Consider the following 57671-nt stretch of genomic DNA (forward strand, 5'->3'; position numbering starts at 1 on the left):
CGGCGGGGTGGCCGGGCTGGGCACCGCGGCGACGTTCTTCGCGGCCACCGCTGTCGGTTCCTTCCTGGCGACCGCACTCACACCAAGCCTGGTTCAGCGCTTCGGCCGCTACGCCGCGCCGAACGGCGCGCTGGCCTTCGCCGCGATCGTCCAATTGTGCGGCGCTGGCTTACAACTCCCTGTGATGGTGCTGTGCGGGTTCCTACTCGGCGCCGCCGGGCAGGTGGTGAAACTGTGCGCCGATTCCGCCATGCAGATCGACGTCGACGACGCCCTGCGCGGGCACGTGTTCACCGTGCAGGACTCGCTGTTCTGGATGTCGTTCATCGCCGCGATCGCGTTGGCGGCTAGCGTCATTCCCCCCGACGGCCACCAGCCCACGCTGGTGCTCGCCGGGGTGGCGGTGTACGTCGCGGGCCTGGCCGCGCACGTCGGCATCGCCCGGCGCGGTTCGGCACAGGGTTAAGGTGAGCCGCATGGCGACAGCGGAGCCGATGGTGGCCGACCTTCGTGCGGAAACTGACGACCTGGACGCCATGGTGGCCGACCTGCCCGCCGAGCGGTGGGCCGACGCCACACCGGCGCCCGGTTGGACCATCGCACACCAGATCGCGCATCTGCTGTGGACCGATCGCGTTGCGCTGACCGCGGTGACCGACGAGGCGGGCTTCGCCGACGTGCTGGCCGAGGCGGCCATGGATCCGACAGGCTTCGTCGACGCGGGCGCCGAAGAACTCGCCGCACTGCCGCCCGACCGATTGCTCGCCGACTGGCGCCAGACCCGGCACCGGCTGCATGACGAACTGCTGGGTGTAGCGGATGGCCGCAAGCTGCCGTGGTTCGGCCCGCCGATGAGCGCCCCGTCGATGGCCACCGCCCGGTTGATGGAAACCTGGGCGCACGGCCTCGACGTCGCTGACGCACTCGGGGTCAAGCGGCCCCCCACCGCGCGGCTACGGTCGATCGCCCACATCGGCGTGCGCACACGCGACTTCGCGTTCTCGATCAACGGGCTGACCCCACCCGCGGAGCCGTTTCGCGTCGAGCTTCAGGCCCCCGATGGTTCGACGTGGGAGTGGGGTCCCGACGATGCCGCGCAACGCGTGACCGGTTCAGCCGAAGACTTCTGCATGTTGGTGACGCAGCGGCGGGCCCGCGCGGCGCTCGACGTGCAGGCCGTCGGCGCCGACGCCGAGACGTGGCTCGGCATCGCACAGGCGTTCGCGGGTCCGCCGGGACCGGGGCGCTGACGCAGCGGCTCGAATTTGCGCACAGGGCTGTGAATTTCAGTTTTCAACGACCCTGGCTGCAATTTCGGCCAGGTGCCCGCTGGATACCGCTGACGTGTCGCACCATTGACCTGACGCTTCTCGGAGCGGGGGCACATGGATTTTTACGCTGTGGTCGACGAGACGGTGGCTCTGCTGCGAAGCAGGGGCCGGGTGTCGTATCGCGCCTTGCAGGAGCATTTCGGTCTCGACGACGAGCGCTTGGACGCGTTGCGGGCCGAGTTGTTGTTCGCCCACCCAGACATCACCGAGGAACCGCAGGGGCTGGTCTGGACCGCCGAGCACCACGGGGAACGCCGACAACTGACCATGTTCTTCTGCGATCTCGTCGGATCGACATCGTTGGCGAGCCGCTTCGACCCTGAGGAGTGGCGCGAGATCGTCGCGTCCTACTACGACGCATGCGCGAAGGTGATCGCTCGCTTCGACGGTCACATCGCTCAGTACCTTGGTGACGGCCTACTCGTCTATTTCGGTTATCCGCATGCGCACGAAGACGACGCACAGCGCGCGGCCCGCGCCGGTCTCGGCATCATCGACGCCGTCGGGCAGCTCAACCCCGCCCTCTCCGAGAGGTACGGGGTCTCACTCGCGGTGCGGATCGGTTGCCACACCGGGTTGGTCGTCGTCGGTGATGAAGTCGGCAGGACCGGTCACGACGACATGGTGCTGGGCGACACACCGAACATCGCAGCCCGGCTGCAGGCTCTCGCCGCACCGAACACATTGGTGATCGGCACCTTGACGCATCAGCTACTCGGCGGCTTGTTCGCATACGAACCGCTCGGCAGCCCGCCGCTGAAAGGGGTTTCGGTACCGCTTCAGGTCTATCGGGTGCTTTACGAGAGCACCGCGCGAACCCGATTGGAAGCGCTCGCGAGCACCGGCCTGACACCGTTGGTGGGGCGGGAGGCCGAGTTAGGGATGCTCGAAAAGGCCTGGGCCGAAGCGACAACCGGTCAAGGGCAGGCCGTGCTGGTGACCGGCGAGGCGGGCATCGGCAAGTCCCGGTTGGTCAAGGAACTCACCGACCACGCCTCGTCCCGGAAAGCCTGGTTCACGCACATGCAGTGCTCGCCCTACTACCAACACACCGCGTTCTATCCCGTAGTCGATCTCCTCGAGCGAATCGTATTGCGCTTCGGGCGTGATGACTCGCTGGCACAGAAGTTGACCAAGCTCGAAGGCTTCTTGGTGGAAACCGGTTTCTCGCTGCCCGAAACTGTCCCCCTGTTTTGCTCCCTGCTTTCGATTCCGCTTGGCGCCGAGTACGTGTCGCGCGACCTACCTGCAAATCAACAGAAGCAGGAAACCATGCACGCTCTGACGGCGATCCCGCTTCGCAGGTCGAGGAAGCAACCGGTGATGCTCATCGTGGAAGATCTGCACTGGATCGATCCGACCACCCTGGACTACCTGACCATGGTGGTCGATGCGATCGGCACCGAACCGATCATGGCCGTGTTCACCTGCCGCCCCGACTTCTCGCCGCCGTGGAATACAGCCTCCAACGTCACCGTGATCGAACTCAATCGCCTGCCGAGCGACGCGTCCGTCGAGTTGGCTCACGAAGTCGCGCAGGGGAAGTCGCTGCCGAGGCAGGTCGTTTCGGAGGTGGTCGCCAAGACCGACGGCGTCCCGTTGTTCATCGAGGAACTCACCAAGATGCTGCTGGAGTCGGGCATGCTCGAGGAACGCGTGGGCCGTTACGCGCTCACCGGTCCACTCCCACCACTCGCGATCCCCAGCACCCTGCAGGACTCCTTGATGGCTCGCCTCGACCGGCTGGCGCCGGTCAAGGGTCTGGCGCAACTGGGTGCTGTTCTCGGACGCGAGTTCAGCTATCAACTGCTACAAGCGGTTTCGCCGCTGGACGACGATGCTCTGCGTGACGGTCTCGAGCGACTTGTGGCGGCCGAGTTCCTTTACGAAAACGGTGTACCGCCCGATGCGATCTACCGTTTCAAGCACGCGCTCGTGCAGGAGTCGGCATATCAATCGTTGTTGAAGAGTACCCGCCAACAACACCATCAACGCATCGCCGATGTGCTCGTATCGCGCTTCCCTGAAACAGTGGAGACGCGGCCCGAACTCCTGGCGCACCACTACACGGAAGCCGGTTTGACCGAGCGCGCCATTCCCTACTGGCACGTCGCCGCACAGCGCGCACTGCAGCGGTACGCGAACCACGAGGCCGCGAGTCATGCTGGCCGCGGTTTGGAATTGCTTGCTGCACTGCCTGATACACCGCAACGGGCGAAACTGGAACTGTCTCTTCAGCTGGTTCTGGCCCCGTCGTTGAGCTTCATTCGCGGGCCGCAAGCGGTCGAGGACATTCATGCCAGGGCGCTCCAATTGGCACGACAAGTTGGCAGCACTCCCGAACTGTTCCCGGCGCTAGCCGGATTCGGGTATGGGCAGATGGTGCACGGCAACCTGCGCGAGGCCAGATCGCTGGGTGAGGAATTCGTCGAGTTGGCGCAGCCGCAGCAGGATCCGCTCGTGCTCGCAGTTGGACACCGAATGCTGGCCTACACGGCATGGTGGCAAGGAGATCTGGTCGGCGCCCGTGAACACAGCCGTGCGGGTTTGGCGCTTTACGATCCCGACCAACACCGTACCTGCGTGATGCGCTTCAGCCAGGATTCAGGAGTCGTCTGTGGGTATGTGAGCGCGCTGGCCGACTGGGCGTTCGGGTACCCGGCCGAGGCAGTACAAACCATGGATCGGACGATCGCGCACGCGCGAGCGCTCGCCCATCCCTACAGCATCGCGATAACACTTCTGTTTGCGGCTCAGCTTTCGCAACTGCGCCGCGACACGGCGAGCGCACGCGCACAGGCCGAGGAGGCGCTCGCGATATCCGCCGAGCACGGCCTTGACGCCGTGTGGCTATGGTGCCTGCTGCCCCGAGGTTGGGCTTCGGTAAAGGAGGGTGACGTGACCGCGGGCATCGCTGACATTCGGGAGGCGATGAACCGTCGGCGCGCGGCCAACATCGGCGCCGTGTGGCCGTGGTTCCACGCGGTGTTGGCCGATGCCTACGGCGCGCTCGGCGAATTCGGCCAGGGCATACAGCTATTGGACGAAGCGCTGCAGATCGTCGAGCGCAACGACGAACGGCTCTACGAGGCCGAGGTGCACCGGATCAAGGGTGAGCTGCTGCGGCGCCAGCACTCCCATGCCGACGCAGAACGCTGTTTCCAGCGAGCGCTGGCAGTCGCACGCCAGCAGCAGGCCAAGTCCTGGGAACTGTGCGCGGCGACCAGCCTGGCTCGACTGTGGTTGCAGCAGAACAGAATCGAGGACGCTCGTAGCCTGCTGACGCCGGTCTATGACTGGTTCACCGAGGGCTTCGACACCGCCGACCTGATCGACGCCAGGGCGGTGCTGGACGCGCTATAGCTCGGTGGCCGCATCGGCTCTGCCGTCACCGTCGGAATCGGCGAGCTTGACATCCCACCGGCCGTCAGCGTCGGTGTCCACATAGGCCAGGTCACCGGAGATGGCACGGTCCGCCAGGCCGTCGCCGTCGGTGTCCGTCAGCCGGTCATCGGGTTGTCCGTCGCCGTCGACGTCGACGGCGGGCCCACCCGTGTGCTCGACGCCGTCGAGCCCGAACCACCGCAACTGCCCCGCCCTGTCGACGCTGACCGCCCAGGTGCCGGTGCCGTCGTCGGTGAAGAATGCGGCCTGCGTGTCGTGGTCGCGGACCATGTGTTCGGCGAGGCCGTCGCCGTCCAAGTCGGCCATCGCGTCATCGACCAGGCCGTCGCCGTCGAAATCCAGGCCGACCGCGTCCAGCGCCCCATCGCCGTCGACATCGACATTCGGGTCAGCGGTCCACATGATCGCCGAGCCGTCCGGGTCGCCAAGGCAGTACTCCACGACTACTCAGACGTCGCGGCCGCCTCGTGCGTTCCACCATTTGGTCAACTCGTCGACCGCCTCGTCGTGGCTCAACGGTCCGCGGTCCAGCCGCAGCTCCTTCAGGTACCGCCACGCCTCCCCGACTTCGGGGCCGGCGGGAATGCCGAGGACCTTCATGATCTCGTTGCCATCGAGGTCGGGTCGCACCCGCGCGAGATCCTCCTTGGCGGCCAACTCCTCGATGCGGCGCTCCAGGTTGTCGTAGTTGGCCTGCAGCCGCGCCGCGCGCCGTTTGTTGCGGGTGGTGCAGTCGGCGCGCACCAGCTTGTGCAGCCTGCCCAGCAGCGGGCCCGCGTCGGTGACGTATCGGCGTACCGCCGAGTCGGTCCACTTGCCAGCCCCCTTGTCATCCGCGTATCCGTGGAAGCGCAGGTGTAGGTACACCAGCTGCGACACGTCGTCGACCATCTGCTTGGAGTAGCGCAGCGCCCGCATCCGCTTGCGGACCATCTTGGCGCCGACGACCTCGTGGTGGTGAAAGCTGACCCCTCCGTCGGCCTCGTGCTTGCGGGTGGCCGGCTTGCCGATGTCGTGCAGCAATGCCGCCCACCTCAGCACCAGATCCGGCCCGTCATCCTCGAGGGCGATGGCTTGCCGCAAGACCGTCAGCGAATGCCAGTAGACGTCCTTGTGCTGATGGTGTTCGTCGATGGCCATCCGCATGTCGCCCACCTCGGGCAGCACTACGTCGCCGAGACCGGTCTGCACCATCAGGTCGATGCCCGCGACCGGGTCGGCACCGAGCAGCAGCTTGTCCAGTTCCGCGGCGACGCGCTCGACCGTGATGCGGCTCAATTGCGGCGCCATCTCCAGCAATGCGGTCAGCACCCGCGGCGCGACGGTGAAGCCGAGTTGTGAGACGAACCGCGCGGCCCGCAGCATCCGCAGCGGGTCGTCGCCGAAGGACACCTCCGGGCGCGACGGGGTGTCGAGCACTTTGCCCCGCAGCGCCGCCAAACCGCCAAGCGGATCGAGGAATTCGCCGAAACCGGTCGGCGTGATGCGCACGGCCATCGCGTTGACGGTGAAGTCGCGGCGGACCAAATCGTCCTCGAGGCGGTCGCCGAACCGTACCTCCGGGTTGCGCGACACCTGATCGTAGGTATCGGCGCGAAACGTGGTCAGTTCCAGCCGCAGGCCGTTCTTGCCGACGCCGAGGGTGCCGAATTCGATGCCGGTGTCCCACACCGCGTCGGCCCACACCCGGAGCAACTTCTGCATCTGCTCGGGCCGTGCATCGGTGGTGAAATCCAGGTCGCTGTCGAGCCGACCCAACAACGCATCGCGCACGCTGCCGCCGACGAGATACAACTCGTGGCCGGCGTCAGCGAAGATTGCGCCCAGTTCGCTCAGCGGTGCGCTGTGACGGTTCAACGCCTTGGCGGCGCCTGCCAGCAGTTCGGCATCAGCAGCAGATTCGGGCACGTTCGATAACCCTAATCTGACGGTGCCGCAGGCCGCGAATGTGCAACGGGTCAGTCACGACCGGTGAGTGCGGCGGGGCCGAAACTTCGTGGCAGCTACCATCGCTTAGGTGTCGGACGGCGAGCAGGCCAAACCACGACGGCGCCGGGGGAGGCGCCGCGGCCGACGCGCGGCAGGCCCGCCCGAATCGACCGAACACCGCAACGCCAAATCGCTACCAGGCAAGCAGGATCAGCCCAACGGTCAGGCTAAACCGCAGAAATCCCGCCCGCGCCGGCCCACCGACCGCCTGCGCACCGTGCACGAGACCTCGGCGGGCGGGCTGGTGATCGATGGCATCGACGGCCCGAAGGAGACACAGGTCGCCGCGCTGATCGGGCGCATCGACCGGCGCGGACGCATGCTGTGGTCGCTGCCCAAGGGCCACATCGAACTGGGCGAGACCGCAGAACAGACCGCGATCCGTGAAGTCGCCGAGGAGACGGGTATCCAGGGCAGCGTGTTGGCCGCGCTCGGCAGCATCGACTACTGGTTCGTCACCGAGGGTCGGCGCGTGCACAAGACCGTGCACCACTATTTGATGCGGTTCCTCGGCGGTGAACTGTCCGACGAAGACGTCGAGGTCAGCGAGGTGGCGTGGGTGCCGCTGCGGGAGTTGCCGTCGCGGCTGGCCTACGCCGACGAACGACGGCTCGCCGAGGTCGCCGGTGAGTTGATCGACAAGTTGCATGCGGATGGGCCAGCCGCATTGCCGCCACTGCCGCGGACCTCACCGCGCAGGCGCGCCCAGACGCACTCGCACACCCGCAACCGCCGTCCCGACGAACAGCCATCTCGCCGGACGAACGGGTGCGGACAAGGGCCGTGACAGTGGTGCTGGCGCGACTGCTCGCCGTCCTGGCGCTGCTGACGCTGATCGCCAGCCCGATCGCATTCCCGCACGCCGCCTCGGCTGAGCCCGGCGCGGCGCCGTTCCTTCAGATCCGTATCGACCGGATCACCCCTGACGTCGTCACCACCACCAGCGAGCCGTTGGTCACCGTCACCGGCTCGGTCGTCAACGTCGGCGACCGGCCGGTGCGCGATGTGGTGGTGCGCCTCGAACACGCCGCCGCAGTCACCTCGTCGGCCGGGCTGCGCACCAACCTGACGGGCAACGTCGACCAATACGAACCCGTCGCCGACTTCATCACGCTGGCGCCGGAATTGGTTCGCGGACACGCTGTTCCGTTCGCTCTGTCCTATCCGCTGCGGTCCGCGGAGCTGCCGTCGCTGCAGATCGACAAACCCGGCGTGTACCCGGTCATGGTCAACGTCAACGGCACCCCCGACTACGGCGCACCTGCCCGACTCGACGACGCCCGCTTCCTACTGCCCGTGCTCGGCGTTCCGCCCGAGCCCGCCGCCGAGACCGCGGCCGACGCGGTGACGGCGGTGGTACCGCCCGACACCTCCAAACCGGTCCGGCTGACCATGTTCTGGCCGCTGGCCGACCGGCCCCGGCTGGCCGCGGGCGCTCCCGGCGGCACCACGCCGGTGCGGTTGATCGACGACGACCTCGCGACGTCGCTGGCGCCCGGCGGGCGGCTGGACATCCTCCTGTCGGCCGTCGAGTTCGCCACCAGCCCGCCCGTCGACCCCAGCGGCGAGGTACGCAACGCCATGTGCCTGGCCGTCGACCCCGATCTGCTGGTCACCGTCAACGCGATGACCGGCGGCTACGTCGTCAACGACGCACCGGACGCCGGGCCTGGCACGCCGACGCATCCCGGCACCGGCCAGGAGGCCGCGATCGCCTGGCTCAATCGGCTCAAGGCGCTGGCCCAGCGCATGTGCGTGGCGTCGACCACCTATGCGCAGGCAGACCTCGACGCACTGCAGCGGGTCGACGACCAGGGCCTCGGCGCGATCGCCACCAAGAGCGCCGCCGACGTCGTGGACCAGATCCTCGGGGTCGCCACGACGCGCGGCGCGACGCTCGTCGGTGACGGACCGCTGACCGGGTCCGGCGTCGAATTGCTTTCGGCGCAGGGCCCGACCGTCGCGATCGGCGCGGCCAACAGCCCTGCGCAAGACTCCGCCACCGGCGAGCCCGCGACAGCCGACGTCAGGCCGGTGCGGTACACCCCCCAAGTGGCCGTCGCGCCGTTCGACCCGACGGTCGGGGCCGCACTCGCGGGAGCCGGGACGGACCCGGCGTCGCCGTCGTATCTCGATCCGTCGCTTGACATTCCGGTCAAACACGACTCGCAGGTGGCCCGCCGCCAGGATGCGCTGGGTTCCCTGCTGTGGCGTGGTCTTCACCCCGACACCGAACCACGCTCCCAACTGCTGACCCCGCCGCTGACGTGGAACCTGTCCCCCGACGACGCGCAGGCCATCCTCACCGCCGTCGCATCGACCATCCACGCCGGGCTGGCGGTGCCGCGGCCGTTGACGGCGGTGATCAGCGAGACCAACACCATCGCCCCCGACGACCTCGCCCCGATGCCCGATGATGACCTCGGCAATCCGCGCGGCCGGTTCGACGACGGTGTCGTCTCCGGCATCACCGCCGCGGCCGGCCGGCTGTGGGGGTTGACGGGCGCCCTGACCACCGACGAGCGCACCGGGCTGACCGGCCCGCAGTACACGGCGCCGCTGCGGGAGGACCTGCTGCGGGCGTTGAGCCAGTCGGTGCGGCCGGATGCCCGCAACGGGCTCGCGCAGCAGCGGCTGACGACCGTCGGCCGCACGGTCGACGACCTGCTCGGGGCGGTCACGATCGTCAACCCCGGCGGTTCATACACACTGGCCACCGAGCACAGCCCGCTGCCGCTGGCGCTGCGCAACGACCTGCCGGTGCCGATCCGGGTCCGGCTGCAGATCGACGCGCCGCCAGGGATGACGGTGACCGACATGGGCGAGATCGTGCTGCCGCCCGGCTTCCTGCCGCTGAAGGTGCCGATCGAGGTGCACTTCACGCAGCGCGTCGCGGTGGACGTCGCGCTGCGCACCGCCGACGGCCTGCCCCTGGGTGAGCCGGTGCGGCTCTCGGTGCACTCCAACGCCTACGGCAAGGTGCTGTTCTTCATCACGCTGACGGGCGGGGCGGTGCTGGCACTGCTCGTCGGCCGCCGGCTGTGGCACCGGTGGCGGGGCCAGCCCGACCGCGCCGACCTGGACCGGCCCGACCCGATCGACGTCGCGATCGCCTATGCCGACGACGTCGACGAATCGCCGCCGCCAGCGGTCAGCCGTTCCTCGGGCGGGGACACGTGAGCACGATCGGCGGACCCCGTCCGCCGCAGCCACCGCCGTTCAACAAGGTGCCGCCGCGGCGCTACCCGCCTCGGGCCCCTGCCTACCCACCGCCGCGCAGGCCACCACCGCAACGGTTGCCGCGCGGGCCCGCCCCGCGGCGGCGGGCAGGCCGCCCCGAGCTGTCCGACGCCGCAGTGGTGTCCCGGTCGTGGGGCATGGCGTTCGCGACGCTGGTCAGCCGCATCACCGGCTTCACCCGCATCGTGCTGTTGGCCGCGATCCTCGGTGCGGCGCTGTCGTCGGCGTTCTCGGTGGCCAACCAGCTGCCCAACCTGATCGCTGCGCTGGTGCTCGAGGCGACGTTCACGGCGATCTTCGTCCCCGTACTGGCCCGCGCCGAGCGCGACGACCCCGACGGCGGCACCGCTTTCGTGCGGCGACTGGTCACGCTGGCCACCGCGCTGCTGGTGGTCGTCACCGTCCTGTCCGTGGCTGCCGCCCCGCTACTGGTCCGGCTGATGCTGGGCAGCGACCCTCAAGTCAACCGGTCGCTGACGACGGCGTTTGCCTACCTGTTGCTGCCGCAGGTGCTGTTCTACGGGTTGTCGTCAGTGTTCATGGCGATTCTGAACACCCGCAACGTGTTTGGGCCGCCTGCGTGGGCGCCGGTGGTCAACAACGTCGTGGCGATCGCCACGCTGGGCCTGTACGTCCTTGTGCCCGGCGAACTTTCGCTGGATCCCGTCGAGATGGGCAACGCCAAGTTGCTGGTGCTCGGCATCGGCACGACGCTCGGGGTGTTCGCGCAGACGGCCGTGCTGTTGGTGGCCATCCGGCAGGAACGCATCAGCCTGCGTCCGCTGTGGGGCATCGACGCCCGGCTCAAGAAGTTCGGCACCATGGCCTCGGCCATGGTGCTGTACGTGCTGATCAGCCAGATCGGCTTGATCGTCGGCAACCAGATCGCCAGTGAGGCAGCGGCTTCCGGCCCGGCCATCTACAACTACACCTGGCTGGTGCTGATGCTGCCGTTCGGCATGATCGGCGTGACCGTGCTTACCGTGGTGATGCCCCGGTTGAGCCGCAACGCCGCCGCCGACGACGTCCCCGCCGTGCTGGCCGACCTGTCGCTGGCCACCCGGCTCACGATGGTGACCCTGATCCCGATCGTCGCCATCATGACCGTCGGCGGACCCGCGATCGGCACCGCGTTGTTCGCCTACGGCAACTTCGGTGAGACCGACGCCGGGTATCTCGGCGTGGCGATCACCTTGAGCGCGTTCACGTTGATCCCGTATGCCCTTGTGCTGCTTCAACTTCGGGTGTTCTACGCCCGTGAGCAACCGTGGACGCCGATCGTGTTGATCGTCGTGATCACCACGGTGAAGATCGTGGCGTCGCTGCTGGCCCCCTACCTGACCGACGACCGCGAACTGGTGGCCGGCTATTTGGGCCTGGCCAATGGGCTGGGCTTCTTGGCCGGTGCGACGGTCGGCTACTTCCTGTTGCGTGCCAGCCTGCATCCGCCCGGCGGCCGGTTGATCAGCGTCGCGGTGGCGCGGACCATCCTGGTCACGATCACCGCGTCGTTGGTCGCCGGTCTGATCGCGCATATCGTCGATCAGCTGCTCGGGCTCGAATCGCTGACCCGCAACTGGGGCGGCGGCGGATCGCTGCTGCGGTTGACGGTGCTCGGCGTGATCATGGTGCCGATCATCGTCGGCGTCATGTTGGCCGCCCGGGTGCCCGACGCGCAGGCCGCGCTGGCGGCCGTTCGACGCCGCCTCGGCAGGGGCGGCGGGCCCGCACCTCGGGGCCAGGGCGGCGTAGCCGCACCGCGGGTCGCCCCGGCCGACCGGCCACGCCCAAGTGGCCCCCTCACGTACGCTGATCAGAGGAATTCGTTCGCGTCACGCCATCGTCAGTTCCCGGCTGCGGCCCGGCGCGAACCTCCGGCCGACGTTGCCGGTGACTGGCTCAGGAAGGGACCCGCGGTGACCGACGACCAAGCGACCGGCGCCGCCGCCGGTTCTGACGGCACCGCCACGACGAAGATCCCCCGCCCGCCGGCCCCGGATTCAGGGTCGGCCGAAGACTTCGCGCCGGACGTGCCCGCCGATCCGACCGAAACCCGGGCACACGACGTGCCCGAGGCGAACGGCACGGCGCCGATGCCGACATCCGGTCGCCCGCCCGCCGACTACGGCGGCGATCCCACCCGCGAGGCCATGTCGTTCGCTCCCCCGCGGGAACCCGCGATCGAATCCGCGACCTCCGACGAGGACGTCCACCTGATTCCCGGCGCGTCCATCGCCGGCGGTCGGTACCGGCTGTTGGTGTTTCACGGCGGCCCGCCGAACCTGCAGTTCTGGCAGGCGCTCGACACCGCACTGGACCGGCAGGTGGCCCTGACGTTCGTCGACCCCGATGCCACGCTGGCCGACGACCAGTTGCAGGAGATCCTGTCGCGGACGATGAAGCTGAGCCGGCTGGACATGCCAGGCGTCGCGCGCGTGCTCGACGTCACGAGCACCGGGTCCGGCGGTCTGGTGGTCTCGGAGTGGATCCGCGGCGGATCGCTGGCGGAGGTCGCCGAGACGTCGCCGTCGCCGATCGGCGGGGCGCGTGCGATCCAGTCGCTGGCCGCCGCGGCCGAGGCAGCACACCGGTCCGGTGTCGCGCTGTCGATCGACCATCCCAGCCGGATCCGGGTCAGCATCGAGGGCGACGTGGCGCTGGCCTTCCCCGCGACGCTGCCCGACGCGACTCCCGAGGACGACATCCGCGGCATCGGCGCCGCGCTCTACGCGCTGCTGGTGAACCGCTGGCCGCTGGCCGAGTCCGGGGTCCGCAGCGGCTTGGCGAAGGCCGACGTCGACGCCGCGGGCCAACCCGTCGAACCGCGCGCGGTCGACCGCGACATCCCGTTCCAGATCTCTGCGGCGGCGGCACGCGCGGTACAGGACGGCGGCGGCATCCGCAGCGCGCCGACCCTGTTGAACCTTCTTCAGCAGGCCACCGCTGTGGCTGACCGCACCGAACTGATCGAACCGGTCGACGAGCCCACCGCCTCACCACCGGCCCGCTATCGTGGCGCCCCCGCCGACGACCCGGAGTCCGCACGGCGTCGTCGCAAGGGACTGCTGATCGGGCTGGGCGTCGGCGGCGCCATCATCGTCGTCGCGTTGGTGGTGCTGGCGTCGGTGTTGAGCCGGATATTCGGCGACGTCGGCGGCGGTCTCGGCGGCGACCAACTGGGCCTCAACGCGCCGACCACCTCGGCACAGGCCGACGGCGCCTCCACCGGCAGCGTCGTGAAACCCGTTCGGGTGACGGTGTTTTCGCCGGAGGGCGAGGCCGACGCACCCGATCAGGCTGGACTGGCCATCGACGGCAACTCGGCGACGGCCTGGCCGATCGACACCTACACCGACCCGGTTCCGTTCCCGAACTTCAAGAACGGCGTCGGGCTGATGCTGCAACTGCCGCAACCCACCAAGCTCGGCGAGGTCACCATCGACCTGGACAGTACGGGCACCGCGGTGCAGATCCGCGCGTCCCAGACGCCTACACCCGCGTCGCTGGACGACACCACGGTGCTGGTGGGAGCCACCACGCTCAAGCCCGGGTCGAACACGATCAAGGTGGACAACCCGACGGCGACCTCCAACGTGCTGGTCTGGGTGTCGACGCTGGGCCAGGTCGACGGCAAGAGCCGCTCGGACATCGCCGAGATCACGCTCAAAGCCGCGTCCTAGCGTTCATCCCCAGCCCGCCAAACTTGTGTCCGGAGCGACCTCCGGCGCCGTTTAGTGTTCGGCTGTGGGGAGTGTTGGGGGAATCGACCGGTCGGACAAGGAATTGCTGGCGGCGCATATCGCCGGCGACCGCTACGCGTTCGAGGAGCTGTTCTACCGGCACCACCGCCAGTTGTACCGGCTGGCACAGATGACCAGCCGGGATCCCGAGGACGCCGCCGACGCGCTGCAGGACGCGATGCTCAAGGCGCACCGCAGCGCACCGTCCTTCCGGCACGACTCCGCCGTCGGCAGCTGGTTGTACCGCATCGTGCTGAACGCCTGCCTGGACCGGTTGCGCCGCAACAGGACTCACGCCGCGGTGACGTTGGATACCGATGCCTGCCACACCGGGGACCCGACACCGCGGGTGGACACCACGATCGTGATCGAGCGTGCGCTGATGCGGCTGCCGCTGGAGCAACGCGCAGCCGTCGTTGCGGTCGACATGCAGGGCTACTCGGTGGCCGAAACCGCACGCATGCTCGGCATCGCCGAAGGCACCGTGAAGAGCCGATGTTCGCGGGGCAGGGCGAAGCTGGCCGAGACGCTCGCTTACCTACGGAACCGGGACGGCCACGCCACCGTCTAACCGTGCGTGGTGGAGACTGGCTTGCGTCAGGGCGGGACACAACCGGCGGGGGCAGCGATGGACGACGACGCGGGCCGCGACCAGGCGCCGCTCACCCTCCAGGTGCTGGCCGACCTGCAGGCCGGCCTCCTCGACGACGACACCGCCGCCGCACTACGTAGGCGGATCCGCGACGACCCGGACGCCGCGGCCATGCTGGCCTCGCTGGACAAGGTTCGCGCCGCCCTCGCCGACTTGGGCCGCGACGCCGCCTCGGCGCCCGAGGTGCCCGCCGCAGTGACGGCCCGTATCGGGGCCGCGCTGCGCGCACAGCGGGACGCCCCGGCCCATTCGGCCCGGCAGGCGCCGCGGTGGCAGCTCGTCGCGCTGGTGACCGGGGTCGGCGCGGCGCTCGTCGGCGCCGCCGTCGGTGCACTGATGTTGACGCGCCCGCCCGCCCCCACATGGTCGATGGGGCCGACGGCCGAACGCATCACGGTGTCGCGGCCTGCCACCGAACTGCCGCTGCCCACCTCGCAGATCACCGCGCTGCTGACCCAGGCCCCGGACTGGGGCCCCCTCGCCGACCCCGGCAGGAGGGCGGCCTGTCTGTCGGAACTGGGCTACGCCGCCACCACCCCGGTGCTGGGCGCGCGGCCCGTCGACATGGACGGCCGACCGGGAATTTTGATGCTGCTGCCTGCCCATTCACCCGGCACGGTGCTGGCGCTGGTCGTCGCGCCCGATTGCACCGCCGGGCACACCGGGCTGCTGGCCAACACCCTGCTCGCGCGGCCGTAATCTGTCCTGCAAGCCGCGGGGAACACCGGGGCATACGCTGGTGTTTATACCCGTGCCGACGTGATACGGCAGAAAGGTTCGCATGACCTCCTCATCCACCGTCCATGACGTGATCATCATCGGCTCGGGCCCTGCCGGTTACACGGCGGCCATCTACGCGGCGCGCGCCCAACTCAAACCGCTGGTGTTCGAAGGCATCCAGTTCGGCGGTGCGCTGATGACCACCACCGAGGTGGAGAACTACCCCGGCTTCCGCAGCGGCATCACCGGCCCGGAGTTGATGGACGAGATGCGTGAGCAGGCGCTGCGCTTCGGCGCGGACTTGCGGATGGAAGACGTCGACGCGGTATCGCTGAACGGGCCGGTGAAGTCGGTCACCGTCGGCGACGAGACCCACTACGCGCGCGCCGTCATTCTCGCGATGGGCGCCGCCGCCCGGCACCTCGGCGTGACCGGCGAAGAAGCGCTCATCGGCCTCGGTGTCAGCACCTGCGCCACCTGCGACGGCTTTTTCTTCCGCGACCAGGACATCGTGGTGGTCGGCGGTGGTGACTCGGCGATGGAAGAAGCCACCTTCCTGACCCGGTTCGCCAACAGCGTCACGCTGATCCACCGCCGCGAGGAGTTCCGCGCCTCCAAGATCATGCTGGAGCGCGCCAGGAGCAACGAGAAGATCCGCTTCCTCACCAACACCGCGGTCACCGAGATCGAGGGTGACCCGAAGGTGTCCGGGGTCCGGCTGCGCAACACGGTGACCGGCGAGGAGTCCAAGCTCGCCGTCACGGGCGTGTTCGTCGCGATCGGTCACGACCCCCGCTCGGAGCTGGTACGCGGTCAGGTTGACCTCGACGCGGAGGGCTATGTCCTCACCAAGGGCCGCACCACCAGCACCTCGGTGGACGGGGTGTTCGCCGCGGGCGATCTCGTCGACCACACCTACCGCCAAGCCATCACCGCCGCGGGCACCGGTTGTTCGGCGGCCATCGACGCCGAGCGTTGGCTCGCCGAAAACGGTTCGGCCACAACCGACGACAACACCGATCTGATTGGAGCACCAGTATGACCGAGAAGACGTCCGCCACCGTCGCCGTAACCGACGACTCGTTCTCCGAGGACGTGCTGACCAGCAGCACGCCTGTGCTCGTCGACTTCTGGGCCACCTGGTGCGGACCGTGCAAGATGGTCGCTCCGGTGCTCGAGGAGATCGCGAACGAGAAGGCAGGCGCGCTCAAGGTGGCCAAGATCGACGTCGACGCCAATCCGGCCACCGCCCGCGACTTCCAGGTGGTCTCGATCCCGACGATGATCTTGTTCAAGGACGGCGCTCCGGTGAAGCGGATCGTCGGCGCGAAAGGCAAGGCCGCGCTGCTGCGCGAGCTCGCTGACGTGGTCTAACGCCCCGATTTGCGGGCCTGACACCCCGCCTGGGGTTTTCTCAAAAGCAGGTTTAGTCTGCGACAATGCTGCCTAGCCTGTCTTTGCTTCGTCAGCACGTTTCGGGCTGACATACACCGGTCGGAGGGCAGCCGGGGAAGGGTCGAGGGATGTCGAGTCTGCGTCGCGGTGATCGCGGGGGTGCGGTCACCGAGATCCGGGCAGCTCTTGCGGCGTTGGGCATGGTCGAGAACCCCGACGAGGACCTGACCACCGGTAGGCACGTCGCGCTCGAGGTGTTCGATGACGACCTCGACCATGCCGTGCGCGCCTTCCAACAGCACCGCGGACTGCTCGTCGACGGCATCGTCGGCGAAGCGACTTTCCGTGCGCTGAAAGAAGCTTCATACCGATTGGGTGCCCGCACCCTCAATCACCAATTCGGTGCACCGATGTACGGCGACGACGTCGCGACGCTCCAGGCCCGGTTGCAGGACCTGGGCTTCTACACCGGGCTGGTCGACGGCCACTTCGGCCTGCAGACGCACAACGCGCTGATGTCGTATCAGCGTGAATACGGCCTCTACCCCGACGGCATCTGTGGCCCAGAAACATTGCGCTCCTTGTACTTTCTCGGTTCACGCGTCACGGGCGGCTCGCCGCACGCCATCCGCGAGGAGGAGCTGGTTCGCCGCTCCGGACCGCGGTTGTCGGGCAAGCGGATCATCATCGATCCAGGCCGTGGCGGCAGCGATCACGGCCTCATCATGAACGGTCCGGGTGGACCGATCAGCGAAGCAGACATCCTGTGGGACTTGGCAAGTCGGCTCGAAGGCCGGATGACCGCCATCGGCATGGAGACCTTCCTGTCGCGGCCGGTGAACCGCGCCCCCTCCGACGTGGAGCGGGCAGCGACGGCCAACACCGTCGGCGCTGACATGATGATCAGCCTGCGCTGCGCCACCCAGGCCAGCCCGAATGCCAACGGCGTCGCATCCTTCCATTTCGGTAATTCGCACGGTTCGGTGTCCACCATCGGTCGGATGCTGGCCGATTTCATTCAGCGAGAAGTGGTGGCGCGCACCGGCTTACGCGACTGCCGCACCCACGGCCGGACCTGGGATCTGCTGCGGCTGACCCGGATGCCCACCGTGCAGGTGGACGTCGGCTACATCAGCAATCCGCGCGACCGTGCGATGCTGGTACAGGCGCAGGCCCGCGACGCGCTCGCAGAAGGTATCCTCGCCGCGGTCAAGCGGCTGTATCTGCTCGGCAAGAACGACCGCCCCACCGGCACTTTCACGTTCGCCGAACTGCTGGCCCACGAATTGTCGGTCGAGCAGGCAGGCCGCGTCAGCCCCAGCTGATCCCTAGATGCAGGGACCGGCGCCTGCGCCGACGGGCTGCTGCAACTGTGCCGACTCCAGCAGCCGCTCCAGCGCCGCCTCGACGTCGGCCTTCCAGCCCAGCCCCTGCTCGAGTTCCAGCCGAAGCCGCGGGAAGTAGCGGTGATGGCTGACGACGACGAAGCCCGCGTCTTGCAGCAGATCAGCATCCAGCACGCATTGCTCCACTGAGCAGTCGCCGAGCACCTCGACGACGGGGCGCAACTCCGGCGACACCGCCCGGGGATCCGACAGTTCGGTCACCTCGGCGGTGTGCCCGAACGCCTCGAGAGCGCGCACGCCGCGGCGAACCAGGTCTTCCACCACCGAGGCGATGAGGTGACGCGACAAGCCGTCGGCGTCCTGACCGGATTCGACGCCGAGCGAGGTGAGCAGCACCGCATCGGCACTCACCGGGCCGGTCGGGAAAAGTCGCGCACGCGGCACCGCGCGCGGCGGCGCGTAGAACACGTAGCCCAGGCACGGGCTGTCCTCGAGCGGCAGGGGCATGTCCTGGTCCGGGTCGTCGACCTCGCTGTCGCGGCAGTGCACGGCCAGCTGACCGCACGACCCCCACTCCAGCATGACCATCGACAGCCACGCTTCCTTCTCGAACTCGGGGTCGCTGAGGTGGTCGTCGGCCCTCAGAGCCGATTGATCGGCGACGTCTCGCCTCGGAGCCGGTTGGTCGGCGACGTCTCGCCTCAGGGTCGACGGATCCACCTCCCAGTACACGCATCGGCGTGCGTGCTTGGGCAGCTGCTCGAACGCTTCGAGCCGCAGGGGCGTGATTCGCGCTGCCACTAAACTCCCCGAGTTCTACGCGGTGCTGACTTGCTCGGCTGCCACTCCAGGATAGAAGCCCGCGGCGTCGGCGGCCTCTTTTCGCCGGGTTCGTTCACCGGCTACCGTCGTCGGCTCGAATCGCGTTGTTGCACATGACTTTTCCTTCGGGGGCGGCGATCCGGCCAGCGGCGGCCGCGGTCGGTGTCACAGTGACGTAATTACGCCGTGTGATGGGTCAGCGGTTGGTCGAGTTCATCAGGTCGACAATCCGCTGCAAATCCTCGACGGAGCCGAACTCGACCACGATCTTGCCCTTGCGTTTGCCGAGACTGACCGTGACGCGGGTGTCGAACGCCGTCGACAGCTTTTCGGCAACGTCCTGCAGGCCGGGCATCTGAATCGGCTTGCGGCGCGGAGCGGTCGGCGTGGGAGCGGCCTCGCGGTTCGCCAGCGTGACCGCCTCCTCGGTTGCCCGCACGGACAACCCCTCGGCGACGATGCGGGCCGCCAGTTCCTCCTGCTGCTCCGGCCCGCCTTCGAGCGACAGCAACGCGCGGGCGTGTCCGGCGGAAAGCACGCCGGCGGCCACCCGGCGCTGCACCGCGATGGGCAGCCGGAGCAGGCGGATCATGTTGGAGATCAGCGGCCGGGACCGGCCGATGCGGGCGGCGAGTTCGTCATGCGTGACGCCGAACTCGTCGAGCAACTGTTGATAGGCCGCCGCCTCTTCCAACGGATTCAGCTGGACGCGGTGGATGTTCTCCAGCAGGGCGTCGCGCAGCATGCTGTCGTCGCCGGTCTCGCGGACGATCGCCGGGATGGTCGCCAGGCCGGCCTCCTGAGCGGCGCGCCAGCGCCGCTCCCCCATCACCAACTGGTAGCGCGGCGAGCCCGGCACGGCGCGGACCACGATCGGTTGCATGAGGCCGAATTCGCGGATCGAATGCACCAGTTCGGCGAGTGCCTCCTCGTCGAACACCTGCCGTGGCTGGCGCGGATTCGGGTCGATGGCCGACGGGTCGATCTCGCGGTACACCGCCCCAACGTCACCGACCGGCGCACCGTCGGGGGCCGGGGCCGACGGTCCGCCGATCACCACATCGGCCGCGGCGTCGCCCATCCGCGGGCTCAGCGACGAGGGGTCGCCGTCCGCCGGGCCGGTCGGGATCAGGGAGGCCAGTCCCCGGCCGAGACCGCTTCGCTTACGTGCCGGTTGAGTCATCGATGCAATCTCCTCTTTCACACGAAACGAATCATCGGGGCATGGCCCGCTCGGCGAGTTCGCGGCTGGCGTCGAGGTAGCTCATTGCGCCGCGGGACCCGGGGTCGTAGTCGAGGATCGTCATCCCGTATCCCGGCGCCTCGGACACCTTGACGCTGCGCGGGATCACCGTGCGCAACACCTTGTCGCCGAAGTGGGCGCGAACGTCGGCGGCGACCTGATCGGCGAGCTTGGTCCGGCCGTCGTACATCGTCAGGATGACGGTGGTGACATTGAGCGCGGGGTTCAGGTGCGCCTTCACCATCTCGATGTTGCGGAGCAGTTGTCCCACGCCTTCCAGTGCGTAGTACTCGCACTGGATCGGGATCAGCACCTCCGGTGCCGCCACGAGCGCGTTGATGGTCAGCAGGCCCAGCGACGGTGGGCAGTCGATGAACACGTAGTCGAAGTCGTGGTTCTGCAGTCCGGCCAGCGCTGTGCGCAGTCGGCCCTCGCGGGCGACCATGCTGACCAATTCGATCTCTGCGCCAGCGAGGTCGATGGTGGCCGGCACGCAGTACAACCGCTCGCTATGCGGGCTGCGTTGCAGCGCGGCCTCCAGCGGGATCTCCCCGATCAGTACCTCGTACGAAGAGGGTGTGCCTTCCCGGTGCTCGATACCCAGCGCGGTGCTCGCGTTGCCTTGCGGGTCGAGGTCGATCACCAACACATTGAGTCCCTGCAGCGCGAGCGCCGCGGCGACGTTCACCGCCGTCGTCGTCTTGCCGACCCCGCCCTTCTGATTGGCGATGGTGAACACGCGCTGCTGCGCCGGACGGGGCAGCCCGCCCTTGGCCGCGGCGTGTAACAGCTTGACCGCACGCTCGGCCTCGGCGCCGATCGGGGTGTCCAGCACGGCAGGGTCGGTCCAGGGCTCCTGCGGCGCCGGGTCCCATGTTTCACGTGAAACATCGGGGGACTGCTGCTCCTCGCGCGGCGAGTGCGCGCCGTCGGCGACCGGACTCATCCCTTCCTCCTGCCCGACCGCGGCGATCGTCTGCCCACCCGATCCGTTGGCTCGCGCCGCGCCACGACCGCGGTCACGGGTGGATCCAAGTAATCCGCGCCACATCTCATCACCCTTACATCGACCGCACCGAGCGATGCCATCACACGCCGGTGCTGATGAATCTCTTGCTCCGCACGCTCGCCCTTGATGGCGACCATCCGGCCCTTCGCGCGCAACAGCGGCAGGCTCCATCTCGTCAATTTGTCCAGCGGAGCCACCGCCCTGGAGATCACCGCGTCCATCTCCCCCGCTTCCTGCCGCACGGCCTTGTCCTCGGCCCGCCCCCGGATGATCGTGATCTTCAAGCCGAGGTCGTCGACCACCTCGCGCAGGAACTCGCTGCGGCGAAGAAGTGGTTCGATGAGCGTGAGCCGAAGATCCGGTCGGGCCAACGCCAACGGTATCCCGGGCAGGCCCGCGCCACTACCGATGTCCGCGACACGCTCCTCGGGACCGAGGAGCTCGCCGACGGCGGCGCTATTCAGTATGTGACGGTCCCAGATCCGGTCGACTTCCCGCGGACCCAACAAGCCGCGCTCGACGGCGGCGCCCGCCAGAATCTGGGCGTACCGGTGCGCCCGCTCCGTCTCCGATCCGAAGAGGATCGCGGCCGCTGCCGGCGCCGCGGACACCTCCGCATGTTTCACGTGAAACATCCTCCGGATCGAGCGGGCCGGCAGCGCGGCTAGAACTACATCGGTGTAACTCAGTCGAGCAGGACGACCACGCGACGCGACGGCTCGACACCCTCGCTCTCGCTGCGCACGCCGTCGACAGCGGCGACCGCGTCGTGCACGATCTTGCGCTCGAACGGGGTCATCGGACTCAGCTCTTCGCGCTCCCCCGACTCCAACACCCGACGGGCCACCTTCTCGCCCAGGGCCGCCAACTCGTCCCGACGACGCCGGCGCCACCGCGCGATGTCCAACATCAGCCGACTGCGCTCACCGGTTTTCTGGTGCACCGCCAACCGGGTCAACTCCTGCAGCGCGTCGAGCACCTCACCCTTGCGACCGACCAACTTGTTCAGGTCGCTGCCGCCGTCGATGCTCACCACGGCACGGTCGCCCTCGACGTCCAGGTCGATGTCCCCGTCGAAATCCAACAGGTCCAACAACTCCTCCAGGTAGTCGCCGGCGATCTCCCCCTCGGCAACCAACCGCTCCTCCAGGTCGTCGTCGATCGTCCCGGATGAGCTTTCCGTCCCGTTGTCCTCGCCCACCAGCTCGTCGCTGCGTTCGGTCGTCTCGGCGTCCGTCATGCCTGCCTCTCCCTCTCCACCGGAAACTGCTCCGGTCAACGCTTACGTTTCTTCGGCCGCGCGCCTGGACGCGGCGCCGTACCCGGCCGGGGTGCGCTCTCGGCGTCCTGCACCGCGTCGCCCTCGACGCCCTCACTCGAGGTGATCTCGGTGGCCTCGGCTTGCGCCTTGCGCTGCCTCTCCGGTTTCGCACCCGGCTTCGGTGCGTTGGCCGCCCGCCGCTCCTGCGCCTCGACCTTCTTCGCCTCTTCCTCCTTGGCGATCATGCCGAACACGTAGTGCTGCTGTCCGAAGGTCCAGATGTTGTTCGCGAACCAGTACAGGATGATCGCCAGCGGCAGGAACGGCCCGCCCGCGACGACGCCGAACGGGAACACGTACAGCGCCAGCTTGTTCATCATCGCCGTCTGCGGGTTCGCCGCGGCCTCGGGGCTCTGCCGCGCCACCGACGCCCGGCTGTTGAAGTAGGTCGCCACGCCGGCGCAGATCATCAGCGGCAGCCCGACGCCGATCACCGCTCCCCTACTGAATTCGGTGAACGCGTCCAGCCCGGTGGTCTGTGTCATGTAGGCGCCGATCGGCGCACCGAACAGATTGGCGTCCAGGAAGTGCGCTACGTCGGTCGGGCTGAAGATGTAGTTGCCGATCGACCGGTTCTGCTCCACCGTCAGATTCAGGTGGCCGAAGCCCATCATTCCGCCGGTCCGGTTGAACGACCGCAGCACGTGATACAGCCCGAGGAACACCGGCACCTGCGCCAGGATCGGCAGGCATCCCATCAACGGATTGAAGCCGTGCTCGCGCTGCAGCTTCTGCATCTCGAGCGCCATGCGTTGGCGGTCCTTGCCGTACTTCTTCTGCAGCGCCTTGATCTGTGGCTGCAACTCCTGCATCTGCCGGGTGGTGCGGATCTGCCGGACGAACGGCTTGTACAGGATTGCGCGCAACGTGAAGACGAGGAACATCACCGCCAGCGCCCACGCGAAGAAGTTCGACGGACCCAGCACGAAAGCGAACGCCTTGTACCAAACCCACATGATTGCCGACACCGGCCAGTAGATGAAGTCCAGGCTGAACCAGTTAAACACGAGTCTCGCTTTCCACTTCGGCACCGGATTGTGCCCCCACACTGTCCTGGCGCGGGATACGACGACGCTCGGGTACCGGGTCCCATCCTCCCCGATGCCACGGGCCGCATTTCAGCAGCCGCACCAACGCCAGCCATCCGCCCCGGATCAACCCGTGTTCGGTGAGCGCCTCCACCGCGTATTGGCTGCACGTCGGGCTGAACCGACACGTCGGCAGCCGCATCGGCGAGATGGTGTGGCGATACAACTCGATGAAGAAGATCAGCCCGCGGACGACGGGATTCATCGGTCCGCCGCCTCACGACGCGGGCGGGTGCGGCGCAACGCCGTTCGCAGTTCCTGCTCCAGCCGCGCGGAGATGGCGCTGCGGCTACTCGGCAGCGCGCGGATCACGATGCGGTCGGCCGGATCCAGTTCGTCGACGAACGTCCTGGCGACATGCCGAAGGCGCCTGGCCACCCGGTGCCGTTGCACCGCGCTGCCAACGGCTTTCGAGACAACCAAACCGATCCGCGGCCCGTTGTCGGCGCCACCGTCCTCGGCACGCAACGCGTGCACGACGAGATCGGGCTGCACCGCCCGTACCCCTTGACTGACAGTGGCGCCGAATTCGGTAGACCGCGTCATCCGGTACCGAGCCGGAAGCACCGCGCTAAACCCTGCGTCTAATCACGCAGTCAGCTTGCGGCGCCCCTTGGACCGCCGGTTCGACACGATCGCCCGGCCGGCGCGGGTGCGCATCCGCAGCCGGAACCCGTGCACCCGCGCGCGTCGGCGGTTGTTGGGCTGGAAGGTCCGCTTGCCCTTGGCCACGGCTGTTCACTCCTCGTTGCGTCTGGCATCCGCAACCCATGCCGATAACACGTCGTACCGGTGGGGACGCGATTGCCGTTGGTAAGCTCGTCCGTCTCGCTTGCTAACCGGCGCGGTCTCCAGACGGATCCGGGTCGCAGCCGTATCGCCGACGTTCGGGCGACTGTTCGAGGGTACTGACGAGATTTCGCTGGGTCAAACCTCGCCCGAGCGACTACCCGTCGCAGCCCGACGCCCTACATTCGCCACAGCCGTCACGCCCTCTCGGTGAGCAAAAATATGGCTGCGGGGAATGTTGCAGAACGGTTGGCACCCGACGAGAAAACTGTTAGCTTCTGCCAATGCCGCTTCGATAACGAAACGGCGACAGACAACGAAGCGGGGATGCCGACCAGTCGCGAGCCCACAGAGCGCACCATCACTGTGATGAGCCACGGCCCGCGGCGTCCCCGCCGGTAGACAACAGAGCGAGATGGCTGTCCTGTCTCCACAGGCTGTGGATAACTATGTGGACAGTTCGTCATCGTTCCTTTGGTCGTCTCCGGATCGGCCTCGAGGGGGTTGTGGTCATTGACAACTGACCCCGATCCACCCTTCGTCGCCGTATGGAACAACGTCGTAGCCGAACTCAACGGCGATTCCAACAACGCTGAAGGCCACAACGGAGACGCAGCACTTCCCACCCTCACCCCGCAGCAAAGGGCCTGGTTGAAGCTGGTCCAACCCCTTGTCATCGCGGAGGGGTTTGCCTTGCTGTCGGTGCCCACCTCGTTCGTGCAGAACGAGATCGAACGGCACCTGCGCGAACCGATCATTTCTGCATTGAGCCGTCAGCTCGGCCAGCGCGTCGAACTAGGTGTGCGCATCACAGCCCCGACCCCAGCCGAGCCCGACGAGTCCGTCAACGGCTTCACCGCCGTATCTTCGGTGCCGCTCGGCACCGATCCCGACGAAGTCGACGAAGACTCCGAAGCGCTGGCCAGCGCCGAGGAAAGCTGGCCGTCGTACTTTTCCCACCGCCCGCAGGGCGTACCTTCCGGAGAGCCGACCGCGGTCAATCTGAACCGCCGCTACACCTTCGACACGTTCGTCATCGGGGCCTCGAATCGGTTCGCTCACGCCGCAACGCTCGCGATTGCTGAGGCGCCCGCCAGGGCCTACAACCCCTTGTTCATTTGGGGTGAATCGGGGCTGGGCAAGACGCACCTGTTGCATGCGGCCGGCAACTACGCCCAGCGGCTGTTCCCTGGCATGCGCGTCAAGTACGTGTCCACCGAGGAATTCACCAACGACTTCATTAACTCGCTCCGCGACGACCGCAAGGCCTCGTTCAAACGCAGCTACCGCGACATCGACGTGTTGTTAGTCGACGACATCCAGTTCATCGAGGGCAAGGAAGGAATCCAGGAGGAGTTCTTCCACACCTTCAACACGCTGCACAACGCCAACAAGCAGATCGTCATCTCCTCCGACCGGCCGCCCAAACAGCTGGCCACCCTCGAGGACCGGTTGCGCACCCGCTTCGAGTGGGGGCTGATCACCGACGTCCAGCCTCCCGAACTCGAAACGCGGATCGCGATCCTGCGCAAGAAGGCGCAGATGGACCGACTCGACGTGCCCGGCGATGTGCTCGAGTTGATCGCCAGCAGCATCGAACGCAACATCCGCGAACTCGAGGGCGCGCTGATCCGGGTGACCGCGTTCGCGTCGTTGAACAAGACGCCGATCGACAAGTCGTTGGCTGAGATCGTGCTGCGCGACCTCATCGCCGACGCGGGCACGATGCAGATCAGTACCGCGACGATCATGGCGGCGACCGCCGAGTACTTCGAAACCAGCGTCGAGGAATTACGCGGGCCGGGTAAGACCCGGGCGCTGGCGCAGTCGCGACAGATCGCCATGTATCTGTGCCGCGAGCTCACCGACCTGTCGTTGCCCAAGATCGGCCAGGCGTTCGGCCGCGACCACACCACAGTCATGTACGCGGAGAAGAAGATCCGCGGCGAAATGGCCGAGCGCCGTGAGGTCTTCGACCACGTCAAAGAGCTCACGACTCGAATCCGCCAGCGTTCCAAACGCTGACGTTTCTGTACTTCTGACTCCGGGTAGCCGCCGGAGCACGCTGCGCATCCCAAAAATCTTCGAAAAACTTCTGCACCGCCGGTATCAGTTGTCACACGGCGTCGGTGTGGATACCCATGTGCACAACCTGCGATCAACCCTCGGATTGTCCGGTGTTTCGTTCACAACGCCGCCGAGGTCCACAGGGCCGGCGCAGCTACCCGTAATTCATCCACAACTGACCCACACCGCGACACGCCCGCCACGCTGCGCCGACACCCGGTTATCCCCAACGTCCACAAGCCCTAATACTGTTGCTCGTATATCTCCAAAGATTGTTCTTCGAAGAAGCCACCTGGGGACACAACGATTCACCGGCCGGGGAGTCGCTTTGCGAACGCCCATGTCAGCCCGATCGATTAGCTTTCAAGTTGAGCCGGAAAGCTCTACGGTGGTTCATCGACAGCCGTTACGGTCGTCGGAGCGCATCGGGGAGACGCGTCGCGAGACACCGGGAAAACGCTGGTAAGACCTTGTTGTGGTGTGTATCGAAGGGACGCTATGAACGTGGCGACGACAACCGTTGGTCTCACCGATCTGAAATTCCGGTTAGTTCGCGAGGACTTCGCCGACGCCGTGGCCTGGGTTGCCAGGAATTTGCCCACCCGACCGACGGTCCCGGTCCTGGCCGGCGTCCTGCTCACCGGCACCGATGACGGTCTCACCATTTCCGGATTCGACTACGAAGTGTCGGCCGAAGTGCAGGTTGCAGCCGAAATCGCTTCTCCCGGAAGCGTTTTGGTGTCTGGCCGGTTGTTGTCCGACATCACCAGAGCGCTGCCCGCCAAACCGGTCGACGTCAGCGTCGAGGGCACCCGCGTGTCGCTGACCTGCGGCAGCGCCCGCTTCTCGCTGCCCACCATGGCGGTCGAGGATTACCCGGCGCTGCCCGCCCTGCCCGAGGACACCGGCGTGATCTCGTCGCAGTTGTTCGCCGAGGCCATCGGCCAGGTCGCCGTCGCGGCCGGACGCGATGACACCCTGCCCATGCTGACCGGCATCAGGGTCGAGATCTCCGGCGAGAAGGTGGTTTTGGCGGCCACCGACCGGTTCCGGCTCGCGGTCCGTGAGCTGACATGGTCGACGACGTCGGCCGACATCGAGGCGGCCGTGCTGGTGCCGGCCAAGACGTTGGCCGAGGCCGCCAAGGCCGGCGCCGACGGCGCCGACGTGCATTTGTCGCTCGGGTCGGGATCCGCGGTCGGCGCGGACGGTCTGTTGGGCATTCGAAGCGAGGGCAAGCGCAGCACCACGCGGTTGCTCGACGCCGAGTTCCCGAAATTCCGTCAACTGTTGCCCGCCGAGCACACGGCGATCGCCACCATCGGTGTCGCGGAACTCACCGAGGCCATCAAGCGCGTGGCCCTGGTCGCCGACCGCGGTGCGCAGGTGCGGATGGAATTCGCCGACGACGTACTGCGGTTGTCGGCAGGCGCCGACGACGTCGGCCGCGCCGAAGAAGACCTTCCGGTGTCGTTCTCGGGTGACCCGCTGACCATCGCGTTCAACCCGACGTATCTGACCGACGGCTTGAGTTCGTTGCATTCGGAGCGCGTGACATTCGGTTTCACGACACCCAGCCGTCCCGCGGTGTTGCGTCCGGCGGGTGAGGATGATGGATCTGTCGGTGAAAGCGGGCCGTTCCCGGCCGCGCAAACCGACTACGTCTACCTGTTGATGCCGGTGCGGCTTCCGGGCTGACCGGCCCCACCGCCACGAAAGAGGCGCGCACATGCAATTAGGTCTCGTCGGCCTAGGCAAAATGGGTTTCAACATGCGGGAACGCCTGCGTCAGGGCGGTCACGAGGTGATCGGATACGACCCGCGACCCGAGGTCACCGACGTGCCGACGCTCGCCGCGCTCGCGGAGGCGCTCACCGCGCCCCGGGTGGTCTGGGTGATGGTGCCGTCAGGGCCGGTGACGCATGAAACCATCGCGGCGCTGGCCGATCAGCTCAGCCCGGGCGACATGGTGATCGACGGCGGCAACTCCCGCTACACCGAGGATGCTCCGCACGCAAAGTTGTTGGGCGACAACGGAATCTCCTACATCGACGCAGGCGTGTCCGGCGGTGTCTGGGGCCTGACGGAGGGTTACGGCCTGATGGTGGGCGGCAGCGACGCCGATGTCCAACGGGCCATGCCGATCTTCGACACCTTGCGTCCTGCAGGCCCACGCGAAGACGGATTCGTGCACGCGGGGCCGGTCGGTGCCGGGCACTACGCGAAAATGGTGCACAACGGCATCGAATACGGCCTGATGATGGCCTATGCCGAGGGTTACGAATTGTTGGCCGCCGAAGACCTGATCACCGACACCCAGGCGGTCATCCAGGCCTGGACCAACGGCACGGTGGTGCGGTCCTGGTTGCAGCAACTGCTGGCCAAGGCGCTCAAGGAAGATCCGGAGTTCGACGCGATCAGCGGCTACACCGAGGATTCGGGTGAAGGCCGGTGGACGGTCGAGGAGGCGATCACCCACCGGGTGCCGATGCCGGTGATCGCCGCGTCGTTGTTCGCGCGGTTCGCGTCCCGGCAGGAAGAGTCGCCCGCGATGAAAGCCGTGTCGGCGCTGCGCAACCAGTTCGGCGGCCACGCCGTCAAGAGGATCAGCGAGTCCGGCTAGGTGTTCATCCGTCGTCTGGGTTTACAAGACTTCAGATCCTGGCCGAAGGTCGACCTGGAACTGGCGCCTGGGCGCACGGTATTCGTCGGCCCCAACGGCTTCGGGAAGACGAATCTCGTTGAGGCGCTGTGGTATTCGTCGACACTCGGCTCGCACCGGGTAGCGTCGGACGCGCCGCTGATCCGTGCGGGCGCCGAGCGCGCGGTGGTGTCCACCATCGTCGTCAACGACGGCCGCGAATTGGCTGTCGACCTGGAAATCACAGCGGGCCGGGCGAACAAGGCGCGGTTGAACCGCTCCCCCGTGCGCTCCGCGCGCGAGATCCTCGGTGTGCTGCGGGCCGTGCTCTTCGCGCCGGAGGACCTCGCGCTGGTGCGCGGCGATCCGAGCGAACGCCGCCGCTACCTCGACGAATTGGCCACCACAAGGCGGCCGCGGATCGCCGGCGTTCGTGCGGATTACGACAAGGTGCTGCGGCAGCGTTCCGCGCTGCTCAAAACCGCGGGCCCGGCGCGGCACCGCGGCGACCGCAGCGTGCTGGACACTCTCGACGTGTGGGACGGGCATCTGGCCGCGCACGGCGCACAACTCATCGCAGCGCGCGTCGAACTGGTCAACCAACTGGCGCCCGAAGTGGAGAAGGCCTACCAACTGCTGGCGCCCGCGTCGAGGCCTGCGGCCATTCAGTACCGCAGCGCCGTCGAGGTCGTCGAAAGCGAAGCGGCCGCTGGAAACCACAACGCTGAGATGTTCGAGGCCGCCTTGCTGGACGCGTTGGCCCGGCGGCGCGACGCCGAACTCGAGCGCGGCGTCTGCCTGGTCGGGCCGCACCGCGACGACCTGGAACTGCGGTTGGGCGATCAGCTCGCGAAAGGGTTTGCCAGCCACGGGGAATCGTGGTCGATGGCGTTGGCGCTGCGGCTGGCGGGGTACGAATTGCTGCGCGCCGAGGGCGGCGACCCGGTGTTGTTACTCGACGACGTGTTCGCCGAACTGGACAATGCGCGCCGACAGGCGCTGGCCAATGTCGCCGCCAACGCCGAACAGGTGCTGGTGACCGCCGCCGTGCACGAGGACATCCCCGCCGACTGGGACGCCCGCCGGGTCGAGATCGCGATGCGCGACGACGACTCCGGCCGAGTATCGATGGTGATGCCATGACATCTGACGACGACAGCGCCGCAGGACCACCGGCTCATCTCGCCAATCTGGCGGGCATGGATCTGGTGCGTCGAACGCTGGAGGAGGCCCGCGGCGCTGCCCGTATCCAGGGCAAGGACGTCGGTCGTGGGCGCACGTCGCCCGCCCGCCGCCGGGTGGCGGGCACCAGTCGGCGTCGGTGGTCGGGGCCTGGCCCGGACTCTCGGGATCCTCAACTGTTGGGTGCGGCGACCAGCGACCTGGCCCGCAGCCGGGGGTGGTCGGGCCGCGTCGCCGAGGGGTCGGTGTTCGGGCGGTGGCCGGGTCTGGTCGGCGAGCAGATCGCCGCACACGCCGCGCCGACGTCACTGACCGACGGGGTGCTGACAGTTTCGGCAGAATCGACGGCGTGGGCCACCCAGCTTCGGATGGTGCAGGCGCAACTGTTGGCCAAGATCGCGGCCGCGGTCGGCGATGGGGTGGTGACGTCGCTGAAAATCGTCGGCCCGGTGGCGCCGTCGTGGCGCAAGGGGCGATATCACATCGCGGGTCGCGGACCCCGCGACACGTACGGCTGAGGCCGTCGGCGTCGGTGGGCTGAGAGCCGCCAGAAGGCCGCGACCCTACCGCTTGAGCGACTTCACGCACCTGAGATCGAGAAATTCCACAGACGGCGCAAATAGGTGTGCAGAAACGCCGCCTCAGAGTCGGTCCCGGCGCTGTCTCCCGGTAGACTGTTGTCATGACTTGCCGACGGTGACCGATTCGCCGTCAGAGCACCACCCCCCATTCAGAAAGTAGGGAAGCTTCCGCCCGTGGCTGCTGCTAAGAAGAAAGCACAGGAACAGTACGGCGCCGATTCGATCAAGGTCCTCGAGGGCCTCGAGGCCGTCCGCAAACGTCCCGGCATGTACATCGGTTCCACCGGTGAACGAGGTCTGCACCACCTGATCTGGGAGGTCGTGGACAACGCGGTCGACGAGGCGATGGCCGGCTTCGCCACCGAGGTGTCCGTCCGACTTCTCGACGACGGGGGCGTCGAGGTCACCGACAACGGACGCGGCATCCCGGTGGCCATGCACTCGACCGGCATCCCCACCGTCGATGTGGTGATGACGGTGCTGCACGCGGGTGGCAAGTTCGAGGAAGGCGCCTATAGCGTCTCCGGCGGACTGCACGGCGTGGGCGTCTCGGTGGTCAACGCGTTGTCCACCCGGCTCGAGGCGGACATCCGCACCGACGGCTACGAGTGGTTCCAGTCCTATGACAACTCGGTGCCCGGCACGCTCAAGCAGGGCGAGAAAACCAAGAAGACCGGCACGACCATCAGGTTCTGGGCCGATCCCAATGTCTTCGAGACCACCAACTACGACTTCGAGACGGTGGCCCGCCGGCTGCAGGAGATGGCGTTCCTCAACAAGGGTCTGACCATCACCCTGTCCGATGAGCGGGTGTCTGCCGAAGAGGTCACCGACGAGGTGGTCAGCGATACCGCCGAGGCGCCGAAGTCGGCTGAGGAAAAGGCGGCCGAGGCGGCCGGTCCGCACAAAGTGAAGAACCGGACCTTCCACTACCCCGGTGGTCTTGTCGACTTCGTCAAGCACATCAACCGGACGAAAACACCCATCCACCAGAGCATCGTCGACTTCGCGGGCAAGGGCGAAGGCCACGAGGTGGAGATTGCGATGCAGTGGAACGCCGGCTACTCGGAGTCGGTGCACACCTTCGCCAACACGATCAACACCCATGAGGGCGGCACCCACGAAGAGGGGTTCCGCGCCGCGCTGACCAGCGTGGTGAACAAGTACGCCAAGGACAAGAAGCTCCTCAAGGACAAGGACCCCAACCTCACCGGCGACGACATCCGTGAGGGGTTGGCCGCGGTGATCTCGGTGAAGGTGGCCGAACCGCAGTTCGAGGGCCAGACCAAGACCAAGCTCGGCAACACCGAGGTGAAGTCGTTCGTGCAGAAGATCTGCAACGAACAGATGAGCCACTGGTTCGAGGCGAATCCAGCCGAGGCGAAAACCGTTGTAAACAAGGCTGTTTCGTCGGCGCAGGCGCGTATCGCGGCCCGTAAGGCGCGTGAGTTGGTGCGCCGCAAGAGCGCAACGGACATCGGCGGCCTGCCAGGCAAGCTGGCGGACTGCCGCTCCACCGATCCGCGTAAGTCGGAACTCTATGTGGTGGAGGGCGATTCGGCAGGCGGCTCGGCCAAGAGCGGTCGCGATTCGATGTTCCAGGCGATCCTGCCGTTGCGCGGCAAGATCATCAACGTCGAGAAGGCGCGCATCGACCGGGTGCTGAAGAACACCGAAGTCCAGGCGATCATCACCGCGTTGGGCACCGGCATTCACGACGAGTTCGACCTCACCAAGCTGCGCTATCACAAGATCGTGCTGATGGCCGACGCGGACGTCGACGGTCAGCACATCTCGACGCTGCTGCTGACGCTGCTGTTCCGGTTCATGAAGCCGCTGATCGAGAACGGTCACGTGTTCCTGGCGCAACCGCCGCTGTACAAGCTGAAGTGGCAGCGGTCCGAACCGGAGTTCGCCTACTCCGACCGCGAGCGCGACGGTCTGCTGGAAGCAGGCAAGAAGGCCGGTAAGAAGATCAACGTCGACGACGGCATCCAGCGCTACAAGGGTCTCGGCGAAATGGACGCCAAGGAGTTGTGGGAAACCACCATGGATCCGTCGGTGCGGGTGCTGCGTCAGGTGACGTTGGACGACGCCGCAGCCGCCGACGAGCTGTTCTCGATCCTGATGGGCGAGGACGTCGAGGCGCGCCGCAGCTTCATCACGCGTAACGCCAAAGACGTTCGCTTCCTTGATGTTTAGCGGCGAAGTACACAACCAATTAGGGCTGAGAATTCATGACTGATACCACGTTGCCGCCTGGCGACGAAGCCGGCGACCGCATCGAACCGGTCGACATTCAGCAGGAGATGCAGCGCAGCTACATCGACTACGCCATGAGCGTCATCGTCGGGCGCGCGCTGCCTGAGGTGCGCGACGGCCTCAAGCCGGTGCACCGCCGGGTGCTCTACGCGATGTACGACTCGGGCTTCCGGCCGGACCGCAGTCACGCGAAATCGGCGCGCTCCGTTGCCGAAACGATGGGCAACTACCACCCGCACGGCGACGCCTCGATCTACGACACCCTGGTCCGGATGGCGCAGCCGTGGTCGCTGCGGTACCCGCTGGTCGACGGCCAAGGCAACTTCGGCTCGCCGGGTAACGACCCGCCAGCGGCGATGAGGTACACAGAAGCGCGGCTGACTCCGTTGGCAATGGAGATGCTCCGCGAAATCGACGAGGAGACAGTCGATTTCATCCCGAACTACGACGGGCGCGTACAGGAGCCGACGGTTCTGCCGAGCCGGTTCCCGAACCTGCTCGCCAACGGCTCGGGCGGTATCGCGGTCGGCATGGCCACCAACATCCCGCCGCACAACCTGCGCGAGTTGGCCGACGCGGTGTACTGGTGCCTGGAGAACCACGACGCCGACGAGGAAGCCACCCTGGAGGCGGTCTGCGAACGCGTCAAGGGGCCCGACTTCCCCACCAAGGGTCTGATCGTCGGATCGCAGGGCATCTCCGACATGTACAAGACCGGCCGCGGGTCGGTGCGCATGCGCGGTGTCTGTGAGATCGAAGAGGACAACCGCGGCCGCACCGGCATCGTGATCACCGAGCTTCCGTATCAGGTGAACCACGACAACTTCATCACCTCGATCGCCGAGCAGGTGCGCGACGGCAAGCTGGCAGGCATCTCGAACATCGAGGACCAGTCCAGTGACCGCGTCGGCCTGCGAATCGTGGTCGAGCTCAAGCGCGACGCCGTCGCCAAGGTGGTGCTGAACAACCTCTACAAGCACACCCAGCTGCAGACCAGTTTCGGCGCCAACATGCTGGCCATCGTCGACGGCGTGCCCCGCACGCTGCGGCTCGACCAGCTGATCCGGCACTACGTCAACCACCAACTCGACGTCATCGTCCGGCGCACCACCTACCGGCTGCGCAAGGCCAACGAACGGGCCCACATCCTGCGTGGTCTGGTCAAGGCGCTCGACGCGCTCGACGAGGTGATCGCGTTGATCCGGGCGTCGGCGACCGTCGACGTGGCCCGGCAGGGCTTGATCGAGTTACTCGACATCGACGAAATCCAGGCCCAGGCGATCCTGGACATGCAGTTGCGCAGGCTGGCCGCCCTGGAACGTCAGAAGATCGTCGACGATCTGGCCAAGATCGAGGCCGAGATCGCCGACCTGGAAGACATCCTGGCCAAGCCCGAACGGCAGCGCGCGATCGTGCGCGACGAGCTCAAAGAGATCGTCGACAAGTATGGCGACGACCGGTTGACCCGCATCGTCGCCGCCGACGGTGACGTCAGCGACGAGGACCTGATCGCCCGCGAGAACGTCGTCGTCACGATCACCGAGACCGGCTACGCCAAGCGCACCAAGACCGACCTGTACCGCAGCCAGAAGCGCGGCGGTAAGGGGGTGCAGGGCGCAGGGCTCAAACAGGACGACATCGTCAACCACTTCTTCGTGTGCTCGACGCATGACTGGATCCTGTTCTTCACCACACAGGGCCGGGTGTACCGCGCCAAGGCGTACGACCTGCCGGAGGCGTCGCGGACCGCGCGCGGTCAGCACGTCGCGAACCTGCTGGCCTTCCAGCCGGAGGAGCGCATCGCCCAGGTCATCCAGATCAAGAGCTACGAGGACGCGCCGTATCTGGTGTTGGCCACCAAGAACGGTCTGGTGAAGAAGTCCAAGCTCACCGACTTCGACTCCAACCGCTCCGGCGGCATCGTCGCGGTGAATCTGCGTGACGGTGACGAACTGGTGGGCGCGGTGCTGTGCTCGGCGGAGGACGACCTGCTGCTGGTCTCGGCCAAGGGTCAGTCGATCCGGTTCTCAGCAACCGATGAGGCGCTGCGGCCGATGGGTCGGGCTACCTCCGGTGTGCAGGGCATGCGGTTCAACGAAGAGGACACGCTGCTGTCGCTGAACGTAGTCCGGCCGGATACATATTTGCTGGTCGCGACGTCCGGGGGCTACTCAAAGCGGACCGCGATCGACGAGTACCCGGTTCAGGGTCGCGGCGGCAAAGGGGTGCTGACGATCCAGTTCGACAAGCGGCGTGGCACTCTGGTCGGAGCGTTGATCGTCGATGACGACACAGAGTTGTACGCCATCACCTCCGGTGGGGGCGTCATCCGGACGGCGGCTCGCCAGGTCCGCAAGGCCGGGCGGCAGACCAAGGGTGTCCGCTTGATGAACCTGGGTGAGGGCGACACACTGATTGCCATTGCGCGCAACGCGGAAGAGGGCGACAGTACCGACGAGGTCAACACCGACGTCGGTGAGTAGCCGGTGGCGGACAGGTAAGGAGCCGTAGGTGAGTTCACCGAACGAGCCGGGGTACCCACGTACGGGCGACGCCCCCGGCAGCGCCAACGGCTCCGGCGGCGCGCCGTCGTCCAAGGACAACGGCTCGCTCGGCAACGCGGCAGCCCGCGGCGGCAACGACGTCCCACCGTGGCAGCGGGGGCCCGCGAACCGCGCCCCACGTCAGCCGCAGCGTCAGGCCCCCGAGGGTGGCCACAACGCCGGTGTGGACGCTCGGCTGAACCGGTTCATTGCCGGGGGGTCCGGGTCGTCCGCACAGGCGCCGTCGCACGAGCAGGACGCGCCTGCGTTCGGTGAACGCACCGAGACGGTGCGGCCCGAGAGTTACGCCAGCGAGCTACCCGACCTGTCAGGGCCCACGCCGCGACCGGCGCAGCCGCGCAAGGAGCAGCAGCGTCCGGCGTCGGAACCGGCCAGCCGTCCCGCGGCGTCCAGTCGGGCGCAGGTCGGCACCCGGCACAAGGGGCCGGTCCGGGCCAGCATGCAGATCCGCCGCATCGATCCGTGGAGCACGCTGAAGGTGTCGCTGGTGCTGTCGGTGGCACTGTTCTTCGTGTGGATGATCGCCGTGGCGTTCCTGTATCTGGTGCTCGGCGGCATGGGCGTGTGGAGCAAGCTGAACAGCAACGTCGGCGACCTGCTGACCAGCGCGGGCGGCAGCTCCGGCGGCGAGTTGGTGTCCAGCGGAACGATCTTCGGCGGAGCCGCGTTGATCGGCCTGGTGAATATCGTGCTGCTGACCGCGATGGCGACGTGTGCGGCGTTCATCTACAACTTGACCACCGATCTGGTGGGTGGGGTGGAAGTCACCCTGGCCGACAGGGATTGAGTTTGGGCGGCGGCACAGCGGTGAGGTAATCTCGTCGCTCGGCCGTACCCATTTCGGGGCTATAGCTCAGGCGGTTAGAGCGCTTCGCTGATAACGAAGAGGTCGGAGGTTCGAGTCCTCCTAGCCCCACGGAAAGGTGCATACCTTGAGGCTGGTGTTCGTGCTCGCGGCCATCGCCGTCGCGGTGCTGGTGTGGCGGTCGCGGCACGGCGTCGAGGTGTGGCACACCGCGGCCGACGCGCCGTCCTGACCACATCAGGGGCCTTAGCTCAGTTGGTAGAGCGCTACCTTTGCAAGGTAGATGTCAGGAGTTCGATTCTCCTAGGCTCCACAAGCGAAACAGCAGGTAGACAAGGCTGTTTACGTCGCCAACCTAGGCCGGAATTCGCTCCGTGCCCACACTTTGCCCACACTCTCGTGTTAAAAGTGCGTTGATGGCGACCCCGACCGCCTCGACGTCGGACCCGTACAGGTGGCCATACCGGTCTAGCGTCAACCCCGCCGACTCGTGGCCAAGCATGTTCTGAAGAGCCTTGATGTTCGCCCCGGCCTGGATCGCCAGCGACGCCGCAGTGTGCCGTAGCTCGTGGATCTTGAAGTCGTACACCGTCGTCGGCTCACCCGTTGCGTCGGTGACAGTTCGGGGGAACAGTCTGGCCGCCACGACGGCATCGGACCACCACCGGCGCCGCACGTTGTTCCCGCGCATGTGCCCGCCCTGGGAGTCGGGGAACACCAGAGCGTCGGGCTCGCCAGGGGTAAGAAGGTCCGCGACGAAAGCGGGCAGGCTCACCGTGCGCCCCTTGGCGCTCTTGGGTGACCCAATCTCGAACACTCCGTCCACGAGAGCCACCGACCGGGTGATCCGGATCTGCCTCTTCTCTAGATCGAGATCCCGCCACCGCAGCTCCGCCACTTCACCGAACCGGAGGCCGCACGTCCCGAGCACGTACACCAGAGGGCGGTGGTCGCCAGCCGCATCGGCCAAGGTGTGCAACTGCTCCAATGTGATGAACCTTTGCTCGGCTGCCCGCACTGACGGCAACTCCACGCCGTCCACGGGATTCGTCACGAGCCTGTTCTCGGCCACGGCCATCGCGAGCACCTGGCGCAAGACACCGATCGACTTGTGCACTGTCGCCGGGGCGAGATCGACACTGAGTTCGGCGACCCACTCGCGCACCATCTGACGACTGATGTCTCCGAGCGCGACGTCCGCACGCTTAGCGATCGCGGTGTCGACGATGACTCGATAGGTGGCGCGGGTCGACGGCTTCAGCTTGTGTTTGGAGTCCAACCACTCATGCGCGAAGTCGCCCAGCTTCACCCGGCCCGCGGCCGGGGCGACATACGCGCCCTTGCGCTTGTCGACCTCGAGCTGGTTCGCCCAAGCCTCCGCCTCGCGTTTAGTCCGAAACCCACGTCTATCCGTTTGGCGCCGGTCCGGCGTCCTGTAGCGCACACGGTAACGCGTTGCGCCAGAGGAAGTTTCGTACTTCTCAATCGTCGCCAACGCCGCCAACTCCTTGCTCGCGCAGCTCCTGCAGCAGCTTCTCTGATTCGTCGTGCTCCCATTGGGGCCACGCTCGGTCGCCGAACGCCATCATTGACAGGCCCGAACCCGGTAGCGGACCGCCGGCGTTGAGCCATCGCCATAAGAGCTCCGCTGGAACGCCGCCGGAAACACCCGTCGCGACGACCACTTGGTCACGCTTCGATGCCACTGGCATGAGGAGAGTCGCGGGCGAAACACCAAGTGCGAGAGCTAAAGCCACGAGATCGTCCGGAGTGACGCGGCGCTGGCCGGCCTCGATGCGCCGCACACCGACGGCGTTGATGGACCAGTCGGCACGCTCTTGCAGCAATTCGGAGAGACGGGTGTAGCTCATGTTCTGGTCAGTCCGTAGGCGCTCGACGTTCTTAGCCACTGTTTTCGCGCTCTGTCCTGTATCGGGTTCCTTCCCTACCACGGCACCGACATTGCCATAGTTTGGCAGAAAAGTCACCATCCTTGACAGTGTCTCACTGCCCGTGGTAGCAATTGGGCACTGCCAAAGTTTGGCAGAAAACTGACAGGAGGTGTCGATGGCAGACCTGCTCGCACTGGAGGAACTGCCGCCTATCGCGACCGCGGGCCAGGTGGCACAGGTTGTGCAAACGACAGTGGACGCCCTGGCCCAGGACCGTTACCGGCGGCGGGGGATTCCGTACGTGAAGATCGGCGGCCGTGTCCGGTACCTCCGTCAGGACGTCCTCGACTATTTGGCCGCGAGCCGCTTTGGAGGGGTGGCATGACAGTCGAGTCAAAAAGAGGAAGGCCCCGGGGCCGCAATCCCCGAAGCCTTCTCGAACCCATTCATCACCAGAAAGGAAGTTCATCGATGACTTTACAACCGAGTGCTGACAAAGGCGACATCGTGTACACCGTGGAGTGCGGCGCCCTGGAGGGCCGACTCATCCGGCTCGCGACAACAGAGACCGAGCACTTGATCGTCGACTTCACGGCGGAGATCGACGGCCTACCCGACACCTGCGGCATGTCAGACGTCGCCATCTACGAGCCGGAAATGCTCGACGACCTCGCCGCAATCGTGGGCGATCTTCGGCGCGAACTACGCCGTTTGATGGACGGTGCGCAATGACGATCAGGACCGCTGATGCAGGATTGGAGCGGCGCCACAGCGCGAAGTTGCGCATGCCACCGGTCGAGCCCTGCGGTTGTATTCGAGATCCACACTTTGATCGCCACCGTTGCCACGACGTCATCAGCGACAACATGGCCGAAGCTGCAGTAGCTGCCGTCGTGCATCTCGACCGACTCGGCACGCCCGCGATCCTTGATGGCGGGACGTGCGACAGGATCCGGCGGCTGGGCTACCACCAGTTGGCCGCCAGCGTCCACAGGCGATCAGCGAAGTTGGCGGCGTGAGCGACGACAAGCCGACCGAAAAGCGTTCGGTTGCATCGCAACTCGTCGACATGGCTCGGGAAAACTACGTCCTAGGCATCAGCGACGACGGGCAGCCATTCGGTACCTACCCGGATGTCGCCCACGTCGCGATGACATTGCGGGGAGGGAAGCTCGGCCTCAGGGCCGAGCTTGCCCGAAGGTTTTTCGACAAGCACGACGCGGTCCCCGCATCGCAAGCACTCGCAGACGCATGCACAGTGCTGGAGGGGTATGCCACCCAGGAGCGTGCACGCCCACTACACCTTCGTGTAGCGGCCCGCGCTGGCGCCATCTACATCGACATGGCCGACCACGAGGACCGCGTCATCGTCATCACCGACGGCGCATGGCACATCGAACGCACAGCGCCAGTTGTGTTCCGCCGCACCGCCCTTACAGCACCGTTACCGGAACCTGCGGAGCGTAGTGACCTTAATCTGCTCTGGCGGTACGTGAATGTCGATGATCGCGACCGCCCGATACTGCTCGCGTTCCTCGTCTCGGCTCTGATTCAGCCCGATGCTCCCCACGTCATCCTGGGTCTACTGGCTGAACACGGCAGCGCCAAGAGCACCACCACCCGGCACCTCGTCTCGCTGGTGGATCCATCCATCGCACCGCTACGGATGCCGCCTCGTGACATCGACAACTGGGCCACGGCGGCGAACGGGAGCTGGGTGGTCGCCATCGACAACATGTCCGACGTCTCGCCGTGGTTCTCCGACGCTCTCTGCCGGGCGGCGACCGGCGACGCACTCCCAAAGCGTGCGCTCTACACCGACAGCGACTTGGCCGTGCTCAAATTCCGCCGCTGCGTGATCCTGAACGGGATCGACCTCGGCGGCCTCGCCGGCGACCTGTCCGACCGGCTCGCGCCGGTCGACCTCAAGCGCATCACGTCGGCCCTTCGCCGCGACGAGTCAGAGATCGCAACCGGATGGGAACGCGACCGACCCGCGGTCCTGACCGGGCTGCTCAACCTCGCTGCAGCAGTGCACCTCATGCTGCCGAACATCCAGGTGCCCGAAGGACTTCCCCGCATGGCCGACTACGCACGAGTACTGAAGTGCGTCGACACCATCCAGAAGACCAACGGCATGAGCCGCTATCTCGACCGCGCCACCCGACTCGCGGCAGACAGCGTCGCGTCGGATTCCTTCATCGCTGAATTACAACGCCAGCTTCACAGGGCCGAAGGAACTCCCGCCGCCCACGTCTTGGCTGACGTCACCTCTCGGGCAGCATCGACCGGACCTGATTGGCGCCGCCCTCGCGACTGGCCGAAGAACGCTCGTGCGACCACCACCCGGCTAACTCGGCACGCACCCGCACTTCGGTCACTCGGGTGGTCGATCGAGCATGACAACGGCCGAAACCACGACAACGTCACCAAGTGGACGATCACACCGCCAGAGGAAGACTTGCAGAGTTCCTCGCACACCTCGCCTGCCTCGCAACCGCAGGTCAACGCGCTGACCGAGTGCGAGTCAGGCGCGAGTCAGGCGAGTTACGCGAGTCAGGTGCTCCCCAGTACCTCGCAGCCGACTAGCGGCCTGACCAGCGAAGACGAGGCTGCGAGCCAAGCGAGGCAAATATCAGGCTTCCCTCTGACGGCAAGCTGTGCCGCCTGTGACCGGCCCCTCCTGCAGTCGAACACGACCGGACTGTGCCGTGAGTGCCGACTCGTCGCCCAGAGCGAGCAAACCGACGCCACCCAGGAGGTGACGGTATGAGGCCCAACTGAAGGGGGCAACAATGACTGATCAAACCCACCTGGTCGACCACGGCCGCAGCCGCAGCCTCTGCGACGGTGGTTCGCCCGACTACACCGCCGTGACGGCGGTCGCTGCCGACGGGTCGACACACCTACTCCTGGCACTCAATGCGGCCGTGGGCGACGGAGCCGTCTACTACGACGCCGCGTGTGTCGACGTCGTACACGAACAGGTCGGCGATCTGCCTCTGGAGTTCGTACGTCGGATCACGGTGAGCAGGCGCAAGTTATGACTGATTACCGCTGCGACAACTTCGTCATCGCTCAGATATGCCATTGACACGGGCTCGAGGAGTTGGAATGAACTCGCTTGATCAGACAGACCTTCGAATGGCTTGGGTCACTGCGAATTACTACCGCAGGGCGCACATTCTGGCGAAGCGGCCGGTTCCAGCGGCCGCCGATAGATTGGCCGATCACCTGCAAGCGGCTCTCACCGTGTCCGCCAACGGACAGGGATCTGTTGTCGCACAGCCAGACTGGGTGTCGACGGGTGAGGCCGCCCGCCAACTCGGTTGTAGCGAACGCACTGCCCGCCGCCTCGCGGCTCGTGTCGGTCGACGAGTCGGGCGGGAACGGATGATTCCCGTCGATGCGCTACCCGGCGAGGAGGAGACGACAGTTGACTGAACTCGACACGGCGACCAAGCAGGCAATCGCCGATATGACCGATGACGATTACCGCGCATGGAGAAAGTCAATGGAAGCAGAACTTCGCCCGCCGACGATCCGCCCAAAGACACAAGCTGGCCTCGACGAAGCACGCAGGCGCAGCTACATCGACGACAACGCCGGCACCCAGGAAGGCGGCACAGATGAGTGATCTGAAGACACGAGTGCTCGAGGAGGCGCTCCCCGAACACGCCGAGGCGCTCAGGATCGCAGAGCACGCAGAAGCACGAGCACGAGAACTTCACGGGCAGAGCGAAACTGAAGCAGCTTTTCCTGCCGATGCTGGGTCGGTCGACGACTGGGTTGCGGCCGAGGTTGCCCGCCGTCAGCGTGAAGCGGAACGTCTGTTGACGCTGGAAGTGATTTCAGGAGTTGAATCTGCGGCCCGTACCCGGGCGACTCGGCTGATTGCGTCGAATACCGAGCAGTTACTCCATACTCTGGCCACATACCTCGCCGATGTCATGGCGCCGGTGTACGCCGCCGTCGACGAGATGCCTGCAACGGTCGCCACTGCAGCCGACGCAATCGCCGCCGACTGCACGGCCCAATGGAAGACGATCACTGCCGCCGTGCCCATCCTTTCTGAGATCCGGACAGTGCAGATAGGGCTTTACACGCACAACGTCAGTGAGGATGACCGTCGCAAGTGCGGTGACATGGCCGGCTTGGATCCGCAGGCCCGTCTCTACTACTTCCGGCGCATCGCGGAGGTGGTCCACGACTGGCGCAGCGGCGAGATGCCTTGGCCTACCGACCCAACCGAGCGGCTGCTGTACGTCGTCCAGAACGACCTTGAACCATGGTGTCCGGACAAGGCGCAGATTCACGCGGCGATCGAGGACTTGAGATCAGAAGGTCGTCGCGGGGCACGGAATCTTCCGCAGAACGGTATGCGAGTGACTGCACCGCCGCCCGATAAGGCTGCGGGACCAGTCCGGTCGATGACGCAGGAACCGCTCGTGCGCCAGAAGCCACTGCGAAAGATAGCGGTGTCGTCGGTACCTTCGGCGTCGCTGCCTGACGACAACTAAAGCGTTGTGGCACAGACTGATTCGAAGACGAGGTGAGGATGCGCCCACTTGCTCAGCACGGGATCGAGGATTGGTGATGAACTCGGACCTGGCCAGCGCGAAGACCCGCAACTGCGGCCTACGCAAAACCGGCCGCCCACAACGGCGCCCCTTCGACTTCGACCGACTACAACGCGAACTCGCTACCGACAATCCCGACGCCCAGCGGCGGCAGAAGACCCATGCCTAGGGCGCCGCGCCGCTGCCCCCGCGACCATTCGACTGCCCGAACATGATTCGCGGTAGCCAAAAGTACTGCAACGACGGCACAGTCGGTTGGGGACGTAAACAGCGCACGCATCCAGCGCGATCACCGGCACCGCGCAGCGGAAAACCGTGCGGAGCAGCGTGCTCAAGCGCGACCACCATCGCTGCCAAGTCCGCTTGCCGGGATGCACTCATCGGCCTCCCAAGTCGACCATAGCGTCAGCGTCGCGGCCGTCGGCGCACCATACGACCCCAACAACGCACAAGCGATCTGCCCACACTGCAACGCGCGAAAGGCGCAACAGGAAGCGGTATCAGCACGGCGCAGACAAACGAAGCGCGACACCCAGCGACACCACGAGCGCCCGCCCGGTAACTCTGACGCGCAAACTTAGTTTCGCCTACACCGGGAACCGCGCTGCATTAGCCTTGACAGAAAATCCACGATAAACGGCGCGTGGAACACATCCAGGGGGAACCATAGTGGTGACAACCGTTGTGGCGTGGGAGACGCATGGAAACTTGCACTGGCTCAACACATTAGGACATAACTTGGGTGAGTTCCTACTATCGCCTGGGCTCGGAGGTTTGGCAGCAGTAATCGCCGCGGTCATTGCGCTTCTCGCCGTACGGCGGACCCATCGAGTCGAAGACAAGCGGGAGCGCCGCAAACAACGGCTTGACGCGGCCGTTCAGGCAGTAGAAGCCCTCGAAGAAGCCAAATTCAATGTCAGACAGCGGGAGGTCGTTGTCTACAGGAACCGCGATGGTGGCGCAGCTGACATGACCGCCACGGAGCGTTACAAGTGGGAGAACCGAGCCGCCGCAAGGCACTACAAGGTGCCAGCAGCCATCGCTCGCGTCAAGGCAGCCGGCGTCGACATCAGGTTGTTTGAATCTGGAAGACACGCAGTCAACACATACTCGAATTACTCTTGGGCCCTGGCAAAAGACAAGCAGGCGGATGACGGAACATACCCGGTTACGAAAGAGGACGTCTCGAAGGCTGATCAAGCTGCGCGAGAGGTGCTCGATCATCTCGCGAATAGGTTGCCCGAACTAGTGAAACCCGACGAAGGGTGATGCCGTGGTAGGGGTAGGAGTCCCCCTACCACCCGTCTTCTTCTGCCGCACCACCCTGTGAAAAATGATCTGTACGGGTTCCAGGAATTTTCGAGCGTAGCGGTCAGCTCCACATCGCATAGTGAGCTAACTGATCTGTATGTCCAATCGCATAGCTTGTTCTCTGATGTCTCGCGTTGATGCTTCCGAAGCGCCATAGCGTTCTAGCTTCTCGAGAACCTCGGGTAGCTCAAATGCGGTGTAGCAGGGACTTTCCGTCCCTGCCAGAATGTGGGCGACGAGCCTGGCGATCTGCTCAGGATCACGCCTCAGGATTTCTTCTGATGAAGCCTCCGCCAGGCGATGGAGGACGAGCGGTGGCGTTGCCAGTCGCGCAGCATGTCGCAGAGCGAGTTCGACCCCTTCGGTCATCGAGGTTGATAGATTAATCGGCCACTGTGCCATGGCAGATGCTTCATCGATATCCAGCGGCATCGGGACGCTATCCAATCGGTCAGTCCAGTACTGCCGCATCCAGCGTTGCCATTGCTCCTCAGCACCATCGGCTGGCAATGAACTTAGATGAAAAGCTATGCGATTTGCCCACTCTCGGCGATCTTCAGGCTTTGCACTCGTCAAGAACTGAGGGAGCCACTCGCCTGGGTGATACTCGGCGTAGATCGCGATGCCGGCCAGGAGGGAAAGCAGCCGTCTGCCGCGGTCTGATCGGAATTCCGAGAGGTGCGCTACCGTCTCGATAAGTCCGCCCAGTAGTCCAGCGGATAGTAGTCCATTGGTCCACATCCCAAACGAGAGAAAACCGTCCCACGTGCGAAATGCTCGTGCTTCGTCATCCCACTTGAGCCGTGGCAGAAGGTGCTCCTCGCACCAACTCGGATCAGCTCGATGGAAGAAGCGAAGTGAGCCGGCGAAAATAACCTCGACCATCTCCGATCGGACATCTCCGCAATTCAACATCATCTTCAGGTAGTTAGAAGTTTCGGAATCTAGTCCGCTCCAGTTGTCACCGCGTTGATTCCAGTGCTCGCTTACAGCGGCGATCCAGAATTCAGCGAGGCGGCCCGCTGGATGATTTATTGCCTGGCTGACCATGTCGGGACTGCGCTGGCCCATCCCGGCATCAGGATCTATTGCATCCCAGCATCTTTTCGCGAGAGCCATACTGCCCGGCACGGCACGCCAGTCCGTCGTCTTGTCTGGCGCAGAGGCAGGACCAGCTAGCATCTGGGTGATATACGGGACCAGACTCGGCAGGTCGAGTCGAACGATCTGATCGATAGCTCGTTCAGCCGTTTCTATGTTCAATCGAGCATTTGTCCAACCATGAATAAGCAACCTTGCCACTTCGGTGGAATCGGAGCCGAGCACGCCTAGGATCGCAAAGCCGTCCTCCGGCCGCTCTCCGACTACTTCACTCACCAGGGCACCGAAACTTTCCCATCGAATGGCGTCCGATCGGCGACTCGTCGTTGATTCGCGGTCGAACGCTTCATACTGCTGCAGAAGACCGCACACGGATCCCAGGTCATCATCGATCGCTTTTCGTAAATCCTCTACCGTCGTTGGGAGTTGAGGCGCTTCGGCATCGGCCTGCCGATCAGTCGCTGTCAGTTCAGCCAGCCCTGGATCCTGGGCGATGAGGGCCGCCAAGGCTTCTTGCGCACTCGCTAAGTCTGGCGCGGCCTGAGCAATAAGTGTCAGGGCGTTGAACGCCCACCTACGGCTGCGATCATCCGTAGAGACAGCGACGTTAACAACCAGCTCATTCGCTACCTGCACATCGGTTTGCGCGAGGACTTGTTTGATGAGCTCGAAAACCTCTGCACGCAGATCGTCATCGAATAGCCATCCAGTGTCGATCAGCCAGCGGAGCTTACCCGATGAATCGACGTCTGACCGCTTGATCCATCCGTGAAGGGCGAGTCTCTTCAACAGGAGTACATCGCTTGATGCCCATGAACTGATGTACTGGCCGGCAAGCTCCATAGCCTCAGCCTCGAGCAGGGCTTCGAGACAATCTCGGGCAGCATCGACGAGAAAGCCAAGAGGTCCTGGAAAATCGTCGGCAGGAGAGGGTGCGATTGCGGCTCGATAAAGGCTCGGCCGCCTCCTCGCTTGCGATGAATCCTCTACTAGCGCTAGTTTGCGATCCGCACTGCGGATGTGTTGATCGACTATTGCAAGAATTTCAGACGCGATCTGCGGCAGGACCGGCTGGAAAACACTACGCCAGGCTTGGCGTAGCCAGTAATCGTCCCCTCGCAGGCCGATCTCGAAAACCTCGTTGAAATACCCTGGCGAGAGACGTAATTCAGGCTCAGTCAGATGCTCAAAGAGGAACAGTGCGCTCTCTTTGTCGTCGACCGCCGACGACTTCTCCAGAGCGAAATCGACGAAGTTCGGGCGCCTGTCCTGCAAGTCCCGAGTGACCAGTGGTAGCCACGGACGTATACCGGGCGAAAGAGGCATCGACCGCGCGACCAGATGCCGCCCGATCGCAGACGCCAGTGTGGGCCCCAGGTGCCCACCCAGCTGTGTCGCAACGGCTAGGCCGACCCTTGAAAATTCCTCCGTGACATAGTTTTCAGCGAACCAAGTCGCAAGCTGCCACGCTGTGGGCTTCGATTCCGTAGCCACGGTGAAGAGAACGCGGAACTCTTCCTTCTCGGCGATCCATCTCAGCCATAGCTCGCCCTGCGCAAATTTCGTGAAGAACTTTACAGTCTGCTCGTCCGAGATGATGGACTCCAGGTACGACATATCTTCCGGAATGAGCGACGGCGCTTGCTGATCCACCAGAGCCTTGACATGCTCTTGGTGCTCGAGCATTCCTCTCGAGCTCATCGCGGCGAGCTCGGCCAATGCCTGCTCAAGGTTTTCGTGCGAGCCATCTGGGGTGATCTCGTACCCAATGGGGGTGATACCGAGCTGCCTCCAAAGCGCGGAATCAGGTTCAGGCGTCAGGATAAAACGGTCTTTTGCCCGCCCCAACCCCCGTGCCAGATACTTCATGATGACGTCACTGTGGCTGTAGCCGATGAAGAGCACAGGATGTCCCGCAAACATCCGATCAAGGAAGCGAGCGGCCCAAGCGTCGGTTAGATACGCCCGGCCGAAGTCCGCATCAGTAAGGACCAATCTGCGCGGTTCCTGACCTAGGCGGCCATGGAGATACACAAGGCCCGCGAAGTCATCACCGACTGGAAGTGCTGGGGCCTCATACACCGGGACCGTCTGATCGATCGCAGTTTCGAGATGCCGGTCAAAGTTCGTGGTCACGATTCTGACTGTCTTTGAAGCCGCTAACCTTGCGACGGCAAAATGAAGCTTGTTCGGTTTCGAGTCGGGCTTCCCAACCAGAAGCGCAGCTCGCTTATGGACGTCGACGTTGTGCGGCTTATCTGCCATCTGACCCAGCAGTTCGTCTAGCGGTCGGCCGGTGACATCACCTATGACTGCGCCCAGATTGCTTTGATCACGGATCGTTTCAACAAGAGCCTGAAATGACGGCAAGGACGATGGCGGCCCCATGGAGGCGCCAGCGCCGACGAAGAGAACGAGGGCGTCCGACGCATGCGCTTCAATCAACCCACCGGGGAACTCGACGCCGCAGATTCGCATCCTTGAGAACTCCGATCGCAGGGGGACGCAACGTTACATTTCTTGGCCATCAAGGTTGAACGATGTTTCGACCACGCTCGCGTGCGAGGTAGTCGTCATTGCTCGGCTAGCACGGTACTGCTCAGCGTCGGGCTCATCGTGAAACTCGAGTAGGTTCCCGGCGACCTCGATCAACTCAGCCTTAACGTCCGCTGGTGAGGCATAGAAGTACTCGCGCCGTAGGTTGATTTTGTTGACCCGCCTGTGAGCAAAGCGGCGGTGGAGCTCTGCTTCAACGCTGACAGCATCGTCGGAGAAGAAAAGGGCATGAACATCGAAACCGAATGGGACTGACGCGTCGCCAAGTTCACGGACTCGGTCCATTGGCTCGAGGCGCCTCGTCAGACCAATCTTTACGATACCGGGACCGAAGGAACCAATGTTGCTGATGACGTAGACGTAGCCAGCTCTGATATTCGCTGTGCGGTAGTCGTTTTCGGCGATCCGCCCGTCAATCTCCGCGATCTTGCCTTCCAGGTCTCGGCGCTCTTGGTCGCTGCCACTGCCCGACAGCGCTTCGAGGACGTTGGCGTAGTGGGCGCGTTCCTTCTCGAGGCGTTCGCGTTCGGCACGCAGCTCGCGTTCGGCTTGTTGTTCCTCGCGTAGCCGCGCCCGTTCCTCTCGAGCAGCTTCTCGTTCCTCTTGGACCTTCATTTGATAGTCAGCGGTCAGCTCAAGCTCACGTAGGCGCAGTGCGTGGTAGTCGGGATTGATGTGCATTTCCATCATCGACGCGTACCGGGCGATAGACGTTGCGGCTCCGGTGAGCCGTTTCTCGGCGGACGGAAGATTGCCGGCCTTCACGTAGCGGACACAGTTTTCGGCCTCAGCGTTGTAGGCACGCAGCATCAGCTTGGCGAGATCACTCGTCATCTTCCGGCCCTTCGCCAAGGAATTATCGAAGGTGAAGCGGGTAGACGCATCGATGGCGCGTCCTTCGGAGATGAACGATTTCACTTCGTTTTTGATGGACGCGAGCGCATCTTGGTAAGCCACGGCGTTCTCGAGGGGGTGCTTGTAGGTGTAGATGCCGATGTTATGGAGAGCGTCGGCATCACGCTTGAGCAGATCGATTTCGACGAGGGCATCTTCGTATTGCTCTTTCAGCGCCTCATTCTCACGCAGGAGGTCGGCCAGTGCCGGTACGTTCTCCGGTTGGCTCACTAGCGGACACCGCGTGCGGTACTGATTGACTTCAGTGCGAAAGCATTTTTGGATACGTTCGATCGCATATGGGCCAGAGTCTGGGCTGGGTCGACGTTGCGCAGGTCGAAGGTGGAGAACTCGTCGCGGTCGGCCGCAGCGGCGACGAGAGGATACGTCTCCCTCAATCCGGTTGCGGGGTTTTCCGTTTCGGTTTGTACCGTCAGCGAGACAGTTTGAATGCGGCCCTCGCGATCACTTTCGAATACTTCATGGAACGTGCGGACCGCTACGGCTGCCACAGCACGGTTGTAACGATCCCGCTGTTCCTTCTGGGTGCATGGTGTCTCACGTATCTCGTCGGATGCTGCAATGTACTTGTACGCCTTGACCTTCGGCATCTCTGACGGGGACGGTATGTCCACCACAATCGTGAGTTCCTTCAGTTCTGCATCGAATTCCCACTCGTAGCCGACCTCAAATGCCTTCGGATATGCCGAGTTGCTCAAGACGATTCCCATGTATTCGTCGACCGCAGCAGCGTCACCCGCGGCCAGCGCGTCCTTGAATACTTCAAGCTTGGCGTTCGCCTCAGCCGCTTTGCGCTCCCGCTCAGCGCATTCGGCCTCGTAGACCTTCAAAGCTTCAGCCAGGAGCTCAGTCCGTTTCTTCTCTGCAGCGGCATGCTCCTCGAGCAACTTCGAATATCTAGCGGGTAACACGTGCTTGACATGATGAGCCCAGCGTTCATGCTGCGCGGCCCACTCCGCGTGTGCTTTGGCGTGTGCTTCGGCATGCTTCTTTCCACCGAACATTTTTGACAGACCAGTCGGCGGCGCCGGCGCAATGAACTTCGGTTCCGGCGGCGACTGCTCTTGCGCAGGCGGGGGAAGAGGCGTCCTCAATTCCTCGCGCGGGAAGGGTGGGTGCTCCACTCGCTGTTTTAGCGAGTCAATGTCCACGTAGTCGTCGACCCCAAGCGTCGCCGCTAACAGTGTGTCGATTTGCTCAAACGCGTCAACAGCTTGTGCCGTAAGAGACTCAGCGGTCGCTCGTTGCGCTTCCTTATGAGCCTTTTCCGCCGCTACCGCCGCAGCGACCCGCTCTCGGGACGCTGCTCGCGCTGCCGCCTCGACGGCACGCTGGTATTCGCGTTGGGCGCGGTCTGCCTCCCGCACGGCACGGTTGTGCGCCTGGACCGCGGCCGCATACTGGCGTCGCTGTTGCAACTCGTGCTGCCTCTGTTGATACGCAATTTCCGCAAAGAATCCTCGTCGCCCCACGTCTGCGAATGTTACTTACGACTGCAACAAGATCGTGGAATCTTTGTCCGCTTCAACGAGGCTATCGAGCACCTTCCTTAGCTGAGAAGCCGCGCGGACCAGCGAGCCAGCAGGGCATAGCCACTGACCGTCAGCAACCGCATCTGTGGCCTATCAGGGAGAGTGCGGGCCGTCCTGGACCTGATCGCCGACACCATCCCGGCGTCTGACGGAGGTGCCGTTGCGCATTAACAGCGTTCGACTGGTTCTAAGTGACGCCCGACGACCGAGTCATCGCGACGACGGCGACGGGCTGGGAAGCTCGCCGAGCCTCTTCGGCCGGAGGCCGTCTTTGAGTTTGTTGAGGGCCTCGACTACTCGAATCACGTCCTTATCGTCACGTTTGGCGAAGAACACGGCTTCGTCGCCGTATGTCTCCACAGGCCCGCTCTCGTTCACGTTCCAGCTAAGGATTTTCCAGGCATCGGTCAGATCGTCGAATGCGCGTGTAATACCTGAGGGCGCAACGAGCAGCAGTTTGGCTCGAATCATCAGTTCGTCCGGCGTTTGGCGGATCGGGCGGTGGGTTCTGTACAGCGGGTCTTCGGTCAGCTCGTCGAGCCGTTCCTCAACCACCTGCGCGTAGGTGATGGCGTCGACGTAGGTCGCGTGTCGCCGCTCGTCCATCCGCGCGGTCGCTTCGCGCTTGCCTGTGAAGTAATTCTGGAGCAATGGCACAGTGAGCGTGCCCAACAGCGCAGTGGTTAGACCCGCTATAGCGATCGCCGAACTTGTGTCCATCCGAACGTCCTCCTACTCGTCCGCCGCTGTCGTGCCCTCTGGTTGAGACAGTTCTTGAGCGACTTCGCGCTCGGCCGCCTCCATGCGTTCTCCTGCGCTGTATCGCCGCTCGACCACCTCGGCGGGCACTAGTTGCAAGACGCCAGGCTCATCGTCTGACAAACGCCAATAGAAGAGGTCGCCGCCTTCAATGTGGAGCTGTTTCGCCAATCGGATGGGCAGGCGCACCTGGAGCTTCGAGCTCACCGGGTGCGGCCCATCTAGCGGCATGCAGTCGAGTATGCGCTGTGTTTTACTTTTTTTACAACGCGCAGTATTCTGTAGTTAAGCGCTGACCCGGGTCCTACTGATCCGGTTAGGCACTTTCAGCCCCGTCTCGCATACCGCGGGACGGGGCCTTTAACGTTGCTGCCGCCGGTGCTGCTCACATGTTCCTCAGGACGATTCCTGCGGCGGCAAGTGGCTTCAGTGCGGCGACCTTCCGGTGAGTGGCATCGCCAACCTCTGCCCACATTCCCTGCGGGCAGATTGTCTGGAGGTTAGGGCTCGGTGGAACGACGCTGCGGAATGCGGCGTAGGCCAACAAGTCGGCAAGCTGGATGAAATATGACTGCGTGGATTGCCGCGCAACCGGGTCGTCTATGAGCTGGGTGGCCGGCGCCACGATGGTTCCACCGCCAGCTCCGTAGGCACTCCCCGCTGTCAGATATCTGCGGGCTCGTCGGACCCAGCGGCGGACGGCATCGTTTTCGCCTTCGTCATGAACGACTAGAAATCGGGTCTGTTCTTTCGTGCTCGTGCGCTCGAGCCGCTGCAAGAGCGCCTCCCATGCCATATCGAAGCAGTCTGTCGGGGACGTGAACCCCGTCCTCTTGTCGATGACGATCGCGAAGGCCCGCACGCCGAGAGACGCCAGGATTCGCAGATGTGCGCGATAGATAACGTGCCGGGCGCCCTGTCCGAGCGCATAGGGACGCAGGTCGCCACTGTTCCTGAGGAGATAGTTGGCCTTGATCTCGGCTCGCATGTGGACACCGAACTTGTCCCGGATGCGACGTCGGAATCGAAGGAGGCCGTCGAAAGCCTCGGGCCACGCGTCGGCGTCTACGAGAACGCAGCCGAGGACAAAGGTATGAGAGCCTCCCTTGCTTGGATCCCCCGTGTTGCCGGATTCGTCGATGTATGCGACAAGCACTTGGCCATGCTCGCACGATGCCGCGTACGGGTTGGTGAAAATGCAAAGACTCTATTTGCTGATCGCCCACATCGTGCCCACAACTTGCCCACAGTTACAGATAACTCCTGTTAACTACAGTCGGGTGATTCAGCAGGTTGCAAACGGCGGAACCCCCTCAACTGCAGGACGATTCGCCTTTGCAAGGTAGATGTCAGGAGTTCGATTCTCCTAGGCTCCACAACGTCTCCGCGATAGCGAAGTGGAGCCGGCTCTATGTCGACGAGCCGCCGCCCGATGCAATGTTCTTGAAGCACATGCGCCATCGAATCGGCGAGCTCATCAACGCGAATCTGCGTTACACCTACGGACAATGAGCGCGACCACGCATCAATGCCGGCCGCGGTGATGGAACAGCAGTCCGCCGTACTCCCCGAACGGATACTGGGCCTGCGAGTCGAACGTCGGTGGCAGAGCACTTACCTGCGCGTTGCCCTCCGTCTGGCAGACGCTGGCATTGCCGGTGAAACTGCACGGCGGTGGCGTCGCGTCCGCCTGGGCCAGCGGTGCGAGGGTAATCGCGGCGGCTCCGCCCGCGGCCAGCAGGGCGGGGGTGATGAAATTGCGGATCTTCATGGTTGGGCCTTTCCTTGTGAAATGGTGTCGAGTGGTTCCGTGTGAACCTGTTCGACGAACGTAGGTCCGCGGGATGGTTGCTGGCTCGCTTGTGCGCACTGCCCGCACAACGAGCGATATCCAAGTTCTGCGCGTTGTGCTCGCCAGCCGTCGACCAGATCCGACGTCGCGACCTGGGCAACAGTCGTCGCCGTCAGATTGAAGGTTGGATCCGCTGTTTTGTGCGGAGCCGGTCATCTACAGTTAACTCTCGAAGCCGCATTTGGGGACGGGGGGAACGATGGACCGTGAGGACACGCGCGGGGGCCGCGGGAAACGCAGACGCACGCAGTGGGTGGCCGCCGGAGCTGTACTGGTCGGCCTGGGAGCGGTAACCACGACGATCGTCACCGGCGGCACAGAGATGGGATCGGTGCCGTCGGCGGCCGCCTCGACCACGGACGCGACCCCCTGGGCGCCGCGGCCGAACACCCTGCCGCAGTTCTTCCCCGACATGCACTCCGAGGTCGGCGGGCAGGGCACCGTCAGGCCGCCGTCGGCGTCCAACCCGGTGTTGGCGTGGGCGGCCAAGGCCACCGATGCGGGCGAGGACATCCAAAGCGCCATCCGCAGCGCGGAAGCGGCCATCTCCTCGCGCGACGTCGCAGGCGCGAAGGCCGCCTGTCAGCGCATGAATTCTGCGAACCAACGACTGAGCAGCATGCTGCCGACGCCTGTAAAGGCGTTGACGTCCGAAGTCCAAGCGGTGGTGGATGAGATCGGCGCCGCGGCCAGCATCTGCCTCAACGCGGGGCCGGATGCGGGGCAGGGCGAGATCGACGCGTTCACCTCACACGTGAATTCCGCACTCGCGCACTACAACCGGGCGCTACAGATCGGTGCGGAGAATTCCGACCCGCGGGACCGGCCAGGCTTGATGAACTGACCGCCGGTCAGCACTCGACGACGTTCAACGCCAGTCCGCCCGTCGACGTCTCCTTGTACTTGTCCTTCATGTCGGCGCCGGTGTCGCGCATCGTCTTGATCGCGGTGTCCAGGCTGACGTGATGAGTTCCGTCCCCGTGCAACGCCATTCGCGCCGCGGTGATCGCCTTGACCGCAGCGACGGCGTTGCGCTCGATGCACGGGATCTGCACAAGGCCGCCGACCGGATCGCAGGTCAACCCGAGGTTGTGTTCGATGCCGATCTCGGCGGCGTTCTCCACCTGCGCCGGTGATCCGCCCAGCACCGCCGCCAATCCGGCGGCGGCCATCGAGCACGCCGAACCGACCTCGCCCTGACAACCAACCTCAGCACCGGAGATCGACGCGTTGGCCTTGAACAGCTGACCGATCGCGGCGGCCGTCAGCAGGAACTCGACAATACCGTCGTCGGTTGCGCCCGGGACGAAGCGCGAATAGTAATGCAGCACAGCCGGAATCACGCCCGCCGCCCCGTTCGTTGGTGCCGTCACCACCCGTCCGCCTGCGGCATTCTCCTCGTTGACGGCCAGCGCGTACACCGTCAACCAGTCCATCGCGTACAGCGGGTCGTCGGCATCAAGCGACTCCGCCAGCAGACGTGCGCGCCGCTTGACCCGCAGCCTGCCCGGCAGGGTGCCCGACGCGGCCAGACCCGCGCTGACGCACTCCTGAAACGCCGCCCAGATCCGCAGCAGGCCCGCCCGCAGATCGGGTTCGCGGGCCAGCGCGGCCTCGTTGCGGGCCATCAACTCCGCGATGCTGCAATGGTTTTCGGTCGCCAGCCGGACCAGTTCCTCGGCGGTGTTGAACGGATACGGGACGACGGGCTCTTCGATGGGATTCGCGGCTTCGTGCTCGTCGACGACGAACCCGCCGCCGACCGAGTAGTACACACGCCGCGACAGCTCGTCGCCGTCGCTGTCGAAGGCAGAGAACACCATGCCGTTGCTGTGAAACTCCATGGCGCGCAACGACAAAATAATGTCAGCGGCGTGGTCGAACAGAATCGTGTGGGTGCCGGCCAGCAGCAGCTTGCCGCCGGAGTTGATCTCTTCGACCCGCGTCCGGGCGAACGCCGGGTCGATGGTCTCCGGCTCGTTGCCCTCCAGCCCGAGCACCACCGCGCCGGGCGTGCCATGCCCGGCTCCGGTCGCGCCCAGCGAGCCGTACAACTCGACGCGCACCCGCGCCACATCGGGCAGCAGCCCTTCGTCGGTGAGGTGTTGCGCGAACCGGCCGGCGGCGCGCATCGGCCCGACGGTATGCGAACTCGAGGGCCCGATGCCGATGGAGAACAGATCGAAGACCGAGACGGCCATGGGATTACGGTCTTGGCGTCACGTCGACGCTTGGCGGCAACGGCGACGGTTCCGGCTGCATCGACCGGCGGACGATCGAGAACGCCACCGCTCCCCCGGCCAGCACCGCCGCGCCGACCGCGACGATCACCAGGGGTCGCCGCTTGCGCTTGGGCTTGCGGGCGTCGGCGATCACAGCGGGCAGGCTCGCGATCACTTCCTGCGCCGCGGCGAATTCCTGGGCGATGGTGTCCTGCGCCTCGCCGATCTCCTTGGCCAGCCTGCTCTGCTCCAGACTGCGCCGGATCCGCTCGGCCGCCGACTGCGCGCCCTGCAGACTCAGCCCGACTGTGCCGCGGGTGACGTCGACTGGACCGACTGCGGTGTACTTCAGGCCTCGGCTCAGCCGCTGGCTCGGGGTCAACCGGACGTCCGTCTTCAAGCTCATGTCCACCTCTTCCGCGGCGCGATCGTCAATCGCCTTCCAGCCTGCCACCAAGTGCCACCCCGCGTCGGCCGTTAGACGGCAGGTGGCACACTGTCATCCCGTGACGAGCCCCATTCAGACCGCGACCGCGACCCTGCACACCAACCGCGGTGACATCAAGATCGCACTCTTCGGAAACCACGCCCCCAAGACCGTCGCGAACTTTGTCGGGCTGGCGCAGGGCACCAAGGACTACAGCACCGAGAACGCGTCGGGCGGCTCGTCGGGTCCGTTCTACGACGGCGCGGTCTTCCACCGGGTCATCGAGGGATTCATGATCCAGGGCGGCGACCCGACCGGTACCGGCCGCGGCGGCCCCGGCTACCAATTCGCCGATGAGTTCCACCCCGAGTTGCAGTTCGACAAGCCCTACCTGCTCGCGATGGCCAACGCCGGGCCCGGCACCAACGGCTCGCAGTTCTTCATCACGGTCGGCGAGACGCCGCACCTGAACCGCCGCCACACGATCTTCGGCGAGGTCGTCGACGCGGAGTCGCAGAAGGTGGTCGACGCCATCGCCACGACGCCCACCGACCGCAGCGACCGGCCCACCGATCCCGTGGTGATCGAGTCGATCACTGTGTCCTGAGGCTCAGCGGGAGCCGGCGTAGCCGGCGGCAGTCAACGCGTCGAGCACGTTGAGCGGGTCGGTGCCCAGATCCCAGCGGGTCAGCACCACCAGTTGATCGTCATTGGTGTCGATCTCGAGCAGCCGCACCTTCCGGGCCAACCGCCGAAACTCGGTGATCCGGACGAATTTGATATCGGCGGGCCGAAGAAGGTTTGAGCCCGTCCACCCGCGGATAACTAGACCGTCGTCACGGATTGCCAGTTTTGGCCGTGCGCGCCACGATGCGCTTGCAAACACGAGCAAACCCACTGCGGCAATCCCCAGCAGGATGCGGCCGGGAGGATCTGTGATCACCGTCACAGCGGCGATAGCCAAGATAAGCCCGATCATGCCGCAAGCTGCGATTCCGAGCGTGGAAGGGCTCCACTCAGTTTGCTGCATCGGTGATTAACACCCTTTTACCGTTGCTAATGAGGTTATCCACAAGTGCTATCCCCAATGGGGATGAATCACATCAGTGTGATCCGGTGACCGCAAGGTTGCTAAATTGGTAACGCGCGTAGACCAAGTTGAATTCATACCGATGGTCGGTACGGCTAGCGCCACCGCATCGTGAGCAACAACCCGGTGATCATGAAAGCAAAGGCGATGGCGTAGTTCCACGGGCCGAGGTCGGCCAGGAATGGGATCGCGTTCGACGCGAGCTGGAAGACGAGCAGCCACACCAGGCCGATGAGCATCAAACCGCAGAACAACACGACGAACCACACGCTCGACGGCCCGGCCTTGACCTTGACCGGCGTCCGGCTCACCGGGTTGATGGTGAAGTCGTTCTTCTTGCGAACTTTGGACTTGGGCATGGCTACCTTTGCGGAAAGGGTCGTAGTCACACCAGTCGCGGTGCGACTGCGGGCAACTAGGTGCGACGATGTAACTACGAGCCTAACGCAGGAGCACCCTAGCCAAGAATTCCTGGAGACGAGCTGATGGACAAGCCGCGCCGTAGCGCCTGGCGGTTCGGCGTGCCGGTGGTCTGTCTGCTGGCGGGTCTGCTGTTGGCAGCGACGCACGGCGTTTCCGGCGGCGGCGAGATCCGGCGTAGCGACGCGCCGCGTCTGGTCGACCTGGTCCGCGAGGCCCAGACGTCGGTGGATCGCCTCACCGCCGAACGCGACTCACTGGTGTCGACCATCGACAACCATCATGGCGGCTCACCCGGCGCGGACGCGGCGCTGGCGGCCATCACCAACCGGTCGGCCAAGCTGGCCGTCGACGCGGGCCTGGACCCGATCCGCGGCCCCGGCCTCGTCGTCACCCTCAACGATGCGCAGCGCGACGCGGAGGGCCGGTTCCCCCGCGACGCCTCCCCCGACGATCTGGTGGTGCATCAGCAGGACATCGAGGCGGTGCTCAACGCGCTGTGGAGCGCCGGCGCCGAGGGCATCCAGATGCAGGATCAACGGATCATCAGCACGTCGGCTCCGCGCTGTGTCGGCAATACGCTGCTGTTGAACGGCCGTACCTACAGCCCGCCGTATGTGATCACCGCGGTCGGCGACGCTGCCGCCATGCAGGCGGCGCTGGCGGCCGCCCCGCTGGTGACGCTCTACAAGCAGTACGTGGTGCGGTTCGGCCTCGGCTACACCGAGACGCCGCAGCCGCAGGTGAAGTTGGTCGGGCACACCGAACCGGTGCGGATGAAGTACGCGAAGCCCGCAGGCCCGCTCGGCTACTGAGTGATTT

General features: G+C 65.2%; 55 protein-coding genes, 2 tRNA genes and 2 pseudogenes (1 of these 59 cut by a window edge). 34 read left to right on the plus strand and 25 right to left on the minus strand.

Annotated features, from left to right (window positions below):
- The 3 genes from A5724_RS06550 to A5724_RS06560 all read left to right on the plus strand — a co-directional run.
- Window positions 1-466: the 3' portion of an MFS transporter gene (locus tag A5724_RS06550; protein ID WP_067798043.1), read on the plus strand. It extends 818 nt beyond the left edge of the window; only the last 466 of its 1284 coding nucleotides appear in the window; its start codon lies off the left edge, out of view; the stop codon is at window positions 464-466.
- Window positions 467-476: 10 nt separating this feature from the next.
- Window positions 477-1250 carry a TIGR03084 family metal-binding protein gene (locus A5724_RS06555; RefSeq protein WP_067798341.1) on the plus strand — a complete coding sequence of 258 codons (774 nt, stop codon included), beginning with the start codon at window positions 477-479 and terminating at the stop codon, window positions 1248-1250.
- Window positions 1251-1385: 135 nt separating this feature from the next.
- Entirely contained in the window at window positions 1386-4694 is a 3309-nt protein-coding gene (locus A5724_RS06560; RefSeq protein WP_067798046.1) for an AAA family ATPase, read from the plus strand.
- On the opposite strand, the gene A5724_RS06565 is transcribed toward A5724_RS06560, so the two are convergent.
- Together A5724_RS06565 and A5724_RS06570 are read right to left on the minus strand one after the other, a co-directional pair.
- Window positions 4689-5177 carry a pullulanase gene (locus tag A5724_RS06565; RefSeq protein ID WP_067798049.1) on the minus strand — a complete coding sequence of 163 codons (489 nt, stop codon included), beginning with the start codon at window positions 5175-5177 and terminating at the stop codon, window positions 4689-4691. The two genes, A5724_RS06560 and A5724_RS06565, sit on opposite strands and share 6 nt — an antisense overlap.
- 6 nt (window positions 5178-5183) lie before the next feature.
- Window positions 5184-6644 carry a CCA tRNA nucleotidyltransferase gene (locus tag A5724_RS06570; protein WP_067798052.1) on the minus strand — a complete coding sequence of 487 codons (1461 nt, stop codon included), beginning with the start codon at window positions 6642-6644 and terminating at the stop codon, window positions 5184-5186.
- 109 nt (window positions 6645-6753) lie between these two features.
- Between A5724_RS06570 and A5724_RS06575 the strand changes: the two genes are divergently transcribed.
- The 8 genes from A5724_RS06575 (at window position 6754) to A5724_RS06610 (ending at window position 17797) form a co-directional block, all read left to right on the plus strand.
- Complete coding sequence (locus tag A5724_RS06575; protein WP_067798055.1) at window positions 6754-7512, plus strand: NUDIX hydrolase; 759 nt, start codon at window positions 6754-6756, stop codon at window positions 7510-7512.
- Window positions 7509-9905, plus strand: a complete 2397-nt coding sequence (locus A5724_RS06580; protein WP_067798058.1) for a DUF6049 family protein — start codon at window positions 7509-7511, stop codon at window positions 9903-9905. Before A5724_RS06575 ends, A5724_RS06580 begins: the two co-directional genes overlap by 4 nt.
- 47 nt (window positions 9906-9952) lie before the next feature.
- Entirely contained in the window at window positions 9953-13645 is a 3693-nt protein-coding gene (gene murJ / locus A5724_RS06585; protein ID WP_067798344.1) for a murein biosynthesis integral membrane protein MurJ, read from the plus strand.
- A 64-nt stretch (window positions 13646-13709) separates the two neighbouring features.
- Window positions 13710-14276 carry an RNA polymerase sigma factor SigM gene (gene sigM / locus A5724_RS06590; RefSeq protein WP_067798061.1) on the plus strand — a complete coding sequence of 189 codons (567 nt, stop codon included), beginning with the start codon at window positions 13710-13712 and terminating at the stop codon, window positions 14274-14276.
- A gap of 9 nt (window positions 14277-14285) precedes the next feature.
- Window positions 14286-15056 (plus strand): hypothetical protein, encoded by a 771-nt coding sequence (locus A5724_RS06595; protein ID WP_369830612.1) that lies wholly within the window; start codon window positions 14286-14288, stop codon window positions 15054-15056.
- 82 nt (window positions 15057-15138) lie between these two features.
- Entirely contained in the window at window positions 15139-16119 is a 981-nt protein-coding gene (gene trxB, locus A5724_RS06600) for a thioredoxin-disulfide reductase (protein WP_067798066.1), read from the plus strand.
- On the plus strand, window positions 16116-16451 hold the full coding sequence (gene trxA / locus A5724_RS06605; RefSeq protein WP_067798069.1) for a thioredoxin: 336 nt from the start codon (window positions 16116-16118) through the stop codon (window positions 16449-16451). Before trxB ends, trxA begins: the two co-directional genes overlap by 4 nt.
- A gap of 149 nt (window positions 16452-16600) precedes the next feature.
- Entirely contained in the window at window positions 16601-17797 is a 1197-nt protein-coding gene (locus tag A5724_RS06610; RefSeq protein ID WP_067798072.1) for an N-acetylmuramoyl-L-alanine amidase, read from the plus strand.
- A gap of 3 nt (window positions 17798-17800) precedes the next feature.
- Here the strand turns inward: A5724_RS06610 and A5724_RS06615 are convergent, their stop codons facing one another.
- The 9 genes from A5724_RS06615 to rpmH form a co-directional block, all read right to left on the minus strand.
- A complete protein-coding gene (locus tag A5724_RS06615; RefSeq protein ID WP_067798075.1) occupies window positions 17801-18619 on the minus strand; it encodes an acetyltransferase in 819 nt (272 codons plus the stop codon).
- 217 nt (window positions 18620-18836) lie between these two features.
- Entirely contained in the window at window positions 18837-19823 is a 987-nt protein-coding gene (locus tag A5724_RS06620) for a ParB/RepB/Spo0J family partition protein (RefSeq protein ID WP_067798347.1), read from the minus strand.
- Between the two features lie 31 nt (window positions 19824-19854).
- A complete protein-coding gene (locus A5724_RS06625; protein WP_067798078.1) occupies window positions 19855-20829 on the minus strand; it encodes a ParA family protein in 975 nt (324 codons plus the stop codon).
- Window positions 20826-21527, minus strand: coding sequence for a 16S rRNA (guanine(527)-N(7))-methyltransferase RsmG (gene rsmG / locus A5724_RS06630; RefSeq protein ID WP_067798082.1), 702 nt, complete (start codon window positions 21525-21527; stop codon window positions 20826-20828). The genes A5724_RS06625 and rsmG overlap by 4 nt, the downstream gene beginning before the upstream one ends.
- A 50-nt stretch (window positions 21528-21577) precedes the next feature.
- Window positions 21578-22132: a R3H domain-containing nucleic acid-binding protein gene (locus A5724_RS06635; protein ID WP_067798088.1), complete on the minus strand. Its 555-nt coding sequence runs from the start codon at window positions 22130-22132 to the stop codon at window positions 21578-21580.
- A gap of 35 nt (window positions 22133-22167) precedes the next feature.
- Window positions 22168-23169, minus strand: coding sequence for a membrane protein insertase YidC (gene yidC / locus A5724_RS06640; protein WP_067798350.1), 1002 nt, complete (start codon window positions 23167-23169; stop codon window positions 22168-22170).
- Window positions 23170-23212: 43 nt separating this feature from the next.
- Window positions 23213-23506, minus strand: coding sequence for a membrane protein insertion efficiency factor YidD (gene yidD, locus A5724_RS06645; RefSeq protein WP_067798091.1), 294 nt, complete (start codon window positions 23504-23506; stop codon window positions 23213-23215).
- The gene (gene rnpA / locus A5724_RS06650; protein WP_067798094.1) at window positions 23503-23868 is read right to left on the minus strand and encodes a ribonuclease P protein component; all 366 of its coding nucleotides are present in this window, start codon (window positions 23866-23868) and stop codon (window positions 23503-23505) included. Before rnpA ends, yidD begins: the two co-directional genes overlap by 4 nt.
- 21 nt (window positions 23869-23889) lie before the next feature.
- Window positions 23890-24033, minus strand: coding sequence for a 50S ribosomal protein L34 (gene rpmH, locus A5724_RS06655; protein WP_067798098.1), 144 nt, complete (start codon window positions 24031-24033; stop codon window positions 23890-23892).
- Window positions 24034-24603: 570 nt separating this feature from the next.
- Between rpmH and dnaA the strand changes: the two genes are divergently transcribed.
- The 10 genes and pseudogenes from dnaA (at window position 24604) to A5724_RS06705 (ending at window position 36505) form a co-directional block, all read left to right on the plus strand.
- On the plus strand, window positions 24604-26115 hold the full coding sequence (dnaA, locus tag A5724_RS06660) for a chromosomal replication initiator protein DnaA (RefSeq protein WP_067798353.1): 1512 nt from the start codon (window positions 24604-24606) through the stop codon (window positions 26113-26115).
- 540 nt (window positions 26116-26655) lie between these two features.
- Window positions 26656-27855: a DNA polymerase III subunit beta gene (gene dnaN, locus A5724_RS06665; RefSeq protein ID WP_067798101.1), complete on the plus strand. Its 1200-nt coding sequence runs from the start codon at window positions 26656-26658 to the stop codon at window positions 27853-27855.
- A 25-nt stretch (window positions 27856-27880) separates the two neighbouring features.
- Window positions 27881-28780, plus strand: a pseudogene (gene gnd, locus A5724_RS06670) (phosphogluconate dehydrogenase (NAD(+)-dependent, decarboxylating)); the annotation flags it as partial.
- The gene (gene recF / locus A5724_RS06675; protein ID WP_067798107.1) at window positions 28781-29941 is read left to right on the plus strand and encodes a DNA replication/repair protein RecF; all 1161 of its coding nucleotides are present in this window, start codon (window positions 28781-28783) and stop codon (window positions 29939-29941) included.
- Complete coding sequence (locus A5724_RS06680) at window positions 29938-30498, plus strand: DUF721 family protein (RefSeq protein WP_067798110.1); 561 nt, start codon at window positions 29938-29940, stop codon at window positions 30496-30498. Before recF ends, A5724_RS06680 begins: the two co-directional genes overlap by 4 nt.
- 237 nt (window positions 30499-30735) lie before the next feature.
- Window positions 30736-32763, plus strand: a complete 2028-nt coding sequence (gene gyrB / locus A5724_RS06685) for a DNA topoisomerase (ATP-hydrolyzing) subunit B (protein WP_067798113.1) — start codon at window positions 30736-30738, stop codon at window positions 32761-32763.
- A 35-nt stretch (window positions 32764-32798) separates the two neighbouring features.
- A complete protein-coding gene (gene gyrA / locus A5724_RS06690; protein ID WP_067798116.1) occupies window positions 32799-35306 on the plus strand; it encodes a DNA gyrase subunit A in 2508 nt (835 codons plus the stop codon).
- A 28-nt stretch (window positions 35307-35334) separates the two neighbouring features.
- Window positions 35335-36174: a DUF3566 domain-containing protein gene (locus A5724_RS06695; RefSeq protein WP_067798119.1), complete on the plus strand. Its 840-nt coding sequence runs from the start codon at window positions 35335-35337 to the stop codon at window positions 36172-36174.
- A gap of 55 nt (window positions 36175-36229) precedes the next feature.
- Window positions 36230-36303: transfer RNA gene (locus tag A5724_RS06700), tRNA-Ile, on the plus strand.
- Window positions 36304-36432: 129 nt separating this feature from the next.
- Window positions 36433-36505 (plus strand) — tRNA-Ala (locus tag A5724_RS06705).
- Window positions 36506-36547: 42 nt separating this feature from the next.
- Here A5724_RS06705 and A5724_RS06710 read toward each other — a convergent pair.
- The 3 genes and pseudogenes from A5724_RS06710 to A5724_RS06715 all read right to left on the minus strand — a co-directional run bounded on the left by A5724_RS06710 (window position 36548) and on the right by A5724_RS06715 (window position 38183).
- Window positions 36548-37501 carry a site-specific integrase gene (locus A5724_RS06710; protein ID WP_232004727.1) on the minus strand — a complete coding sequence of 318 codons (954 nt, stop codon included), beginning with the start codon at window positions 37499-37501 and terminating at the stop codon, window positions 36548-36550.
- A 39-nt stretch (window positions 37502-37540) separates the two neighbouring features.
- Window positions 37541-37636 (minus strand): annotated as a pseudogene (locus tag A5724_RS35090) (Arm DNA-binding domain-containing protein); the annotation flags it as partial.
- Window positions 37637-37673: 37 nt separating this feature from the next.
- Window positions 37674-38183: a helix-turn-helix domain-containing protein gene (locus tag A5724_RS06715; protein ID WP_082964898.1), complete on the minus strand. Its 510-nt coding sequence runs from the start codon at window positions 38181-38183 to the stop codon at window positions 37674-37676.
- Between the two features lie 76 nt (window positions 38184-38259).
- Between A5724_RS06715 and A5724_RS06720 the strand changes: the two genes are divergently transcribed.
- From A5724_RS06720 to A5724_RS06755, 10 genes are all read left to right on the plus strand, one after another.
- Complete coding sequence (locus A5724_RS06720) at window positions 38260-38469, plus strand: helix-turn-helix domain-containing protein (RefSeq protein ID WP_067798357.1); 210 nt, start codon at window positions 38260-38262, stop codon at window positions 38467-38469.
- An 86-nt stretch (window positions 38470-38555) separates the two neighbouring features.
- Window positions 38556-38816, plus strand: a complete 261-nt coding sequence (locus A5724_RS06725) for a hypothetical protein (protein WP_156752160.1) — start codon at window positions 38556-38558, stop codon at window positions 38814-38816.
- Between the two features lie 134 nt (window positions 38817-38950).
- Window positions 38951-39103: a hypothetical protein gene (locus tag A5724_RS33630; protein WP_156752161.1), complete on the plus strand. Its 153-nt coding sequence runs from the start codon at window positions 38951-38953 to the stop codon at window positions 39101-39103.
- Window positions 39100-40857 (plus strand): hypothetical protein, encoded by a 1758-nt coding sequence (locus A5724_RS34155; protein ID WP_067798134.1) that lies wholly within the window; start codon window positions 39100-39102, stop codon window positions 40855-40857. Before A5724_RS33630 ends, A5724_RS34155 begins: the two co-directional genes overlap by 4 nt.
- A gap of 22 nt (window positions 40858-40879) precedes the next feature.
- Entirely contained in the window at window positions 40880-41131 is a 252-nt protein-coding gene (locus A5724_RS06740; RefSeq protein ID WP_067798137.1) for a hypothetical protein, read from the plus strand.
- A 389-nt stretch (window positions 41132-41520) separates the two neighbouring features.
- Window positions 41521-41721, plus strand: coding sequence for a hypothetical protein (locus A5724_RS06745; protein ID WP_067798139.1), 201 nt, complete (start codon window positions 41521-41523; stop codon window positions 41719-41721).
- A gap of 13 nt (window positions 41722-41734) precedes the next feature.
- On the plus strand, window positions 41735-42604 hold the full coding sequence (locus A5724_RS06750; protein ID WP_156752162.1) for a hypothetical protein: 870 nt from the start codon (window positions 41735-41737) through the stop codon (window positions 42602-42604).
- Window positions 42605-42680: 76 nt separating this feature from the next.
- Window positions 42681-42833, plus strand: a complete 153-nt coding sequence (locus A5724_RS33635) for a hypothetical protein (protein ID WP_156752163.1) — start codon at window positions 42681-42683, stop codon at window positions 42831-42833.
- 202 nt (window positions 42834-43035) lie between these two features.
- Window positions 43036-43245, plus strand: coding sequence for an HNH endonuclease (locus A5724_RS35095; RefSeq protein WP_082964899.1), 210 nt, complete (start codon window positions 43036-43038; stop codon window positions 43243-43245).
- A 157-nt stretch (window positions 43246-43402) separates the two neighbouring features.
- Window positions 43403-43933, plus strand: coding sequence for a hypothetical protein (locus A5724_RS06755; protein ID WP_156752164.1), 531 nt, complete (start codon window positions 43403-43405; stop codon window positions 43931-43933).
- Window positions 43934-44059: 126 nt separating this feature from the next.
- Here the strand turns inward: A5724_RS06755 and A5724_RS06760 are convergent, their stop codons facing one another.
- The 7 genes from A5724_RS06760 to A5724_RS06795 all read right to left on the minus strand — a co-directional run bounded on the left by A5724_RS06760 (window position 44060) and on the right by A5724_RS06795 (window position 52609).
- The gene (locus tag A5724_RS06760) at window positions 44060-47554 is read right to left on the minus strand and encodes a DUF4020 domain-containing protein (RefSeq protein WP_067798148.1); all 3495 of its coding nucleotides are present in this window, start codon (window positions 47552-47554) and stop codon (window positions 44060-44062) included.
- A 33-nt stretch (window positions 47555-47587) separates the two neighbouring features.
- Entirely contained in the window at window positions 47588-48757 is a 1170-nt protein-coding gene (locus A5724_RS06765; protein ID WP_067798151.1) for a DUF4041 domain-containing protein, read from the minus strand.
- Window positions 48757-50019, minus strand: a complete 1263-nt coding sequence (locus A5724_RS32920) for a hypothetical protein (protein WP_156752165.1) — start codon at window positions 50017-50019, stop codon at window positions 48757-48759. The genes A5724_RS06765 and A5724_RS32920 overlap by 1 nt, the downstream gene beginning before the upstream one ends.
- 270 nt (window positions 50020-50289) lie before the next feature.
- A complete protein-coding gene (locus A5724_RS06780; protein WP_156752166.1) occupies window positions 50290-50799 on the minus strand; it encodes a hypothetical protein in 510 nt (169 codons plus the stop codon).
- Window positions 50800-50811: 12 nt separating this feature from the next.
- Window positions 50812-51045 carry an AbrB/MazE/SpoVT family DNA-binding domain-containing protein gene (locus A5724_RS06785; RefSeq protein ID WP_156752167.1) on the minus strand — a complete coding sequence of 78 codons (234 nt, stop codon included), beginning with the start codon at window positions 51043-51045 and terminating at the stop codon, window positions 50812-50814.
- Window positions 51046-51223: 178 nt separating this feature from the next.
- Window positions 51224-51994, minus strand: a complete 771-nt coding sequence (locus tag A5724_RS06790; RefSeq protein ID WP_067798160.1) for a DUF3800 domain-containing protein — start codon at window positions 51992-51994, stop codon at window positions 51224-51226.
- Window positions 51995-52363: 369 nt separating this feature from the next.
- Window positions 52364-52609 (minus strand): hypothetical protein, encoded by a 246-nt coding sequence (locus A5724_RS06795; RefSeq protein ID WP_067798163.1) that lies wholly within the window; start codon window positions 52607-52609, stop codon window positions 52364-52366.
- A gap of 280 nt (window positions 52610-52889) precedes the next feature.
- Between A5724_RS06795 and A5724_RS06800 the strand changes: the two genes are divergently transcribed.
- Window positions 52890-53534 carry a hypothetical protein gene (locus A5724_RS06800; RefSeq protein ID WP_067798167.1) on the plus strand — a complete coding sequence of 215 codons (645 nt, stop codon included), beginning with the start codon at window positions 52890-52892 and terminating at the stop codon, window positions 53532-53534.
- A gap of 7 nt (window positions 53535-53541) precedes the next feature.
- On the opposite strand, the gene A5724_RS06805 is transcribed toward A5724_RS06800, so the two are convergent.
- A complete protein-coding gene (locus A5724_RS06805; RefSeq protein ID WP_067798169.1) occupies window positions 53542-54891 on the minus strand; it encodes an L-serine ammonia-lyase in 1350 nt (449 codons plus the stop codon).
- Between the two features lie 4 nt (window positions 54892-54895).
- Entirely contained in the window at window positions 54896-55318 is a 423-nt protein-coding gene (cwsA, locus tag A5724_RS06810) for a cell wall synthesis protein CwsA (RefSeq protein ID WP_067798365.1), read from the minus strand.
- A gap of 82 nt (window positions 55319-55400) precedes the next feature.
- On the opposite strand from cwsA, the gene A5724_RS06815 reads away from it, so the two are divergent.
- Window positions 55401-55946 (plus strand): peptidylprolyl isomerase, encoded by a 546-nt coding sequence (locus A5724_RS06815; RefSeq protein WP_197518581.1) that lies wholly within the window; start codon window positions 55401-55403, stop codon window positions 55944-55946.
- Between the two features lie 3 nt (window positions 55947-55949).
- Here A5724_RS06815 and A5724_RS06820 read toward each other — a convergent pair whose 3' ends face one another.
- Together A5724_RS06820 and crgA are read right to left on the minus strand one after the other, a co-directional pair.
- Window positions 55950-56369 (minus strand): PH domain-containing protein, encoded by a 420-nt coding sequence (locus tag A5724_RS06820; RefSeq protein ID WP_067798175.1) that lies wholly within the window; start codon window positions 56367-56369, stop codon window positions 55950-55952.
- 155 nt (window positions 56370-56524) lie between these two features.
- Window positions 56525-56788 carry a cell division protein CrgA gene (gene crgA, locus A5724_RS06825; RefSeq protein ID WP_067798178.1) on the minus strand — a complete coding sequence of 88 codons (264 nt, stop codon included), beginning with the start codon at window positions 56786-56788 and terminating at the stop codon, window positions 56525-56527.
- A 126-nt stretch (window positions 56789-56914) separates the two neighbouring features.
- Between crgA and A5724_RS06830 the strand changes: the two genes are divergently transcribed.
- Window positions 56915-57664: a DUF881 domain-containing protein gene (locus tag A5724_RS06830; protein WP_067798181.1), complete on the plus strand. Its 750-nt coding sequence runs from the start codon at window positions 56915-56917 to the stop codon at window positions 57662-57664.
- The last annotated feature ends 7 nt before the right edge of the window (window positions 57665-57671 follow it).

Origin of the sequence: Mycobacterium sp. ACS1612, from assembly GCF_001667505.1 — a bacterium.
Taxonomy (GTDB): Bacteria; Actinomycetota; Actinomycetes; order Mycobacteriales; family Mycobacteriaceae; genus Mycobacterium.

Bases quoted from the DNA above. Each gene is read 5' to 3' on its own strand.
- A5724_RS06555 (WP_067798341.1), top strand. From the start codon at position 477: ATGGCGACAGCGGAGCCGATGGTGGCCGACCTTCGTGCGGAAACTGAC.
- A5724_RS06560 (WP_067798046.1), top strand. From the start codon at position 1,386: ATGGATTTTTACGCTGTGGTCGACGAGACGGTGGCTCTGCTGCGAAGC.
- trxB (WP_067798066.1), top strand. From the start codon at position 15,139: ATGACCTCCTCATCCACCGTCCATGACGTGATCATCATCGGCTCGGGC.
- trxA (WP_067798069.1), top strand. From the start codon at position 16,116: ATGACCGAGAAGACGTCCGCCACCGTCGCCGTAACCGACGACTCGTTC.
- A5724_RS06610 (WP_067798072.1), top strand. From the start codon at position 16,601: ATGTCGAGTCTGCGTCGCGGTGATCGCGGGGGTGCGGTCACCGAGATC.
- A5724_RS06620 (WP_067798347.1), bottom strand. From the start codon at position 19,823: ATGACTCAACCGGCACGTAAGCGAAGCGGTCTCGGCCGGGGACTGGCC.
- A5724_RS06625 (WP_067798078.1), bottom strand. From the start codon at position 20,829: ATGAGTCCGGTCGCCGACGGCGCGCACTCGCCGCGCGAGGAGCAGCAG.
- rsmG (WP_067798082.1), bottom strand. From the start codon at position 21,527: ATGTTTCACGTGAAACATGCGGAGGTGTCCGCGGCGCCGGCAGCGGCC.
- A5724_RS06635 (WP_067798088.1), bottom strand. From the start codon at position 22,132: ATGACGGACGCCGAGACGACCGAACGCAGCGACGAGCTGGTGGGCGAG.
- yidC (WP_067798350.1), bottom strand. From the start codon at position 23,169: ATGTGGGTTTGGTACAAGGCGTTCGCTTTCGTGCTGGGTCCGTCGAAC.
- yidD (WP_067798091.1), bottom strand. From the start codon at position 23,506: ATGAATCCCGTCGTCCGCGGGCTGATCTTCTTCATCGAGTTGTATCGC.
- dnaN (WP_067798101.1), top strand. From the start codon at position 26,656: ATGAACGTGGCGACGACAACCGTTGGTCTCACCGATCTGAAATTCCGG.
- A5724_RS06680 (WP_067798110.1), top strand. From the start codon at position 29,938: ATGACATCTGACGACGACAGCGCCGCAGGACCACCGGCTCATCTCGCC.
- gyrA (WP_067798116.1), top strand. From the start codon at position 32,799: ATGACTGATACCACGTTGCCGCCTGGCGACGAAGCCGGCGACCGCATC.
- A5724_RS06715 (WP_082964898.1), bottom strand. From the start codon at position 38,183: ATGGTGACTTTTCTGCCAAACTATGGCAATGTCGGTGCCGTGGTAGGG.
- A5724_RS06720 (WP_067798357.1), top strand. From the start codon at position 38,260: ATGGCAGACCTGCTCGCACTGGAGGAACTGCCGCCTATCGCGACCGCG.
- A5724_RS06725 (WP_156752160.1), top strand. From the start codon at position 38,556: ATGACTTTACAACCGAGTGCTGACAAAGGCGACATCGTGTACACCGTG.
- A5724_RS33630 (WP_156752161.1), top strand. From the start codon at position 38,951: ATGGCCGAAGCTGCAGTAGCTGCCGTCGTGCATCTCGACCGACTCGGC.
- A5724_RS06740 (WP_067798137.1), top strand. From the start codon at position 40,880: ATGACTGATCAAACCCACCTGGTCGACCACGGCCGCAGCCGCAGCCTC.
- A5724_RS33635 (WP_156752163.1), top strand. From the start codon at position 42,681: ATGAACTCGGACCTGGCCAGCGCGAAGACCCGCAACTGCGGCCTACGC.
- A5724_RS35095 (WP_082964899.1), top strand. From the start codon at position 43,036: ATGCACTCATCGGCCTCCCAAGTCGACCATAGCGTCAGCGTCGCGGCC.
- A5724_RS06760 (WP_067798148.1), bottom strand. From the start codon at position 47,554: ATGCGAATCTGCGGCGTCGAGTTCCCCGGTGGGTTGATTGAAGCGCAT.
- A5724_RS06780 (WP_156752166.1), bottom strand. From the start codon at position 50,799: ATGGACACAAGTTCGGCGATCGCTATAGCGGGTCTAACCACTGCGCTG.
- A5724_RS06795 (WP_067798163.1), bottom strand. From the start codon at position 52,609: ATGAAGATCCGCAATTTCATCACCCCCGCCCTGCTGGCCGCGGGCGGA.
- A5724_RS06800 (WP_067798167.1), top strand. From the start codon at position 52,890: ATGGACCGTGAGGACACGCGCGGGGGCCGCGGGAAACGCAGACGCACG.
- A5724_RS06805 (WP_067798169.1), bottom strand. From the start codon at position 54,891: ATGGCCGTCTCGGTCTTCGATCTGTTCTCCATCGGCATCGGGCCCTCG.
- cwsA (WP_067798365.1), bottom strand. From the start codon at position 55,318: ATGAGCTTGAAGACGGACGTCCGGTTGACCCCGAGCCAGCGGCTGAGC.
- A5724_RS06820 (WP_067798175.1), bottom strand. From the start codon at position 56,369: ATGCAGCAAACTGAGTGGAGCCCTTCCACGCTCGGAATCGCAGCTTGC.
- crgA (WP_067798178.1), bottom strand. From the start codon at position 56,788: ATGCCCAAGTCCAAAGTTCGCAAGAAGAACGACTTCACCATCAACCCG.
- A5724_RS06830 (WP_067798181.1), top strand. From the start codon at position 56,915: ATGGACAAGCCGCGCCGTAGCGCCTGGCGGTTCGGCGTGCCGGTGGTC.